Below are 53,427 nucleotides of genomic sequence, written 5' to 3'. Positions count from 1 at the left end.
CTCCCGGACACCGCCACCAACATGTACGCCGCCGCCGCCCGCAAGCCCTAACCGCTTCCTTCCGCCGAGAACCAGACCGGCCCATAGCCGGGCGACAGAACAGCTACGTCGTGGGATGAGTTCAAGTCCTCTGCCGCGGGAAGCGTGCTGGTACGAGACCTGGCGGCGGTGGCGCGATGCTGTAGCCTATACAGGATTGTATCGAATATTTCCTGCAGACGATGTGGGGCGGACGATGCGGCTTGGACGGCGGCTCACCCAGTACGCGCACGGTGGCGGTTGCGCCTGCAAGATCCCGCCGGGGGAGCTGGAAGAGGTGGTGGCCGGGCTCGGCGCGGCCGGCGACCCGGGCGGGGACGGGGATCTGATCGTCGGGCTCGACTCCGGGGACGACGCCGCCGTCGTCCGGATCTCGGGCGACATGGCGGTGGTGGCGACGGCGGACTTCTTCACGCCCGTCGTCGACGACCCGTACGACTGGGGGCGGATCGCCGCCGCCAACGCGCTGTCGGACGTGTACGCGATGGGCGGCCGTCCGCTGGTGGCGGTGAACCTGCTGGCCTGGCCGCGGGAGGTGCTGCCGTTCGAGCTGGCGCGCGAGGTGCTGCGCGGCGGGCGGGACGTCGCCGTCCTCGCCGAATGCCACCTCGGCGGCGGGCACAGCGTGGACGACCTCGAACCCAAGTACGGCATGGCCGTGACGGGGATCGCGGAGGCCGGGCGGCTGCTGCGCAACGACCGCGGGCGCGCGGGGACGCCGCTGTCGCTCACCAAGCCCCTCGGGCTCGGGGTGCTGAACAACCGGCACAAGGCCACCGGTGAGGTGTTCGAGCAGGCGGTCGCCGTCATGACGGAGCTGAACAGGGACGCCGCGGCCGCGGCGCTGAAGGCTCAGGCCACCTGCGCGACCGATGTCACGGGGTTCGGGCTGCTGGGTCACCTGTACAAGCTGGCGCGCGCCTCGGGTGTCTCGGCGGTGGTCGACGCGGGGGCCGTCCCGTACGTCGACGGCGCGCGGGAGGCGGTGCGCGACGGCTTCGTCAGCGGAGGCACCCGGCGCAACCTTGACTGGGTCGCGCCGCACATCGACTTCGGCTCGGCCGACGAGGACACCCGGCTGCTGCTGGCCGACGCGCAGACGTCCGGCGGGCTGCTGGTCGCCGGTGAGGTGCCGGGCGCGCCGATCGTGGGAGAGCTGGTCTCCGCGGGCGACCACAGCCTCGTCATCCGCTGAGCCCGGCGACTGTTCTTTATCCGTTCACACGTGCGCTCTACGAACAATTCCCCCCTGTGGAGGTGCCAGTTGGCCGGTCAGGAAGCGGTACGGGTTCCGGGACGGTGGAACCCCTGGGCGGCGCTCGCGCTCTTCGGCGCGGTCGCCGCGGTGGGCCTGCTGTGGGCGAAGTGGCTGCCCTACACCGAGAAGGTCGGCGGGCTCCTGGACACCCCGGAGTGGTCGGGCGGCTCCATCCTCGACAAGGCCGGGGAAGCCGGCACGGGCCCGTCGCTGTCCGGCGGCTGGGAGTTCACCGGGTCCTACTTCGAGTCGGTGTGGAAGGCGATGGTCGTCGGCCTGATCGTCGCGGCGGCGGTGGAGGCGCTGGTCACCCGCCGCTGGCTGCTGCGCCTGCTCGGCAGGGGGCGCGGCCCGTACCGCGACTCGCTCGTCGGCGGGCTGCTGTCGCTGCCGAGCATGATGTGCACGTGCTGCACCGCGCCGGTGGTCACCGCGCTGCGGCGGCGCGGAGCGTCCACCCCGGCGGCGCTGGCCTACTGGGTGGGCAACCCGACGCTCAACCCGGCCGTGCTCGTGTTCCTGGCGTTCGTCGCGCCGTGGCAGTGGACGTTCACCCGCCTGGCCGTCGGCGCGCTGCTGGTGTTCGTGGTGACCGCGCTGGTGAGCAGGCTCGCGCCCCGCGACACCGGTGTGCCGATCCCGAACGCGGCGGACGAGGAGGCCGATGACGTCGCGCTTCGCGATGCTCCGCGCCGGTTCGGCCGGGCCCTGCTGCGCATGTCGGTCACGCTCGTGCCCGAGTACCTGGTCGTGGTCCTCGCGCTCGGCGCGTTCCGCGGCTGGCTGTTCCCGCTGGGCGGCTCGGCCGCCGAATGGGGCGTGGCGGCCGTCCTGCTCGCGGCGGTCGTCGGCACGCTCGTGGTGATCCCGACCGCCGGTGAGATCCCGATCGTGCAGGGGCTCACGCTGCTCGGCGTGGGCGCGGGCGCCGCCGGGGCGCTGCTGATCGCGCTGCCCGCGCTGAGCCTGGTGTCGATCGTCATGGTGGGACGCGCGCTGTCCTGGCGCGTCACGTTCGCGATGGCGGCCTCGGTGGCCGGGTGCGCGCTGCTCGCGGGCGCCCTGCTCTGGGCGATCAGCTAGCCGCGGGCTCCTGCTCGGCCGCCCGCTGGCGCTGGAGGCAGCGCATCCGGCGGCGGCCGGGCAGGAAGAGCGCGGGCACGACGGCGGCGGCGAGAGCGCAGGTCGTGGTGAGGAAGACGTGGTTGTAGGCGTCCTGTGCCCGGGCGATCTCGGCCGCCGTGTGCGGGCCCTCGGGCGACACCGAGCCCAGCGCGGCGACCAGCAGCGCGGCGAGGAACGCCGTCCCGACGGCGCCGGAGATCTGGCGGTTGAGGGCCGTCAGCGACGACGCCTGCGCGACGAACCGGCCCGGCAGGACGTTCATCGCCGCGACCGTGGTCGGCATCATGGAGACCCCCATGCCGAGCCCCTGGACGATCAGCACGGCCAGGATCCAGCGCGGCGACGTGTCCGGGCTCAGCCGGGCCAGCGCGAACGTCGGGACGGCCATGACGACCAGGCCCGCGACCACGGGGACGCGGGAGCCGATCCGGTCGGCGAGCCAGCCGCCGAGCGGCATGGTCACGGCCACCGCGACCGCGGCGGGGGACAGCAGCAGGCCGACGTCGCGCGCCGTCATGTCCCGGATGACCTGGAACTCGACCGGGAGGTAGGTCAGCCTGGCGTACTGCGCGAGGGCGTTGATGAAGATCACGATCATCGCCGCGGTGAAGATCGGGAACGCGAACATGCGGAAGTCGATCAGCGGGTCGGGCCGCCGCAGCGACCGGCGCACGAGGACGGCGAGCGCCGCCACCGCGGCCCCCGCCGTCACCAGGCCGGTCGCGGTCAGCCCGTGCGCGGGCACGTGCCGGGAGACCAGCACCAGGGTGATCACGCCGGCCGCGGCGAGCACCCACCCGCCCCAGTCGAGCGGACGGGCGGCACGGCGGCCCGTGTCGTGCGGCAGGGCGAGGCCGAGCAGCAGCCCGACGACCGCGACGGCCGTCAGCAGCAGGAAGATCCAGCGCCAGCTCGCGGCGGTCACGACCCAGCCGCCGAGGGGCGGCCCGAGCGCGGGCGCGGCCATCATCGCGATGCCCCAGACGCCGAGCGCGAGGCCCCGGCGGTGCGGCGGGAACATCTCGTACACCATCGCGGTGGCCAGCGGCATGATCGCGCCGCCGCCGAGGCCCTGCACGATCCGTCCGCCGATCAGCAGCGTCATGGTCGGCGCGACTGTGCAAATGACGGACCCGGCGGCGAACGCGGCGATCGACAGGTTGTAGACGCGGCGCCGCCCCCACCGGTCGCCGAGCCCGCCCACCGCGGGTTGGACGACGACGATCGCGACGAAGTACGCGCCGATCACCCAGTCGGGGCTGATCCGGGCGCCCGCGCCGAGGTCGCTCGCGATCGGCGGCAGCGCGATGCCGAGAACGGTGAGGTTCAGCGCCACCGCGTAGGTGCCGAAGAGCAGGACGGCGGTGACGATCCACGGACGGCCCCGGCCGCCCTCGGAACGCCCCTTCCACCTGTTCGTCATGCGTACGGCTGTGCTCAGCAAGAACATACGGCCACCCAGGTCACGAAATCAACGTCTGACATACTCTATTTTCTATTGACATGGATGATTTCGTATATGATCCTGGGTCCGTTGGATCTGGGAGGCGAATCCGGTCTGGTGACCGGCTCGGTCTTCAAAACCGCAGAGGCCCGGACCACCGGGCCTGGCGGGTTCGATTCCCGTCCGCCTCCGCCATCGAGAGCCACCCGCGATTGAGAGCCACCGCCAGCCGACTCCGGACGGAGGAGCTCAGATGAGCCGCAAGATCACAGTTCTCAACCCCGAGGGCAGCGCACCCGAGGTGGACGGGAAGTCACTCGCCCCCCGGCCGACCGGCCTCGACGGCGGGACCCTCTTCCTCGTCGACGTCGGCTTCGAGAACTCGGGCGACTTCATGGACCAGCTCCAGGCGTCGCTGCGGGAGCGCCGGCCCGAGGTCGCGACCGAGATCGTGCACCTGCGGACGCCGTTCGACCCCGTCCCGGACGTGTACGAGCGGATCAGGAACGAGGGCTCGGCCGCCGTCCTCGGCGTCGGCCTCTGAAGCACGTGCGCGCCGGCGGTCGCCGGCCACGCCACGCGCCTCGAGTCCGAGTACCGCGTCCCCACCGTCTGCGTCCACGCCGAGTCGTTCGCCCGGCTGGTCACCTCGACCAGCAGGCTGGCGGGCGTCCCCGGGCTGCGGCACACGTTCGTGCCCGCGCCGGTGCCCGGCCGCACCCCGGCCGAGCTGCGCGCCTACATCGAGGGCCCCGACCCGCTGTCGGGCGAGCAGGTGCTCCGCGCGCTGATCGACGGCCTGTCCAGGCCGCTCAGCGACCGGGACATGGACGGCGTCGCCTTCGAGCGGACCCGTGACCGGCTGATCGAGCCCGGCGCCGAGGAGGACCTGCAGCGGCTCTTCCAGGAGAACGGCTGGACCGACTCGCTTCCCGTGGTGCTGCCGACCGAGGAGCGGGTGGCCGCGGTGCTCGCCGGGACGAGCCACGCCCCCGACGAGGTGGTCGGCACGATCCGGGCGGCGACGTCGCGCGACTTCTGGTCCTTCACCGTCGAGCAGGCCGCGGTCAACGCCGTCATGGCCGGGGCGCGCCCGGAGTACTTCCCGGTCGTCCTCGCGCTGCTGGCCAGCGGCTACACCGCACGGCACAGCAGCATCTCGTCCATCGGGCAGATGGTCATGGTGAACGGGCCCGTCCGGCACGAGCTCGGGATGAACTCCGGGATCGGCGCGCTCGGCCCGTACAACCACGCCAACTCCACGATCGGCCGGTCGTTCGGGCTGGGGTCGCAGAACCTGCAGGGCGGCTCGGTCCCGGGCGTCAGCTACGTCGGGACGATCGGCAGCCCCTTCTCGCTGACCAGCCTCACCTTCGCCGAGGACGAGGAGCACAGCCCATGGGAGCCCTACCACGTCCAGTACGGCTTCGAGCCCGGCCAGAGCGCGGTGACGATCTTCGCGCCCGTCCGGTCCCTGATCACCGCGCCGAGCGGGGTCCGGGAGGACTGGCGGGAACGCGCGTCGGTGCTGTTCGGCTCGATCCGGGCGGGCGGCGGCGCGATCCTGCTCGCCGACCCGCTGGCCGCCCGCGCCCTCGCGGAGCGCGAGGGCTTCACGGAGAAGAAGGCGCTGATCGAGTGGCTCGCCGCCAACGCGCGGATGCCGGCGCGGCGCTGGTGGGGGCAGGCGCTGCAGGACATCTTCTACGGCAACCGCGCGCGTGACGGCGTCGAGCCCTGGGCGAGCTATCTCAAGGCCGATCCGGACGAGCTGATCCCGGTCAACGAGCCCGACGACGTCCACGTCGTCGTGGCCGGAGGCCGGACCGTGGCGGTCTGGAGCGTGCTCGAAGGGTGGGCGAACCGCCGCTTCGGCAGCGCGCTCTCCGGCCGCACCCTGGCGATCGACCCCTGGCGATGACGCCCTGACCCGACCCCTGACCCCGCACCGACCTCCCGACGAGCCCGGAACGACCGGCGCCACCCCCGCACGGAAGGTGAAGGAAGATGAGACACCACCGAAGAACACGGCTCGGCTGGAAGGCGGGCGCCGGTGCCGGAGCGCTGCTGCTGGCGGCCACCGCCTGCGGGGGCGGGGACGGCGGCTCGTCCGGCGGCACGGTGACCCTCCGGATGTACTCGACGACGACCACTGAGCCCGCCTTCTCGGTGCTCATCGACGGCTTCCACAAGAGCCAGTCGAAGATCAAGGTCAAGGCGGAGTTCATCCCGTCGGCCAAGGTCGGCCAGGTCACCACCACCATGATGCAGGCCGGGAACCCGCCGGACCTCATCGTGGCGAGCCCCGGCTCGGGCGGCGGCTCGAACGGTCTGTCGGTGCACCGGCTGGCCGAGGCGAACCGGCTGGCGGACCTGTCCGCCCGGCCGTGGGCCACCGACCTGCCTGAGCTGCTCAAGCCGACGGCGCAGTTCGAAGGCAAGACCTACAGCCTGATCCTCGGGGTCTCCACGCAGTTCCTCAACTACACGACCACCGACTTCGAGAAATGGAAGGTCGAGCCGCCGAAGACGTTCAAGGAGCTGCTGGACATGTGCGGCATGATCAAGTCGAAGGGCATGTACGCGATGGCGTCCGGCGCCGCCGACATGGCGGGCAACCGGATGCGGATGCAGGTGTTCAGCGCCGCGAACGTCTACGCCCTGGAACCCGACTGGGACAAAAAACGGGCCGCCGGACAGGTCAAGTTCCAGACGTCCCCGGGCTGGAAGAAGACGTTCCAGCAGGTCCAGGACCTGGTGACGCACGACTGCTACTACCCCGGCTCGGCCGGGCGCACCACGGAGGAGGCGCGCAAGCTGGGCGCGTCCGGCAAGACGACGATGGGCATCGGCCCGTCGATCGCGGCGGCGTACCTGTCCAAGGCCAACCCGGACCGCAAGTGGGCGGCGGCCGCGGTGCCCGCCGGGGACACCGCCACCCCGAACCTGCCGCTGGAGGTCTCCGGGATCTCGGTCGCCAAGCGGGCCGAGCACGTGGACGAGGCGATCGCGTTCCTCGACTACCTGGCCGCGCACCGCGACGTCTACTCCAAGAACAGCGGGGCGTTCTCCCCGGCGATGATGGCGAAGGGCGAGCTGCCCGACTTCCTCAAGCCGCTGGAACCGCTGGCCAAGCAGAACAGGTTCAGCCTCGCCGCGAGCACCATGTGGCCGAGTGAGGCCCCCGCCCAGGTCGCCTACAAGTACATGACGGGCCTGCACAACAACACCCGTACCGTCGACGACATTTTGAAGGCCATGGACCAGGCGTGGGACAACGGCAAATGACGGAAAGGACGACGAAGAAGAAGCACGCGGACACGTCGGCGCTTCCGCCCCTGGTGGTCGCCGGCGGTCCCGGCGGCGAGGACGAAGGCCCCGGTGCCGTCCGCTGGTGGCGGCCCCGTTGGCTGACCGGCCGGAACTCCGGGCCCGCGGGCGGCGCGCGCAAACCGCCCTGGTTCCTGGCCATGCTCGGCATCGCCTTCCTGATCGGGATGCACTTCCTCGCGCCGCTGTCGGGCGGCGTCTACGCGTTCACCGACTGGGACGGCTTCAACACGGCCACGTTCATCGGCTGGGACAACTTCCGCGAGATCATGGACTCGTCGGTCCAGCGCGGCGCGCTGCTGCACACGTTCGTGCTGGCGGGGTCCTATCTCGTCCTCGTCAACGTGGTGGGCCTGGTGCTGGCCCTCGCGCTGAACCGGACGCTGAAGTCCCGCAACTTCCTGCGGATGGTGTTCTTCGCGCCCGCCGTGCTCAGCCCGCTGGCCGTGTCCTACATCTGGCAGTACATGTTCACCTACGACGGCGCGATCAACCGGATGCTCGGCGGGATCGGCCTGGACGGCCTGCGCCGCGAATGGCTGGGCGACCCGTCGACCGCGATCTGGTGCGTGCTCGTCGTCATGGTCTGGCAGCACGCCGGCCAGGCGATGATCATCTACCTGGCCGGGCTGCAGGGCGTCGCGGACGAGCTGGAGGAGGCGGCGGTCATCGACGGGGCGCGGCTGTGGATGCGGCTGCGCCGCATCACGCTGCCGCTGCTGGCGCCCGCGTTCACCATCGTCTCCACGCTGATGCTGATCTCCGGGCTGCGGGTCTTCGACCAGGTGTTCGCGCTCACCGGCGGCGGGCCCGTGTACTCCACCGAGACCCTGGCGACGCAGGTCTACCAGCAGACGTTCGTCGAGGGCAGGTTCGGGTTCGGCGCGTCCATCGCGATGGTGATGACCGTGCTGATCTCCATTCTGGGAATCGCCAACATGATGTATCAGCGCAGCCGGGAAAGGCGGTTGTAAATGGGTGCCTTCCGGTACACCTCGCGGTCTTTCGTCCGCGAGGTCGTGATGATACTGGCGGCGCTGCTGTTCGCGATGCCGCTCTATTTCCTGATCGCCATCTCGCTCAAGACCGACCAGCAGCTCACGCTGGAGCCCATGAAGCCGCCGCTGGCGGACCCGGAGTGGGGAAACTACGCCGACGCGTGGTCCAGCGGCGGCACCACGGGCGGCATGGGACGCGCGTTCCTCAACACCCTGATCATCACGGTGGGGAGCGTGGTCTGCCTGGTCCTGGTGTCGTCGCTGACCGCGTACGTGATCGCGAGGCGGACGTCCAGGCTCAGCAACGGGCTCTACGTGCTGTTCGTCGTCGGCTTCATCATGCCGGCGACGCTCGGGCTGGTGCCGATCTACGTGGTCATGCGCGGCGCCGGGCTCCTGGCCACCTACCACGGGATCATCATCCTGCACACGGCGGGCATACTGCCGTTCGCGGTGTTCCTGTACGTGGGGTTCATCCGCGCGCTGCCCACCGAGTACGAGGAGGCGGCGCAGGTCGACGGCGCCGGGATGCTCCGCACGTTCTTCAAGGTCGTCATTCCGCTGCTGCGCCCGATCACCACGACGGTGGCGATGCTGTCCGGGCTGATCGTGTGGAACGACTTCTTCCTCGCGCTCATCTTCATGAGCGGCAGCTCGATCGGGACGCTGCCGATCGCGCTGAACTCGTTCGTCAACGAGAACTACACCCAGTGGAACCTTGTGTTCGCGGGCGCGACCATCGCCATTCTCCCCATGCTGTGCGTCTTCGTCGTCGCGCAGCGGCAGTTCGTCCGGGGCCTGGCCGGCGGAATTCGAGGCTGAATATGGGAACGATCGACATTCGCGGGCTCGGCAAGGTGTACCCCGGTGGTACCCGGGCGCTCCGCGACCTCAATCTGGAGATCGCCGACGGGGAGTTCATGATCTTCGTCGGCCCGTCCGGCTGCGGCAAGACCACCGCGCTGCGCATGATCGCCGGGCTGGAGACCATCGAGGAGGGCGAGATCAGCATCGGCGGGACGGTCGTGAACCGGGTGGAGCCCCGCAAGCGCGACGTCGCCATGGTGTTCCAGAACTACGCCCTCTACCCGCACATGACCGTCTACGACAACATCGCCTTCCCGCTGCAGTGCGAGGGAAAGCGCAAGCAGGAGATCAAGGAGCGGGTGGAGGAGGCCGCGCGCCTGCTCGGCCTGGGCGAGCTGCTGAAGCGCAAGCCGCGCGCCCTGTCGGGCGGCCAGCGGCAGCGGGTCGCGATGGGGCGGGCGATCGTCCGCAAGCCGCAGGCGTTCCTGCTGGACGAGCCGCTCTCCAACCTGGACGCGAAGCTCCGCATGCAGATGCGGGCCGAGCTGTCGACCGTCCAGCGGACGCTCGGCGTCACGACCGTCTACGTCACCCACGACCAGGTCGAGGCGATGACGATGGGCACCCGCATCGCCGTCATGCGCAACGGCCTGCTCCAGCAGGAGGGCACGCCCGAGCTGGTGTACGACCGGCCGAGCAACATGTTCGTCGCGACGTTCATCGGCTCGCCCGGCATGAACCTGCTGAGCTGCCCGCTGGTCGCCGACGGCCCGGACGACCTGCGCTGCGTGGTCGGCGACCAGCGGATTCCGGCGCCGAAGGAGCTGCACGGGGCGCTGGAGCGCTTCGCCGGGTCGCAGGTCGTGGTGGGCGTCCGTCCGGAGAAGCTCACCGACGCGCCCGCGCATGCCAGGCACGGGGACGCCGCCGCCGGACGGCTGCGCGGCGAGGTCACCGTCGTGGAGATGCTCGGGCACGAGCGGCTGGTCCAGGTCGAGGTGCCCGGCGAGCCGGTCGCCGCCGACCCCGAGCTGGAGAACATCCGGCGCCCTCCGGACGGCCGGCGGAACGGACGCCCGACACCGGGCACGGCCAACGTCTACGCGCGGTTCTCGCCGTCGTCCACCGTGAAGCCGCTGGAGACCGTCGACATCCCGGTGAACCCGGCCGACCTGCACTTCTTCGACCCCGAGACCGGTGAGGCGATCCGATGACGAGCGAGGACGGCTTCGAGGTCCTGATCGCGGGCGGCGGGGTGGCCGGGCTGACCGCCGGGCTGTTCGCCGCCCGCGCGGGCCGCCGGACCGGGCTGCTGCTCGGCGACGACATCGGCGGCGGCCACCTGCTCAGCGTCGGCAGGATCGAGGACTTCCCCGGCTTCCCCGAGGGCGTGGCGGGCTTCGACCTGTGCCCGATGCTCCAGGAGCAGGCGCAGGACGCGGGCGTGGAGTTCGTGACGAGCGGACTCAACGCCCTCACCCCATCCGATGGCGCCTGGACGGCCACCACCGGCGACGGCGAGATACGCGCGGGCGCGGTCGTCGTCGCGACCGGGTCGGCGCTGCGCGAGCTGGGCGTCCCGGGCGAGGCCGCGCTGCGCGGACACGGCGTGTCCGACTGCGCGACCTGCGACGGGCCGCTGCACCGGGGCAACACCGTCGCCGTCGTCGGGGGCGGTGACTCCGCGCTGCTGGAGGCGCTGGAGCTGACCAACCACGTGGGCAAGGTGCTGCTGCTGCATCGCGGCGAGAGCCTCGGCGGGCAGCACACGTACGCGAAGCGGGTGCTGGAGCACGCCTCGATCGAGGTCCGGCACTCCACGGTCGTCGAGGAGATCCTCGGCGACACGGTCGTCTCGGGCGTCCGGGTCAAGGACACCGGCACCGGCGAGACGGCGGAAGAGAAGGTCACCGGTGTGTTCGTGTATGTGGGCCTGCGGCCGCGTACCGACGTCCTGCGCGACCTGCTGGCGCTGGACGACGACGGCCGGGTGCCGACGGACGTCGCGATGCGCACCGTCCTGCCAGGGCTGTTCGCCGCCGGTGACATCAGGACCGAATCGGCGGCGCAGGCGGTCACGGCCGCGGGTGACGGCGCGACCGCCGCGCTGGCCGCGCACCGCTACCTCGCCGACCCCGGCCGCACCTGGCCGGTCCCCCAGCCGAGAGGAGCCTCCGCATGACGATCAGCGTGTACGACCCGCGCGGATACCCGCCCAAGGTGGAGGGACGCTCCCTCGCGCCCCGCCTGGAGAGCCTCGACGGCAAGGTCGTCTACCTGGTGATCGCGCCGTTCGACAACACCGACGTGTTCATGGAGCGGCTCGCCGCGTGGTTCAAGGAGAACCGGCCCCAGGTGGAGACGCGGATCGTCGCCACCGAGGCGTTCGGGCAGGACTCCCCGGCGATGCGGGCAGAGATCGAGGCGTCCGGCGACGCGGCCGTCGTCGGACTCGGTCTTTGAAGCACCTGCGCCCCGACGGTCGTCGGGATAGCGGCGGAGCTCGAACGCTCTGGAGTGCCCACCGTCGGCGTGCACGCGCGGCAGTTCCGCAGGATCGCCGCCAACGTCGCCAGGACGAGGGGCATGCCGCGCATGCGGCAGGCGTACCTTCCGGGCGCGATCTCCGGGCGGTCGGCCACCGAGCTCACCGGGTACATCGAGGGAACGGACGCCGTCAGCGGCCGTCCGTTCATGGACGAGCTGCTCGACGCCCTCGCCGGGCGGCTGGACGAGGAGGACCTCAGGGGAAGCGCGTACGAACGGCCGCGGCAGCAACTCGTCGAGGCAGCCGACGAGCGGGCCGCGCACGCGCTGTTCCTGGAGAACCGCTGGACGGACGGGCTGCCGATCGTCCTGCCGACCGAGGAGCGGGTCCGGGAGATGCTCGCGGGCACGTCCCGCCGCCCGGACGAGGTCGTCGGACGCCTCGCCCCCGCCAAGTTCCGGGAGCGGTGGGAGTTCACGGTCGAGAAGGTCGCCGTCAACGCGGTGATGGCAGGAGCGGGGCCGGAGCATTTCCCGATCGTCCTGGCGCTGGCGTCCAGCGGGGTCACCGCGCGGATGAGCAGCCTCACGTCGATGGCGGCGATCGCGATCGTCAACGGCCCGATCAGGCTGGAGGCGGGGATGAACACCGGGATGGGCGCGATGGGCCCGTACAGCAGGGCCAACGCGACCATCGGACGGGCCTACGGGCTGCTCTCGCAGAACCTGCAAGGCGGGTCGGTGCCCGGCGAGACCTACATGGGCACGCTCGGCAACAACTACGCCTACACCGCCGCGTTCCCCGAGAACGAGGAGGACAGCCCGTGGGAGCCGCTGCACGTCCAGCACGGCTTCCGCCCGGACGAGAGCGCGGTGAGCCTCTTCCTCGGCGGCTGGTACACGATCTCCGGCGCCTCTCCGCGCCGCAGGCACTGGGAGGAGATACTGCGCGGCGCGCTGCGGGCCTGCGACCCGGCGTTCGCGCCGCTGGTGGTGATGGACCCGACGGCCGCGAACGACTTCGTCGAGGCCGGGTTCCCCGGTAAGGACGACGTCCGCGCGTGGCTGGCCCGCAACGGCCGGATGTCCGCCGGCGAGTACTGGTCGAACGGGGTGGTGCGGGCGATCCTCCGGCCGCTGGCGCTGGCGGGGGAGGAGCCGCACGCCACGAGGTACCGGGCGTCCGGCGACGAGCCCGTCGAGATCTACGACGCCGGTGACATCAACATCGCGGTCATCGGCGGCGGGACCGCGAACGCGTCCAAGCTGATCGCCGCCCGCTACGAGACGACCGTCCCGGTCGATCCCTGGCGCTGAGGGGGAACAGCCATGATCGCCGAGCCGCCCCCCGAACGGCGGCTCGGCGATCACGGCTTTGCGGGGTCAGCCGGCGGTCGCCTCCCAGGACTCGTCCATGGCCTTGAGGACGTCGTCCACGGTCCGGGTCTTGTTGTAGAGGCCCGCCATGGTCTTGTACGCGGCCTGCGCGGGCGCGTCCGACGGCCACATCGTGCTGGCGCCCAGGCTGTAGCGGCCCTGCTTGGCGAGCGGCTCCAAAGGCTTCAGGAAGTCGGGCAGCTCGCCGCGCTCCATCTGCGCCGGAGAGAACGCGCCGGTCTTCTCCGCGTAGAGATCGCGTTTCTGCGCGACGAAGTCGAGGAACGTGGTCGCCTCCTCGACATGGTCGCCCTTGGCCGCCACCGAAAGCCCGCTGACCTCCAGCGGGAGGATGCTCTGCTTGCGTCCGGGCACCGGGACCGCCGCCCACTTGCGCGCCGGGTTGCGCCGGGTGACGTAGGACGAGGCGGTCGACGGCCCGATGCCCATCGTGGCCTTGTCGCTCTTGATCTGGAGGTTCTTGCCCTCCTCGGTGGTGCGGCCCGCGCCGCCGGGGTAGTAGCAGTCCGCGTTGATCATGTCGACGATCTGCTGGAACGTCTGCCGCCAGCCGGGCGTGGTCTGGAACTTGACCTGGCCCGCGGCGCGCTTCTCGTCCCACTTCGGGTCGTCGCTGTAGACGTTGGCGGCGGAGAAGGACTGCAGCAGCATCCGGTTGCCCGCCTGGTCGGCGGCGCCCGGGACCAGCGCGTACTTGTCATGCTTGCGGATCTCCCCGCACAGCGTCAGCAGCTCGGCGAACGTGCTCGGCGGCTTGAGCCTCCAGTCCCGCAGCTCGGTGACGGTGTAGTCCATGAAGTGCGTGGACACTCCGACGACCAGGGCGTACACCTTGCCCTCGTAGGTGACGGTGGGGGCCAGCAGCGCCGGGACCTGCTTGGCCCACGGCTTGGCGGTGACGTCCGCCAGCCGGCGGGCCTTGGCGAGCTTGTGGAGCGGCAGCCCGGTCGCGCCGCCGCCCGACCCGGGGGAGATGTTGAGGATGTCGGGCGGGTTGCCGCCCTGCAACTCGGTGGTCGTCGCCGGTCCGATCTTCGGCGCCGGGACGTACTGCACCGTCATCTTGATACGCGGCGCGTTGGCGTCGTTGAACTCCTTGACGATGGGGTCGAGCCCGTCCTTGACGGCCGGGGACGCGTACATCCGCAGCGACACGTTCCCGGACCCGCCGCCCGAGCCGCCGCATCCGGCGGCCATCACCACCGCGGAGGCCCCCGCGACCAGAGCGAGTGTCCGCCTGCTCCGCCGGCCGCGCCGATTGCCTTCCATTGGTCCTCCCATTTGCCGGTTGCCTCTCACGGGTGCGCACACCCTCCGCGGTCAGCGCCACTCGTCGACGGACACGGTCCGGCCGGACAGCGAGCGGTCCAGCTTCGTGCCGTTGGCCATGCCTTCGAGGACGCTCCAGGTGGCGGCGCTGCGGCCGCCGACGACGATGACGTGGACGTCCTCGGGCACGTTGATGCGGACCTCGTCGTCCGGTCCGGCCGCCCGATAGCCCGCCCAGGGCTCCTCGCCCGCCTCGGCCCGGTAGCCGAAGAACAGCTCCTGCAGGCCCTGCGCCCACCACCGGCGCGCGGGCAGCCGCCCGGTGGCGGAGATCCACTCGATGAGATCCTCCTTGCGGGCGAACCCCTGGTGCTCGACGAGGTTCTGCGCGGCGAGCGGGTCGAGCAGCAGCACCGCGCCGCCGGACGCGCGGGTCGCGTTGAAGATCGTCCGGGCGTGGTCGCGCCAGTCGTCGCGGATCCCGCTCGGCGCGGTGATCATCGTCCGGACGCCGCGGAACACGGTGGCGGTGCTGTCGCCGGGGACGAAGCCGTGCTGGACGTGGTACGGCTCCCAGGGGCTGCGCTCCTCGTTCTCGGCGAAGGTGAGGTTGGTGAACGAGAACGGGTTCCCGATCGACCCCATGTAGCTGATCCCGGGCGACGACCCGCCCTGGAGGTTCTGGGAGCCGATGCCGTAGGCGCGCCCGATGGTGGCGTTGGCCCGGCTGTAGGGGCCGAGCGCGCCGATCCCGGAGTTCATCCCGATCTCGTCGCGGATCGGGCCGTTGACGACGACGGCCTCCGACATCGAGGAGATGCTGCTGTGCCGGGCCGAGTAGCCGCTGCCGAGCAGCGCCAGGATCACGGGGAGGTACTCGGGCGCGGCCCCGGCCATGACCGCGTTCACCGCGGCCTGCTCGACCGTGAACTCCCAGTAGTCGCGGGTGGAGGCGGCGCGGAGCCTGCCGACCACCTCGCCGGGCGCGCGGCTGGTCCCCGCGAGCATCGCGGCGACGCGCTCCTCGGTGGGCAGGACGATCGGCAGCTTGTCGGTCCAGCCGTTCTCCAGGAAGAGGGCGTGCAGGTCGTCCTCGGTGGCCGGTTCCAGCAGCCGGGACCTGGTCTGCTCGAACGTCGCCCCGGCCATGTCGGCCTCGTCCAGCGGCCTGGTCAGCCCGTCGAAGAGGTCCCTGGCGAACGGGTTGCCGGAGACGGGGTTGTCACCCTCGACGTATCCGCGCAGCTCGGCGGCCGTGCGGCCGGGGACGGGGGAGGGCACGAACGCGTGCCGCAGGGTGGGGACGCCGGCCAGCCTGCTGGTGGACGCCACCAGCCGGGCGAACGCGTCGGCGTGGACGGAGACGGTGGGGACGCGGTACTCGGACTCGAGCCGCGTGGCGTGGCCGGCGACCGCCGGCGCGCAGCCGCTTCAAAGACCGACGCCGAGGATCGCGGCGTCGCCCTCCTCCGCGATCCGCGCGTACAGCCCGGGTGCCGGGTCGAACGGCGTGGAGAGGTGGACGGTCACGGTCGTGATGTCCGGGCGGTGCTCCTGGAGCGAGGCCCCGAGCTGCTCGATGAGGTCGCCGGAGTTCTCGAAGCCCGCGTCCACGAGGAACACGGTCCTGCCGTCCAGGGTGTCGGGCCGCGGGGCGAGCGACTTGCCGCCGACGGTGGGCGCGTTGCCCTCGGGATGGAGAACCGTGATCTTACCGGCCATGACGACATCTCTCCTGAGCTGCGGTGCAATGCGAGGACGTTCGGATCAAGAACATCTGTTCGGATAGTGATTCTCCGCTCAGGTGTTGAGGTTGTCAACAGGCAGATTGACCTGACTTCGGGGCCCGGCTACCGTTCGGATGAAGCACACATGTTCATCATCCGAACGGAATGGCCACCCTGCGATGATCCGATGACAGCGCCCGACGCGCCCGCCGGGGGGACGGACGCCGGGGCCCGGGGGCCGCACTTCGTCCAGTCCCTGGAGCGCGGCCTCAACGTGATCCGGGCGTTCGACGCGTCCACGCCGGAGCTGACGCTCAGCGAGGTCGCGCACGCCACCGGCCTCACCCGCGCCGCCGCCCGGCGGTTCCTGCTCACCCTCGCCGACCTCGGCTACGTGCGCAGCGACGGCCGCCGGTTCTCGCTGACGCCGCGCGTGCTGCGCCTCGGCTACGCCTACCTGTCGTCGCTGTCGCTCCCCGAGGTCGCCGAGCCGCACCTGGAGGGGCTCGTGGCGCTGGTCCACGAGTCGTCGTCGGTGTCGGTGCTGGACGGCGACGACATCGTCTACGTGGCGCGCATCCCGACCTCGCGCATCATGACGGTCGCGATCAGCGTCGGCACCCGCTTTCCCGCCTACGCCACGTCCATGGGCCGGGTGCTGCTCGCCGCCCTCCCCGAGCCCGAGCTGGACGAGCGCCTCGACCGGGCCGCGCACCGCCCCCTCACCGGCCGGACGGCCACCGACCCGGCCGTCCTGCGGCGCGAGATCAACCGCGTCCGCAAGCAGGGCTGGTCGCTGGTCGACCAGGAGCTGGAGGACGGCCTGCGCTCGATCGCCGCGCCCATCCGCGACGCCACCGGCACGGTGGTGGCCGCCGCGAACGTCTCCGCCGCGTCCAGCCGCACCCCCGCCGCGAGGATGCGCCGCGAGCTGCTGCCGCTGCTGCTGGACGCCACCGCCAGGATCGAGGCCGACCTGCGCGCCGCGCGCTGCTGACCGGGGCCCGCGCCCCGGTCCGGGGAAGGACGAGGACATGCACGTGATCGCCACCGCCGGGCACGTCGACCACGGCAAGTCCACGCTGGTCAGCGCGCTCACCGGGATGGAGCCCGACCGGCTGGCCGAGGAGCGCCGCCGGCGGCTCACCATCGACCTCGGGTTCGCCTGGACGGAGCTGCCCGGCGCGGGCGAGGTCGCGTTCGTCGACGTCCCCGGGCACGAGCGGTTCGTCGCCACCATGCTCGCCGGGGTGGGGCCGGTGCCCGCCGTCCTGTTCGTCGTCGCGGCCGACGAGGGCTGGATGCCGCAGAGCGCCGAGCACCTGGAGGCCCTCGACGCGCTGAACGTGTCCCGCGGCGTGCTCGTCGTCACCCGCTCCGACCTGGCCGATCCGGCGCCCGCGATCGAGGAGGCGCACGAGTGGATGGCCGGCAGCACGCTGCGCGAGCTGCCGGCCGTCGCGGTCAGCGCGGTCACCGGGGACGGGCTGGACGACGTCCGCGCCGCCATCGCCGAGCTGGTCGCGGGCCTGCCCGCGCCCGACACCGCCGCGCCCGTCCGGCTGTGGGCCGACCGGTCGTTCTCCATCCGCGGCGCGGGCACCGTCGTCACCGCCACGCTCGGCGCGGGGACGGTCCAGGCCGGTGATGAGCTGCTCAACACCGAGGGCAGGTCCGTGCGGGTGCGCGGGATCGAGGCGCTGGGCGAGCCGCGCGACCGGGTGACCGCGACCGCGCGGGTCGCGCTCAACCTGCGCGGTGTCGACCGCGCCGACGTCCCGCGCGGGCTGCCGCTGCTCACCCCGGGCGCGTGGCGGATGGCGGACTCCGCCGACGTGGAGCTGCGCCCGACGTCCTCGACCCCGCTGCCGGAACGGCTGATCATGCACATCGGCACCGCCGCCGTCCCGTGCCGGCTGCGCCCGCTCGGAGACGCGCACGGGCGGCTGCGGTTCGACCGGCCGCTGCCGCTGCGGTACGGCGACCGCGCCGTCCTCCGCGACCCCGGACGCCGCCGGATCGCCGCCGGGCTCGTCGTCCTCGACGTCGACCCGCCCCCGCTGACCAGGCGCGGCGCGGCCAGGGCACGGGCCGCCGAGCTGTCGGGGATGCGCACGGCGGGCGACGTCGCGAACGACCACCTCCGCCGCGGCCTGCGGCGCGGCGCCGAGCTGGCCGCTATGGGCCTGCCCGCGCTGGGCGCGCCCCGGCACGGCGACTGGTGGACGGACGACAGCCGCTGGGCCGAGTACGCGGCGGACCTGGCCGACGCCGAACGCCACCACCGCGAAGGCCATCCGCTGGAACCCGGCCTGCCGGTGGCCGCCGCCGCCCGCCGCCTCGGCATCGATCCCGGCCTGGTGCCCGCACTGGCCCGGGAGGCCGGGCTCGCCTGCGAATCGGGCCTGCTCACCCCACCGGGACACGACCCGGGTTTGCCCGGCGCGCTCGACAAGGCCGTCCAGGTGCTGGAGCGCGACCTGGCCGCCGACCCGTTCGGCGCCCCGAACGCCGAGCGGCTGGCCGAGCTGGGTCTCGGCAACGCCGAGCTGGCCGCCGCCGAACGCGTCGGCCGGCTGCTGCGCGTCGCGCCCGGCATCGTCCTGCTCCCGGACGTCGACCGCCGCGCCCTCGACGTGCTGACCGCGCTGCCCCAGCCGTTCACGCTGAGCGACGCCCGGCAGGCCATGAGCACCACCCGCCGGGTGGCCGTCCCGCTGCTGGAGCTGCTGGCCGCGCGGGGCCTGACCCGCCGCACCGAGGACGACAAGCACCAGACCCTCGACCCGGCCGACTGACTTTCTATACTCTGTGGCCTATGTCCACCGGGTCGATCATGCTCACGGTCGACGGCGAGAGCCGGTCGCTGGTCATCGACACGCGCACCACGCTGCTGGACGCGCTGCGCGACCACCTCGGCGTGACGTCCCCCAAGAAGGGCTGCGACCACGGCCAGTGCGGCGCGTGCACCGTCCTGCTGGACGGACGGCGCGTCCTGGCGTGCCTGGCCCTCGCGGTGGCCCACGACGGAGCGGAGATCACCACCGCGGCCGGGCTGTCCCCGGACGGCGAACCGCATCCGCTGGCGCAGGCGTTCATCGACCACGACGGCTTCCAGTGCGGGTACTGCACCCCGGGCCAGATCTGCTCGGCGGCGGGCATGCTCGATGAGGCCGGAAAGGGCGCGCCGAGCCACGTCACCGGCGACCTGGAGGGCCCGACCGTCCTGGACGACGAGGAGATCCGCGAGCGGATGAGCGGCAACCTGTGCCGCTGCGGCGCCTACCCCGGCATCGTCGCGGCGATCCGCGAGGTGTCCGGGTGAATCCCTTCGACTACGAGCGTCCGGCCGACGCGGGCGCGGCCGTGGCCACGGTGGCGTCCCGCGCGGACGCCGCGTTCCTCGGCGGCGGGACGAACCTCGTCGACCTGATGAAGCTCGGCGTCACCGGCCCTTCCCTCCTGGTCGACGTCACCGGGCTGCCCCTCGACCGGATCGAGCCGCTGCCCGGCGGCGGGCTGCGGATCGGCGCCACCGTCCGCAACGCCGACGCCGCCGCCGACCCGGAGGTCCGGCGGCGCTACCCGATGCTCGCGCGGGCGCTGCTGGCGGGCGCGTCCGGGCAGGTGCGCAACATGGCGACCATCGGCGGCAACCTGCTGCAACGCACCCGCTGCGTCTACTTCCAGGACGTGACCCTCGCGTGCAACAAGCGCGAGCCGGGCTCGGGCTGCGCGGCGCTGCACGGTTACAACCGCCATCACGCGATCCTCGGGGCGTCCGAGCGGTGCGTGGCCGTGCACCCGTCCGACATGGCGGTGGCGCTGACCGCGCTCGACGCCGTCGTCCAGGTGCAGGGCCCGGACGGAGAGCGCGCCATTCCGATCGCGGACCTCTACACCGGCGACGACCCGGAGCGCGACACCGCCCTGGCCCACGGCGAGCTGATCACCGCGATCGACCTGCCAGAGCCCGCCGCCGCCCCGTCTGCCTACCGCAAGGTCCGCGACCGCGCGTCGTACGCGTTCGCGCTGGTCTCGGTGGCCGCCGTCCTCGACGTCGACGCCGGCGGCACGGTGCGCGACGCGCGCATCGCGTTCGGCGGCCTCGCGCACCGGCCGTGGCGGGCGTCGCGGGCCGAGGCGGCGCTGCGCGGCGCCCCCGCCACCGGCGCGTCCTTCCGGACGGCCGCCGACGCCGAACTGGCCGCCGCCCGCCCGCTGCCCGGGAACGCGTTCAAGGTCCCGATGGCCCGCAGCACCCTGGCGGCGGTGCTGCGCGGGCTGGCCGCGCGGGAAGCCCGATGACCAGCGCGCCCACGGGAAGCCGGGCCATCGGCGCGCCGGTGCCGCGCCTGGAAGGACGGGCGAAGGTCACCGGCACGGCGCCGTACGCCTACGACCAGCCGGTCGAGGCCCCGCTGTACCTCGCCGCCGTGACCTCCACGAGCGCCCGCGGCCACATCACCGCGATCGACACCGCCGCCGCCGATCGCCTGGACGGGGTCGTCGCCGTCCTCACGCACGAGAACGCCCCACGGCTCGCGTCCGACGAGAACGCGGAGCTGTGGGTGCTGCAATCCGACGAAGTGGCCTTCCGCGGCCAGCTCATCGGCGCGGTCGTCGCATCCCGCCCGGAGATCGCCGCCCAGGCCGCCGGTCTGGTGCGGGTCGAGTACGACGCCCGGCCGCACGACGTCGAGCCGGGCCCCGGCCGTGACGACCTGTACGCGCCGGCCACGGTCAACACCGGCCTGGAGACCGACACCATCGCGGGCGACGTCGACGCGGCGATGGCGGACGCGGCGGTCACGCTCGACCGCACGTACTCCACCCCGCTCCAGTTCCACGTCCCGATGGAGCCGCAGACCGCCGTCGCCCGCTGGGACCGGGACGGCGGCGGCGACCGCCTCACCCTGTACGACTCGACGCAAGGCGTCATCCGGATGCGGCAGATCATGGCGGCCGTCCTCGGCCTGCCGCCGGACCGCGTCGAGGTCATCTCCCCGCATGTCGGGGGCGGTTTCGGCAGCAAGCTGCGGCCGAAGGCGCATCACGTCCTCGTCGCGCTCGCCGCCCGGACGGTCGAGGGCCGTCCGGTGAAGTTCGCGCTGCCCCGCAGGCTGACGTTCGCGGGCTCCGGATACCGGCCCTCGACCGTCCAGCGGATCCGGCTCGGCGCGGACGCGGACGGACGCCTGACCGCCATCGCCCACGACGCGGTAGGCGGGACCTCGAAGCTCGTGGAGTTCGCGGAGCAGACCGCGCTCGCCACCCGCACCATGTACGCCGCGCCCAACCGGCGCACCACGCACCGGCTGGCCGCGCTGGACGTCTCCGTCCCCACGGTGATGCGGGCGCCGGGCGAGGCACCGGGCATGTTCGCGCTGGAGTCGGCGATGGACGAGCTGGCCGTCGCCTGCGGCCTCGACCCCATCGAATTGCGCGTTCGCAACGAGCCCGGCCGCGACCCCGAGACCGGGCTGCCGTACTCCACCCGGAACCTGGTCGCCTGCCTGCGGGAAGGGGCCCGCCGCTTCGGCTGGACGGACCGCGACCCGGCCCCCGCCGCCCGCCTGGACGACGGCTGGCTGACCGGTACCGGCGTGGCCGCCGCCACCTATCCCGCGTATCCGGTCATCGGCCCGTCGAACGCGGCGATCCGGGCCCTCGCCGGAGGCCGCTACCGGGTGGACATCGCCGCCGCCGACATCGGCACCGGCTCCCGGACCGCCCTGACGCAGATCGCCGCCGATGCCCTCGCCGTCCCGCTGGACGCCGTCGACCTGCGGCTCGGCGAAAGCACGCTGCCCGCCGCCGCACCGGCCGCCGGGTCGATGGGGCTGGGCGGCTGGGGCTCGGCCGTCATCGCCGCCGCCCGCGCCTTCCGCGAGAAGTACGGCACGGCCCCGGCGGAGGGTGCCGAGGCCGGGGCGACGGGCGCGGGCGTCCCGGGCGCGGGGAAAGTCGCGCTGCACGCGTTCGGCGCCCAGTTCGCCGAGGTCAGGGTGCACGCCGACACGGGAGAGATCCGCGTGCCCCGGCTGCTCGGCGTCTTCGCCGTCGGCCGGGTCGTCAACCCGCGCACCGCCCGCTCGCAGCTCACCGGCGGGATGGTGATGGGCCTGTCGGCGGCGCTGCACGAGCACGGCGTCATGGACCCGGGCCCCGGGCAGGTCGTCACCCGCGACCTCGCGGACTACCACATCGCCGCGCACGCGGACGTCCAGGACGTCGACGCGGTCTGGATCGACGAGGCCGACCCGCACTACAACGAGCTCGGCGCGAAGGGCGTCGGCGAGATCGGCATCGTCGGCGTCGCCGCGGCCATCGCCAACGCGGCGTTCCACGCCACCGGCGTCCGCGTCCGCGACCTTCCCCTCACCCCCGACGCCTTCCTGCGCTGACGTGCGGGCCTGCGCTGACGTGCGGGACCGCCGGGGCGGACGTGCCGGAAGAGCCTTGTTCCGCAAACTCTATATACTGTAGCCTATGGTGCATTGAGCTTGGCGGGAGGGGGCGCCCGTCCGGAGTTCACGGGGGAGCACGGACCGCGAACTGGGAGGGAGCCGGCAGTGCTGAGCCACGAGAACAACGACCTGATCACCCGCGTGGGCCCGGGAACGCCGATGGGCGCGCTGATGCGGGAGTACTGGGTACCGGCCCTGCTGTCGCGCGAACTGCCCGAGCCGGACGGCGACCCCGTCCGCGTCCTGCTGCTCGGCGAGAAGCTGATCGCCTTCCGCGACACGTCCGGATGCGTCGGGCTCCTGCCCAACAACTGCCCGCACCGAGGAGCCTCGCTGTTCTTCGGCCGCAACGAGGACGACGGCCTCCGCTGCGTCTACCACGGCTGGAAGTTCGACGTCACCGGCGCCTGCGTGGACATGCCGAGCGAGCCCCCCGAAAGCGACTTCAAGCGGAAGGTCAAGCCGCGCGGGTACCCGTGCGCCGAGCGCGGCGGCATCGTGTGGGCCTACCTCGGCCCGCGCGAGGAGCCCCCGCCGCTGCCCGACTTCGAGCAGCTCGACGACGACGTGGCGAACCGGGAGTCGTTCGCCGGCTACCGCGACTGCAACTGGCTGCAGGTGCTGGAAGGCGACCTCGACACCTCGCACGTCGGGTTCCTGCACACCGGGCACGGCTCACCCGACGAGGTCGGCGAAGGAACGTTCCTGCAATTCGCGCTGCAGGACCAGGCGCCCCGCTACAAAGTGCTCGACACCGATTTCGGGACGACGTACGGCGCCTACCGTCCGGCCGGAAACGACGACGATTACTACTGGCGCATCGGCCATTTCCTTTTCCCCTTCTACACGATGACCCCGACCGGGGTTCTCGGGCTGCGGGTCGGCGTCCGTGCGTGGGTCCCGATGGACGACCACCACACGCTCCAGTTCAGCGTCGGCCTCAAGCGCACCTACCTCGCGCCCCCCGGCCAGCGCGTCGGGATCACCGGGAAGCTGCCGCCGCAGAAGCCCAACACGACCGGCTGGCTCGGCCGCTTCCGCCTGGAGCAGGACGCCGGCAACGACTACCTCATCGACCGCGACGCCCAGCGGCGCGGTGACAGCTACACCGGGATCGAGTACATCTCCACCCAGGACGTCGCCGTGACGGAGAGCATGGGCCCGATCTACGACCGGACGCAGGAGCGGCTCGGCAGCTCCGACATGATGATCATCCGGGTCCGGCGGCGGCTGATCGCGGCGGCGAAGGCCCTGGCGGAGCAGGGCGTCACCCCGCCGGGCGTGGACGACCCCGAGGTCTACCAGCAGCGCTCCGGCGGCATCGTCCTGCCGAAGGACGCCGACTGGGTCGAGCGCACCCGGAACCTGCGCCGCGCCAGGGTGGAGCACCCCGAGCTGGACCCGTCCGTCGCGGGCGGCATCTGACCGGCGCCCGGCGAGAGAGAGCGGTCCCGTGATGAACGTGGACGATTATCTGGCGATCCCCTACATCCTGGACGTCGTCGCCATGCGAGGACCGGACGGCGAATGGGTCTGCCGGCTGGAGTACGAGGAGCTTCCCGGCTGCGTGGCCGAGGCCAGGTCGCCGTTCGACGCCCTGGACAGGCTCGAGGAACTCCGCGAGGAGTACATCCGGAAGCTGGTGCGGGAGGGCCGCCCGGTCCCGACCCCCCGGGCGGCCCTCCGGCCGGGTGGCCGCCGGTGACCGCCCGGACCCTGCCGCGCGGCACGGCCCGCGCCGGACGGATCGTCCGGCTGCGGCGCCGGTTCCTGCCCGCGGACACGCTGGTCGTCCTGCTGCTGGTCCTGGTGGTCGGGTTCCTGTTCATCTACCCGTTCCTGATGCTGGTCTTCGGGGCGTTCCGCACCGCCGCGCCGGGCCTGCCGGGCGACTTCTCCGCCGACGGGATCACCGGCGCCTACAAGGACTCGAAGGTCTGGGGGACGCTGAGGAACTCGGCGCTGTACTCCGGCGCCGTCCAGGTGCTGTGCCTGACGATGGGCGCGTTCTTCGCCTGGGTCGTAACCCGCACGACGACGCCGCTGCGGCGGCTCGTCACGCCCATCATGGTGCTGGTCTTCGCCACCCCGACGATCTTCTTCACGATCGGGTGGGGGATGCTGGGCCGCGACCCCGCCGGGCTGATCAACGCGGGCTACCGGCAGGTGCCGCTGCTTCCCGGCGACTCCATCGTCAACGTCGAGTCGTGGTACGGGATCATCGGCGTCACCGCGCTGAAGCTGACCGCGATCGTCTACTTCCTCTTCCTCGGCTCGTTCATGGGCCTCAACCGGAGCCTGGAGGAGGCGTCCAGGGTGGCGGGCGCGGGACGGCTCTCGACCGTCCTGCGCGTGGAGCTGCCCGTGCTGGCCCCGGCGATCACCGGGATCGCGATCCTCGGGTTCACCGCCGGGCTGAGCCTGCTCGACATCCCGCTCCTGCTCGGCCTCCCGGCCGGCATCCACGTGTTCCCGACGGAGATCCTGTCGCACGTCACGGCGGTGACGCCGTCCGACTACGCGGGCGCGAGCGCGCTGTCGATGCTGCTGGTCGCGATCGTCATCGGGCTCGTCCTCGTCCAGCGGAGGCTGCTCGGCCAGCGGTCGTTCGTCACGGTGACCGGCAAGTCGGACGACCGCGCCCGCTGGGACATCGGACGGTGGAAGTACGCGTGCACGGCGGTGATCGTCCTCTATGGCCTGCTCGCGGTGCTGCTGCCGGTCGGGCAGCTCGTCGTCGGCTCGCTCCAGCCGTTCTTCGGCGTCTACGGCAACCTGACGATGGCCAACTACACGGCCGTGCTGGACGACCCGGAGACCATGTCCGCGCTGGTCACGACCTTGATCGTCAGCGGCGTCGCCGGGCTGGCCGGGACGGCGATCGCCGTGGTCGTCACCTATGCCGGCAAGAACAGCAGGTCGCGGTTGCGGAGCGTCCCGGTGATGGGCGTCTGGATCCTGATGGCGCTGCCCGGCATCACCGTCGGCCTCGCCATCCTCTGGGCGTACCTGGCCGTGCCGGGCCTGCGCGAGCTGTACTCCACGATCTGGATCCTGGTGATCGCGCTCGCCGTGCACGCGGTGCCGATCACCAGCCGCGCGACCGAGGGCTCGATCGCGCAGATCGGCACCGAGCTGGAGGAGGCCGCCCGGATCTGCGGGACGTCCGCGACCCGGACGCTCGTCGTCATCACCGGACGGCTGATCCTGCCGAGCTTCCTCGTCGGCTGGTTCGTCGCGGCGGTGCTGTCGGCCGGGAACCTCGACGTGCCGATCCTGCTCGCCTCGCCCGACAACCAGACCCTGCCGGTCAAGGCGTACTCGCTGTACCAGAGCGGCGACGCGGGACAGGCCGGGGCCGCCTTCTGCGTGATGATGGCGAGCTTCATCGTCGTCCTCGCCGTCGGCTGGACCGCGAGCCTGCTCCTGCGCCGCCTCGGACGGGGGCACTCATGAACTCACGCGATCACGCGACGACTGGGGAGGCGACATGGCGGCCATAGGAATCGACGGGCTCGGCAAGCGCTACGGCGCGCTCGCGGCCGTGGACGGCGTCGGCCTGTCGGTGCGGGAGGGCGAGTTCCTCACCCTGCTCGGCCCCAGCGGCTGCGGCAAGACGACCACCCTGCGCTGCCTCGCCGGGCTGGAGAAGCCGGACGCGGGTGAGATCACCATCGGCGGGGACGTGGTGACGTCCGTCCCGGAGCAGATCTTCGTGCCGCCGGAGAGGCGCGACATCGGCATGGTGTTCCAGAGCTACGCGCTCTGGCCGCAGATGAACGTCTTCCAGAACGTCGCCTACCCGCTGCGGCGGCGCCGGGTGAAGCGCCCCGAGGTGCAGCGGCGGGTCGACCAGACGCTGGAGCTGGTCGGGCTGGCCGCGCTGGCGGACCGGCCGGTCACCCGCCTGTCCGGCGGCCAGCAGCAGCGGGTCGCGCTGGCCCGCGCGCTGGTCAGCCGGCCGCGGGTGGTGCTGTACGACGAGCCGCTGTCCAACCTGGACGCCAAGTTGCGCGCCGCGATGCGGGTCGGGATCCGCGACTTCCAGCGCGAGCTGGGCACGACCGCCGTGTACGTGACGCACGACCAGGTCGAGGCGATGTCGCTGTCGGATCGGATCGTCCTGATGAAGGACGGCCGCGTCCAGCAGGTGGGCACGCCGCGCGACATCTACGAGCGTCCGCGCACCTGGTTCGTCGCCGACTTCGTCGGCTACGAGAACTTCTTCGACGCCGACATCGTCGAGCGCGCGGGGGACCGGGCGGTCGCCCGCCTCGACGGCGGCGGGATCGCCCTCCGGTGCTTCGGCGGCCCGGCCGCCGGTCGCGGGCGGGTGCGGCTCTGCGTGCGCAGCACCGCGCTGAGCGTCGTGCCCGCCGACGCCGGGACGGCCGACCGGCCCGGGGACCGGACGAACACGGTCAGCGGGCGGGTCCGGGACTCGATGTACCTCGGCGGGCAGATCGAGCACCACATCGAGGTCGCGGGCACGGTGCTGCGGGTGCGCGGCGCCGATCCCGACCCGTCCGGACGGGCGGTGAGCCCGGGCGACGCGGTGGAGCTGCGGATCCCGGCGGAGAGCATCGTCGTGCTGGACGCCGATGACGAGGCGCCCGAGCCGGCCACCAGGGGGAAACAGGACAATCTCGACAGGGTAGGTTCTCCATGAGAAGTAGACGGCTGCTCAGCGGGCTGATCGTGGCGGCGATGCTCGCCGCCTCCTCCTCCGCGTGCGGCGGCGGCGACGACGCCGCCGAGCTGACCCCGGACGGCGTCGGAGGGACGGCGAACCAGCAGCAGCTGGACGCCCTCTACGAGGCGGCGAAGAAGGCCGGCCACAAGAAGCTCGTCATCTACAGCGAGACCCTCGGCGGCGGCAGCGCCCGTCCCGTCCTCGACCTGTTCGAGAAGCGGTACCCGGAGATCAAGGTGCAGGCCCAGGCCGGCTTCGGCGCGCAGCTCGCGAGCAGGCTCGACCACGAGTTCGCCGCGAACCAGCACGTCGGCGACCTGCTGGAGGTCGCCATCACCGACCTGGAGCGGCACTCAAGCCAGGGCAGGCTCCAGGCGTACACCCCGGCCACGGCGAAGAGCGTCCCGGAGGAGTTCACCTGCGAGACGGGCCAGGCGCTCGGCAGCGAGCTGTCGGTGCTCGGCATCGGCTACAACACGCAGAAGGTGAAGAAGGACGAGGCCCCGAAGAGCTGGAACGAGCTGCTCGACCCGAAGTGGAAGGGGAAGATCGCGCTCAACTCGCCGCTGCAGCCCGGGCACGGGGCGCAGATCGTCCAGTACATGCTGGCCAACGGCTTCACGATGGACTTCGTGAACCGGCTCGCCGCGCAGGAGCCGACGCTGGTGCCCGGCACCCGGGCGCTGGTCGACCGGCTGGCGCAGGGGCAGGCGTCGATCGCGGTCCCGTCCGCGACGGACCAGTTCCTGGCGGCGGAGGCGAAGGGCGCGCCGATCGGGATGGTGCTGCCGACGGGCGGCGGCAACCTCAAGCACCTGAACTGCATGGGGATCATCAAGGGCGCGCCGCACGCGGAGGCGGCGAAGCTGTTCTACTCCTGGTGGTACACGCCCGAGGTGCAGAAGGCCATCGCCAAGCACATGTTCAAGGCGTCGGTGATGCCGGGCGCCGCGCCGCCCAAGGGGATGCCGGCGATGAGCGAGTTCACGTTCTGGCCGGAGATCCCGCCGGCGGAGTACACGAAGGCGCAGGGCGGGCTGATCAGGCAGCTCAACCCGATCTTCAGATAGCGGCTGTCCGGGTCGCCGGTCCGGGGCGGGGTGTCGGGCCGGCGACTCGGGGGTCGAGCGGGCGGTCGGGGGTCGGACGGGAGGACGCCGGGATCACTCCGGGATCACTCCGGTGAGCCGGTGTTCTGCCGCAGCCGGGCCGCGTGCAGGATGTGCTCGGCCATGAAGCGGCGCGCGTCGTAGGGGTCGCCGCGGTCGAGCGCGTCGATGATCCGGTCGTGGTCGTCGGACAGCGACTGGGCGTTCTTGGCGTCCTTCCAGATGGTCATCCGGGGCGGGATGAACGCCCACAGAGAGGCGGCCTGAAGTGCCACCAGCGACGACCCCGCCTCGTAGATGGCGAAGTGCAGCGTCCGGTTCAGCACGGAGAGCCGCGACTCGTCGCCGGCCTCGATCGCGTCCAGCAGTTCGCGGTGGGCGTCGCGAATGCGGTTCATCGCGGCCTCGTCCATCCGCTCGACGGCGAGGGCGGTGGCGAGCCCCTCGACCTCCGAGCGCAGGAGGTAGAGGTCCTCCACCTCCTGCGGCGACATGTCCTTGACGGTGGCGCCGCGGTGGGACTCGTACTCCAGCGCTCCCTCCGCCTCCAGCAGGCGGAACGCCTCGCGCACGGGCGTCGGACTGACCCCGTATCGTTTGGCCACATCGGTCTGACGGAGGCTCGTGCCGGGCTTGATGACCCCGTCGGCGATCTCCCGGCGCAGGCGTTCGAGGACGTACGCGGTCTTGCTCAACGGGGGGCCGTTCTCCACGGACCCCGCCGGTTCGGGCGATCTTGACATCTTGTTTCCTCCGAGAGTCAACACAGCTATCTAGATAATAGTCTATTGAGTGTCCAGGCGAGCTCATTCCCTGGATCACCCGGAGCGCTCTTCCGATTCCATTGTGGTGAACCCTGCCGAGCCCGGCTCGTTGACGCGGGGCCAGATAGATCACATAGAATATAGTCTAGAGACGGCATCGCTCACAGAACGAGGTCCGCGCATGGTCGACTTCTCCGAGCCGGAGATCTTCACGCTGCTGGCTCAGGCCGGGATTCCCGTGGCGGTGTCGCGACTGGCCGCCGACGCCGACGAGGCCGCCCGCGCCGCCGCCGCGCTCGGCACCCCGCCCGGTACCCCGCTCGTGCTCAAGGCGGGCGGTCTGGAGCACAAGACCGACGACGGCGGTGTCGTCCTCGGCCTGAGCGGCCCCGGCGAGGTGCGGGCCGCCGCCGCCGACCTGCTGTCCCGGCTGGGGGCGCGGGCCCGGCCGCTGATCGTCCAGCGGCAGCACGAGGGCCACGAGATGCTGGCCGGGCTGCGCCGCGAGCCCGGCGTCGGCGCCGTGGTGGTCGTCGGGACGGGCGGCATCCACACCGAGGTCGTCGCCGACGCGGTGGACGCGCTCGTCCCGCTCGACCGCGCCGCCGCCGAGGACCTCGTGCGCCGCCACCCCCTCCACCGCCTCCTCGCGGGGCACCGCGGCTCCCCGGCGCTGGACGTCCCCGCGCTGGCCGGCCTCCTCGTCGCGCTGTCCGAGCTGGCCGAACGGCGTCCCGACATCGGCGAACTCGACCTTAACCCGGTGCTGATGGGCCGCCTCGGCGAGGGCGTGATCGCCGTCGACGCCCGCATGGCCACGGTCGACGCGCCGCCCGCCCGCCCGGCGAGGGCCGGGCCCGGCGGACCGGCGCGCCTGGACCCGCTGCTGCGCCCCCGGCACGTCGCGGTCGTCGGCGTCTCCGACGACCCCGCGAAGACCGGCGCGCGGATCTACCGCTACCTGACCGAGAAGGGCTTCACCGGACGGGTCGACGCCGTCCACCCGGCGGGCGGCGAGATCGGCGGACGCCCGCGCTACCGGAGCCTCGCCGAGGTCCCCGGCGCCCCCGACCTGGTCAGCATCGCCGTCCCGGCCAAGGCCGTGCCCGGCGTCGCCCGGGAAGCGGCGGCCCTGGGCGTCGGCGCCGCGATCGTGCACAGCTCGGGCTTCGCCGAGACGGGCGCGGACGGCGAGCGGCTCCAGCGCGAGGTCGCCGCGATCTTCCACGACGCGGGCATCCCGCTGGCGGGCCCGAACTCGATGGGCGTGGTCGTCCCGGAGACGGGGATGGCGGCGTCGCTGTCCGGCGCGCTGGAGGCGGGCGAGCTGGCGGCGGGCGGGGTCGCGCTGATCAGCGGCTCGGGCGCGCTCGGCAGCTGCGTCGCGTCCCGGCTGATGGAGCAGGGCGTCGGGCTGTCGCGCTGGGTGCACCTCGGCAACGAGGCCGACCTGGACGTCGCCGCCTACCTGGAGTGGCTCGCGCACGACCCGAAGACCGAGGTCGTCGGCATGCTGCTGGAGAACGTCACCGACGGCGACCGGCTGATCCGCGCCGGACGGGAGCTGGCCGCCCGCGGCAAGCCGCTGTTCGCCTTCAACATGGTCAGGTCCCAGGGGGCGCGGGCGGCGACCCGCAGCCACACCGGCGCGCTGGTCGGGTCGCACCGGCTGCGCGCCGCCGTCCTGGACGCCGCGTCCGCCACCCGGGTGCCGACCCTCCGGGTGCTGCAGGACGCGCTCATCCTCGCCGCGTCCGGCGGGCTGCCGCGCGGGAACCGGCTGCTGGCCGTCGCGGCGTCCGGCGGCGCCTGCACGATCATCGCGGACGGCGCCGAGGCGGGCGGCATCGCGCTGCCCCCGTTCCCGGACGGCGTCCGGGAACGCGTCGCGGGCGTGCTGCCCGACTTCGTCGCCCCCGTCAACCCGCTCGACATGAGCGCGCAGATCATCGGCCGGCCCGAGGTGCTCGGCGAGGTGCTGGAGCACGCCCTGGACGACTCCCGCTACGACGCCGCGCTGGTGCAGCTCACCACCAACGCCGACCCCGGCGCCGAGCTGACCGCGAAGGTGGTCGTGGCAGTCCGGCAGCGGATCTCGATCCCGCTGTACGTGGCCCGCTTCGGCGCCGAGTCGCTGGCGCCCGCGGGGATGGCGACGTACGCCGCCGCCGGGATCCCGGTGCTGGACGCCCCCGACCGCACGATGGACGCCCTGGTCGCGGTGGTGCGCGCGGCAGGCAAGCTCAGGGAGGGCTCATGGAGTTCACACTGACGCCGGAGCAGCGCGCCCTGCGCGACTCGGCCCGGCGGCTCGCCGAGGACCGGTTCGCCGCGAAGGCGTTCCAGCGCAGCGGGTTCGCCTGGGACAGCGCGCGCGACCTCGCCGCCGCCGGGTTCACCGGGATCATGATCGACGAGAGCGACGGCGGCCAGGGCGGCACGCTGCTCGACGCCGTGCTCGTCATGGAGGCCGTCAGCAAGGTGTGCCCGCACAGCGGGGACGCGGTGCAGGCCACCAACTTCGGCGCCATCCGGCAGGTCGCCATGCTGGGCTCGGCGAAGCTGAAGGCCGAGCTGCTGCCGCGGCTGCTGTCCGGCGAGGCGCTGATCTCGGCCGGGATGAGCGAGCCGGGCGCCGGTTCGGCGCTGACCGAGATGCGCACGACCGCCCGCTATGACGGCGACGAGGTGGTGCTCGACGGCCAGAAATGCTGGACGTCGCACGGCCCCGAGGCCACCCACCTCGTGTTGTGGTGCCGGTTCGGGCCGTCCAGCCGGGACATCGGCGCGGTCGTCGTCCCCGCCGACGCGCCGGGCTTCACGCGCGGGGCGACCGAGCACTACATGTCCGGCGAGCCGCACTGCATGTCGTACCTGGACGGGTGCAGGGTGCCCCGGCACAACGTCCTCGCCGACCGCGACGCGCTGCGCCGCCTGATGACCGTCTTCGGGATCGAGCGGGTCGGGAACGCCGTCCGGGCGCTGGCGCTGGCGCAGTCGGCGTTCGAGCGGGCGGTGGAGCACGCCAAGACCCGTGAGCAGTTCGGACGTCCGCTGTGCGAGTTCCAGGGGCTGCAGTGGAAGTTCGCCGACATGTACGTCCAGCTCGAAGCCGCCCGCCTGCTGGTCTACCGCGCGGCCGCCGGGGCGGCGGCCGGGCCGCCGGACCCGATGGAGGCGACGACGGCGAAGCTCTACGCCAACGAGGCGGCGTTCCGGGTGGCCAACGACGCGCTGCAGACGCTCGGCGCGTCCGGGTACTCGACCGAGCTGCCGCTGGAGTACCTGGTCCGCCGGATCCGCGGCTGGATGATCGCGGGCGGGACGGTGGAGATGCTCCGCAACCGGCTCGCCGAGGGCATCTTCGACCGGCGCTTCAGCCAGCGCGTGCCGTCATGACGGCGCAGGCGGCGGACGCCAAGGGCGCCACCTGGGAGATCGCCCGGTGGACGGCCTCGGTCGCGGACGGGCCGCTGCCGCCGGACGTCGCGCACGCGGCCCGGCGGCTGATGGTCGACTACCTCGCGGCGGCCGTGGTCGGCGCCACCTTCCCGGTCGCCGCGACGGTGCGCCGCCACGTGCTGGACGCCTATCCCGGCGTGCAGGCGACGATCGTGGGCGAGGGGCCCGCGACGGCCGCTGGGGCGGCGCTGGCCAACGGCACGGCCGCGCACGCGCTCGAACTGGACGACGGCTACACGCCGGGCGCGTCCCATCCCAGCTCGTCCACGCTGCCCGCCGTGCTGGCGCTGGCCGAGCAGGAGCGCTCCGAGCCCGCCCGGACGCTCGCTGCGGTCGCCGTGGCCGTCGAGGTGGCGTGCCGGGTCGCGGCCGCCGCGCACCCGGCGACCTGGCGGCGCGGGTTCCACAACACGCCCCTGGCCGGGGTCTTCGGCGCGGCGGCCGGCTGCTCGGTGCTGCTGCGCCTGCCTCCGGCGGACGTCGCGAGTGCCCTCGGGCTGGCCGGTTCGCACGCCGGTGGCCTGTCGGAGTTCCTGCTGCACGGCTCGCCCGTCAAGCGGCTGCACGCGGGGATGGCGGCCCGCGACGGCCTGTTGTGCGCGCTCCTCGCGGCCGAGGGACTCGACGGGCCGCCCACGGTCCTCGAAGGCCCGGAAGGCTATTTCGCCGCCTTCGCCCAGAACGAATGGGACCCGGATGTGCTGCTCGGCGGCCTGGGCGAGCGATGGGCCATGCGGCGGACGTCCGTCAAGCCGTATCCGTGCTGCCGGCACGTCCACGGCGCCGTGGACGCCGTGCTGAAGCTCCGCGCCGAACACGTACTCCCCCCTGACACCGTCACCGCCGTCGAGGTGGAGACGTACTCGGTCGCCGCCCACTACGACGGCACCGACGTGGGGACGCTGCTCGGCGCGCAGATGAGCATGCCGTACGCGGTCGCGGCGGCGCTCTGCGACGGCGAGCTGGGCCTCGCGCAGTTCTCCGCCGAGCGCCGCGCCGCGCCCGACGTGACCCGCCTGATGGCGGCGGTCCAGGTCAGGGCCGACGAGGAGCTCGACGTGCGCTACCCCGCGCAGCGTCCGACCGCCGTACGAATCCGCCGGGACGGGAGCCCTGACCTGCACCTGCGCGTCGACCAGCCCTACGGCGAGCCGTCCAACCCCCTGGACGACGACGCCCTGGACGCGAAGTTCCGCGCCCTGTGCGGGCCCGTGCTGGGACAGGCCAGGTCCGAGGAGGTGCTGCGCGCAGCCTGGGCGTTCACCGACCTCGCCCCCCTGACCCACGGCCTCGGATCCCTCGGAGGACCTGCATGACCGACACCCCGCCCCCCGAAACCCTCCGCATAGGCACGGACATAGGCGGCACCTTCACCGACTTCGTCGTCCTGGACGCGGACACAGGCCAGATCACCCTGGAGAAGCGCCTCACGACACCGGACGATCCGTCCCGCGCCGTGGTGGACGGCATCGACGTGCTCCGCGCCGCGCGTCCCGGCCTGCTGGAGCGGACGGAGATCCTCGCCCACGGCACCACCCTGGTGATCAACGCCCTGATCGAGCGCACCGGTGGCACGACCGCGCTCCTCACGACCGAGGGCTTCGAGGACGTGCTGGAGATCCGCCGCGAGGTCCGCTACGACGCCTACGACCTGGAGCTGGCGTTCCCGCGCCCGCTGGTGCCCCGGCGGCTGCGGCGCGGCGTCCGGGAGCGGCTGCACGCCAGCGGCCGGGAACTCGTCCCGGTCGACACCGGCCAGGTCGGCGCCATCGTGGACGAGTTCGCAGCTGAGAACGTCGAGTCGGTGGCGATCTGCCTGCTGCACTCCTACGCGGACGGCGACCACGAGCGGGAGGTGGCGCGGATTGTCCGGGAACGCCGTCCCGACCTGTGGGTGTCGCTGTCGTCCGAGGTGCTCCCGGAGGTGCGCGAGTACGAGCGGACGAGCACGACGGTCGCGAACGCCTACGTCCAGCCGCTGCTGGCGGGCTACCTGCGACGGCTCCGCTCGGCGCTGGACGAGCGCGGCTTCGCCGGGAACTTCTACGTCATGCAGTCCACCGGCGGCGTCATCCCGCTGGAGGTCGCGAGGACGTTCCCGGTCCGCGTCGTGGAGTCCGGACCGGCCGGGGGAGTGATGGCCGCCGCCAGGATCGGCGCGCGGGCCGGGATCAGCGACCTGCTCGCCTTCGACATGGGCGGCACGACCGCGAAGGTCGCCGCGGTCGTCAACGGCCAAGCAGCGCTGACCCACGACTACGAGGTCGCCCGCACCGCCCATTTCCGTCCAGGCTCCGGCATCCCGGTCTGCACGCCGGTGCTCGACCTGCTGGAGATCGGCACCGGCGGCGGCAGCATCGCGCACATCGACAGCCTCGGCCTCATCAAGGTCGGCCCGCGCTCGGCGGGCTCGGTGCCCGGACCCGCGGCGTACGGGCGCGGCGGCGACCAGCCGACCGTGACGGACGCCGACCTCGTCCTCGGCCACCTCGACCCGGACCACTTCCTCGGCGGCGAGATGCCGCTGCGCGCCGACCTCGCCGCCGCCGCGGTCGCCGCGCTCGGTGAACCGCTCGGGCTCGATGCCGTCGCGACCGCGCACGCGATCCGGGAGGCGGCGCAGGAGTCGATGGTGGCCGCCGCCCGCGTCCATCTCGCGGAGCTAGGCGTGGAGCCGTCCCGGCTGCCGGTCGTCGCCTACGGCGGGGCCGGGCCGGTGCACGTGGTCGGGCTGGCGCGGAAGCTGGGCGCGCCGCGCGTGCTGATCCCGCCCGCCGCCGGGGTGATGTCCGCGCTCGGCCTCATCCTCGCGCCCGCCACCTTCGAGACGTCGCAGACCTACAAGGTGAAGACGGACCGGCTCGACCTCGACCTGATGGACGACCTGTTCCGCCAGATGGAGAAGTCGGCCGCGCAGTTCCTCCCGGGCGGCGACGCCGGACGCGTCACCTGCACCCGCTGGGCAGACATGCGTTACGTGGGCCAGGGGTTCGAGGTCAGCGTCGGGCTGCCGGGCGGCGACGACTGGCGGTCCCTGTCCGCGGACGAGGTGACCGCGCAGTTCAAGTCCGCGTACGAGAGCCGCTACAGCCGCTCGTACGACGACGTGGCCGTCGAGACGATGAACCTGCGCCTGCGCGCCACCCTCGACGGCGACGGCACCGTCCGCCTCCCGACGCCCGCCACCACCGGACGCACGGTGTCGGAAGCGCTGAAAGGCCACCGCGACGTGCACCTCCCCGGCGGGACGGTCCGCTGCCCGGTGTACGACCGGGCGCTGCTGGAGCCCGGGATGACCGTGGCCGGGCCCGCCCTCGTCCAGGAGCGGGAGACGACCACCGTCCTCGACCGGGACGCCACCGCCGCCATCGGCGACCTCGGCATCATCAGCATCGATCTGAAGGGGGCGTGACCGTGCCGGATCCCGTCCGCGTGGAGACCTCGTGGCGGCGGCTGCAGAGCATCACCGACGAGGCCGCGACGGCGCTGGTGCGCGCGTCGTTCTCCAGCGTCATCCGCGACTTCCTCGACTACGCCTGCGTCGTGTTCGACGGCGCGGGGACGATGCTCGTCCATTCGTCGCGGTCGACGCCCGGCCTGCTGGGCGTGCTGCCGTTCGTGGTGCCGAACGCGATGGCCGAGTACCCGATGGAGACGCTGCGGCCCGGCGACGTCCTGATCCTGAACGACCCGTGGACGGGCAGCGGCCACCTGATCGACATCACCGTCCTCGCGCCGGTCTTCCACCGGGACCGGCCGGCCGGGTACGTCGCGTGCTCCGCCCACCACCTCAACGTCGGCGGGCGGCACGCCACGATCGAGAGCCGCGACCTGTACGAGGAGGGCCTGAAGATCCCGCTCACGCTCCTCTACGAGCGGGGCGAGCCGACGATGGTGTTCGACTTCCTCCGCGCCAACGTCCGCGAGCCGGACAAGGTCATCGGGGACCTGCGCGCCCAGGTCTCCGCGAACGCGCTCATGGCGGAGCGGGTCGCCGCGTTCATGGCCGAGAACGACCTGGCGGCGCTGGAGCCGCTGAGCGCCGAGATCACCGGCCGGTCGGAGGCGAGCATGCGCGCCGCCATCACGGCGCTCCCGGACGGCGCGGCGTCCAGCGAGATCTCCCTCGACATCCCCGGCCTGGCCGACCCGGTGCGGGTCGTCCTGCGCCTCACCATCGCGGGGGACGAGCTGACCCTCGACTACTCCGGCACGACCGCCCAGGTGCCGAGGGCCGTGAACGTCACCCTCAACATGACCCGCTCGTACTCCTTCTACATCCTCAAATGCCTGCTGGACCCGCTCGTGCCCAACAACGGCGGCTCGCTGCGCCCGGTCCGGATCGTGGCGCCGGAGGGCAGCGTGCTGAACCCGTACCGGCCGGCCGCGACCTGGGGCCGGACGATGATCGCGCACATGCTGCCCGAGCTGATCATGGAGGCGCTCAGCGGGATCGTCCCGGACCGGATCCTTGCGCCGTCCGGCGCCACCCCGCTCGCCTACTGCAACCTCGTGGGGGAGCGCGCGGACGGCGGCACGTTCTTCACCATCGTCACCATGCACGGCGGCATGGGCGCGCTCGCCACGCAGGACGGCCTGAGCTGCATCTCCTTCCCCGCCAACTGCGCGAACATCCCGGTCGAGATCATCGAGAGCGACGCGCCCCTGCTGATCCGCCGCAAGTCGCTGCTGCCCGGCTCGGGCGGACGCGGCAGATATCGCGGCGGCCTGGGCCAGCGGGTGGAGATCGAGGTCCTCGGCGGCGACCTCGGCCCGCGCGGGACGGTCCTGGCCGGGCTGCGCGGCGGACGGCTCGGCGTCCCGGTGCGGGGCGCGCTCGGCGGCGAGGGAAGCTTCGCGGCCCGGGTCGAGCTGAACGGGACGCAGATCGGCATCGGCAGCCAGGTCACCCTGGGTCCCGGTGACGTCCTGGCCTTCGAGCTGCCCGGAGGCGGCGGCTACGGTGACCCGGAAGAGCGGGACCCGCGCCTCATCGCGGCGGACCTGGCCGACGGCCTCGTCCCAGCGGAGTGACGATGGCCGCGACCGACACACTGATCGCCTGGGCACGCGACCCGGCGACGACGCCCCCGCCGCCCGTCCTGGACCGGATGCGGCTCGCCCTGCTCGACACGCTCGCCGCGCAGATCGCCGGGCTGTCCGCGGACGGCGCGCGCCAGGTCGCGGGCCTGGTGACCCATTGGGGCGGACGGCCCGAGGCCACGGTTCACGCCACGGGAGAGCGCGTCCCGCGCCACCTCGCCGCGCTGGCCAACGCGACCTGCGCCCGCGCGTGGGACCTCGACGACGTCCTCGAACACGCCTTCTGCCACGTCAGCGGGAGCGTCGTGCCCGCCGCGCTGGCCGTCACGGAGGCGGTGGAGGCGGCCGGCCGCCGGACGGTGAGCGGCCGCGAGTTCCTGACCGCCATCGCCATCGGCGCGGAGGCGGTGTGCCGGATGGCGCTGGCGCCGCGCGAGTCGTTCACCGTCACCGGCGCGTCCAGGACGTACGAGTGCGGAACGTTCGGCGCCGCCCTGACGTCCGCCCGCCTCATGGGATTGTCCGGGGAACGGACCCGCCACGCGATGGGGATCGCGCTGTCGATGCTCTGCGGGAAGCAGCAGGCGTTCCTGGCCGGGGCGCACACGGTGAGCCTTGGGCAGGGCCTGTCCGCGCAGGCCGGTGTGCTGGCGGCGGTGATGGCCGAACGCGGCATCACCGGAGCCGCCCCGGACATCGACGTCCTGGAGGGCAGGTTCGGCTACTACTTCACCAACCACCGGGGCCGGTACGACCCGGACGAGATAACCACGGGCCTGGGCACCGAATGGCGCGTCCTGGAGTCGAGCATCAAGCCGCTGTACCCGTGCTGCAAGTTCACGCACACCTCCATCGCGGCGACCCTCGACGCGATACGGGACCTGGACGGCGCGACCGGCCGGATCGAGGCGATCGAGGTGGACGTCACCGACCGCGAGGCGTACGACCTGGCCTGCGCGCCCGACGGCGCGAAACGTCGCCCGTCCACGCAGGCCGCGGCCCAGTTCAGCATGCCGTACGCGGTGGCGGTGGCCGCCGTGCACGGCCGCGTCGGCCCCGAGCACTTCGTCCCGGCGGCGCTGGACGACCCGCGCGTCCTGGACGTCGCCGACCGCGTGGTCATCAAGCCCGACCTGGACGGAGAGCGGCCGGCGAACCGGGGCGCGCTGCCCATGCCGGCGCACGTCACGGTCAGGCTGCGCGACGGCGAAGCGATCACCAAGCGGGCGACGGTGGTGAAGGGCCACCCGCGAGCACCGATGGACTTCGCGGACGTGGCGGCGAAGTTCCGCGACTGCGCCGCCTTCGCGCTGCCCGCCTGGGACGGGACGGAGGCGGCGATCGAGTCGGTCCGCGCGGTGCCGTCGCTGCCGTCGATGAGCGCCCTCACCGGCGTCCTTCCCCACGGCCCTGTCTAGAACGCTCAATTTTCTATACTATATTCTCTGTTTGCTTCGGCTTCGGATACGGAGGTGCGTCGCGGTGCGGATGCAACTGGCCACGGCGATCGCGAAGGCACTGGAGTCGGCGGGCACGGAGTTCTGCTTCGGCTACAACGGCCACGGCAACTGGAAGCTCCTCGACTCGCTCGTCCACGAGACCCGGATCCGCACCATCGCCGCCCGCAGCGAGGACCACGCCGTCCACATGGCGGACTGCTACTGGCGCAGCCGCCGCGAGCCCCCCATGGCGGTCGTCACCACGTCGGTCGGGCCTGGCAGCGCCAACATCACCCCGGCGGTCGCGTCCGCGTTCTTCGACTCGTCCGCGCTGCTCGTGCTGGCGGGCGGGGGAGCCACGCAGTGGTACGGACGCGGCGGCATCGAGGAGGTCTACCGCTACGGCCCCGAGGAGTGGCCCCTCACCCTCAAGCCGCTGACGAAGGCGTCGTTCAGCGTCACGCGTCCCGACAACGCGCTGGAGATGGTGCTCCGCGCCTACAAGACCGCGATCACCGGCCGTCCCGGCCCGGTAGTCGTGCAGCTCCCGTTCGACATCCAGCACACCGAGATCGAGCTGCGCGGCATCCCCGACCTGGCCCGATGGACGCGCATCGCCCGCCCGGGCCCCGACCCGCAGGCCCTCGACGAGGCCGCCGACCTGATCGCGTCCGCCGAGCGCCCGCTCCTGTCGGTCAGCAGCGGCATCCACAACGCACGGGCTTGGAAGGAGCTGGCCGACCTGGCCGAACGCTTCTCCATCCCGGTCGAGACGGCGACGCCCGGCAAGGGCGCGATCCCCGAGGACCACCCGCTCTCACTCGGCTGCGTCGGACGCGCCGGAACCCTCCAGGCCAACCAGGCGGCCCGCGAATGCGACGTCCTCATCGGCGTCGGCACCAGGTTCGGCGACATCGACACCGGCGGCTGGACGCTGCACGACATCCCGGGCTCGACCAAGCTCGTCCACATCGACATCGACGACGGCGAACTGGCCCGCGTCTACCCGACCGACGTCGCGATCGTCTCCGACGCCCGGACGGCCCTTCTCGGCCTCGCCACCGCCCTGGAGCCGCGCCCCCAGGCCGACCGCACGGCCTGGCTGGAGCACCTCGGGCAACTCCGCGACAAATGGGAGGCGGAGGTCGCGCCGCTCCGCACCTCGGACGCCGCCCCGATGGGCTACGCGCGCGTGTTCTCCGACCTGTCGGACGTCGTCGCCGAACAGGCCCCGGACGCCACCGTCCTGTTCGACACCGGCCACTCCCTCTCATTCGGGCCGCCGTTCCTGCGCGCGTTGAGCCGCCACTACATCCACTCCGGCTTCTTCCACCGCATGGGCTGGACGCTTCCGGGCGCAGTGGGCGCCGCGCTCGCCCGCCCCGACAAACCCACCATCGCCATCCTCGGTGACGGTTCGTTCACGATGACCGGCTCGGCCCTGCTCACGGCCGTCGAACAGGGCGTCCCCATCGTCGTGGTCGTGCTCAGCAACGGCACGCTCCAGATCGAGCGCGAGCAGATGCTGAGGATCTACGGCCGCCACTCGCTCACCGACTACGTCGACGAGGCCGACGGGAAGCGGCACGAGATCGACTTCGCGGACTGGGCCCGGGTGATGGGCGCGCAGGGCGTCCGCGTCCGCGCGCCCGGGGAGATCAAGGACGCGCTCCGCAAGGCCCTGGACAGCGGCGCCCCCACGGTCATCGACGTGGACATCGACCCGGAGAGCGAGGGCTACCGGGCCGTCCACTACCGGTACCCGTCCGACTTCGCCGAGCGCGGCCTCGCGCACCCGCCCGTCTGATGGCCGGCCCCCGGGAACCGGCCACCCTGACCGAGCGGATGCTCGGCTTCGCGCTCGGCCACCCCTCCGCCGACGTCCCCGGCGAGGTGCTCGACTGGACGTCCCTCCGCTTCACCGACACCGTCGGAGTGGCCCTGGCCTGCGCCGGACGGGGCCTGGCCACGGCGGCCGCGCGGCTGGCGCTGGAGGAGCCCGCCCCCGGCCCCGCCTCGATATGGGCCTCGGGCGGACGGCGTTCCCGCGCCACCGACGCCTGCTTCGCCAACGGCATGCTCGCGCACGGCATGGACTACGACGACACGCACACCGCCTCGATGATCCATCCGAGCGTGGTGATCGTCCCCACCGCGCTCGCGGTCGGCGAGGAGACCGGCGCGTCCGGCCGGGACGTCCTGGCCGCAGCCACCATCGGCTACGAGCTGGCCGCCCGCCTGGGCACCCTGGCACCAGGCAAGCCGCTCCAGCAACGCGGCTTCCACCCGACCTCCGTCCTAGGCATCATCCCGGCCACCGCAGTCGCCGCCCGGCTGCTCGGCCTCTCCATGACGGAGGCCGTCAGCGCCGCCGGGCTCGCCGGGAGCATGGCTGCAGGCTTGATGGAGTTCTTCTCGGACGGCTCCGACGCCAAGCAGATGCATCCGGGCTGGGCGGCCAAGGGCGCGGTGACCGCCGCGAAGCTCGCCCGGCACGGCGCCACGGGCCCGGCCACCGTCCTGGAGGGCCCGGCGGGTCTGCTCAAGGCGTTCGCGGCCGTCGAGGTGAAGTCCACGGCCTCCGCCTTTTCCGGCCTAGGCGAGCAGTGGACGGGGACCACCGTCTCCACCAAGCCCTATCCGGCCGGACACTGCATCCACGCCAGCGTCGACGCCTGGCGCACACTCCGCGACCGCCTGGCCCTACGCCCCGAAGACGTCCGCCGGTTCACGGCACTGGTCCCGTCCGCATATCTGCACCTGGTCTGCGAGCCCCTCGCTGACAAGCACACGCCGCGTACCGTCTACGACGCCCGGTTCAGCCTCCCCTTCGCCATGGCCCTCACGGTCGTCGACGGCGTACTCGGCGTGGACAGCTTCCGTCCCGAGCGCCTGTCCGACCCCGCCGTCCTGGACGTCGCCCGCCGCGTCGACTACGAGGTCGTGGAGTACGCCGAATACCCGGCCGCGTTCCCCGGCGGCGTCCGCGTCGAGCTGGACGACGGCACCCGCCACGAGGAGCACCTCCACCACAACATCGGAAGCCCCGGCAACCCGATGCCCCCGGAGGACGTGGATGCCAAGTTCCGCGACTGCGTCCGCGACGTGACCGGCACGAAGGAGGCCGAGCGCCTGCTGGACGCCCTCCGAGGTCTGGCGACGGCCCCGTCCCTCGCTGAGTTCACCGCCGCCATGTCCGCCGCCGACGCCCTAGGGAGCCCGAGATGAGCCCGCCGCCCCGGACCGTCGTCCCCGACCGGCACAGCATGATCATCGCAGGCCGGGCCGTCCCCGCCTGGTCGGGAGAGTGGCTGACCACCTACGACCCGTCCACCGGAGAACCCCTCGCCGAGGTCCCCCGCGGCGCCGCCGCCGACGTGGACGCCGCGGTGACCTCCGCGCACCAGGCGTACCGCGCACCGGAATGGTCGCGCCGCAAGCCGCACGAGCGGGCCCGCGCCCTCGCCCGCCTAGGCCGCCTCCTCCTCGACGACGTGGACCAGCTCGCGATGCTGGAGACCCTCGACTCCGGCAAGCCGATCAGCCAGGGCAAACGGGACGTCGAACTGGCCGCCCGCTACTTCGAGTACTACGCCGGGATCTGCGACAAGATCGAGGGAAGCCACCTCCCCCTCGACGCCGAACACATGGCCGTCACCACCAAGGAGCCGTACGGCGTGGTGGGCGTCATCGTCCCGTGGAACGCCCCGCTGAACCAGGCCGCCCGCGCCGCCGCCCCCGCCCTGACGGTCGGCAACGCAGTGGTGCTCAAACCGGCCGAAGAGACCCCGCTGACCGCCGTCCGCCTAGGCAAACTGGCCCTGGAGGCCGGGCTCCCACCCGGCATCCTGAACGTCGTCACCGGCCTAGGCGAAGAGGCAGGCCAAGCCCTGGTCGAGCACCCCCTCGTCCGCCGCATCTCCTTCACAGGCTCGGTCGAAACAGGGCGCCTGGTCGCGAAAACCGCCGCCGACCGCATCGTCCCCGTAGGCCTGGAACTCGGCGGCAAATCGGCGAACATCATCTTCCCCGACGCCGACATGGACGCCGTCGCCGCCAGCGTCCTGCGCACCATGACCCACAACGCGGGCCAGATCTGCTCCGCCGCGACCCGCCTACTCGTCCATGCCGACGCTCTAGACGACGTGCTAGACCGCATAGCCACCGCCCTGGCCAAAGTGACAGTCGGGCCAGGCATGCGAGACCCGATGCTGGGCCCGCTGATCTCCCAGACCCAACTAGACCGCGTCCTCGGCTACATCGACATCGGCACCCAAGAGGGGGCCGCCACCGTGACCGGTGGAAGCCGCTACACCGACGACGACCTGGTCCGAGGCTATTTCGTCCAGCCCACCGTGTTCACGGACGTAAGCCCGAACATGCGGATCGCCAACGAAGAGATATTCGGCCCGGTCGTCTGCGTCCTACCGTTCACCACCGACGACGAGGCACTCGAAATCGCCAACGGCACCGACTACGGCCTCGCCGCCGGCGTCTACACCCGCGACATAGGCCGCGCACTCGCCCTGTCCCGCCGCCTAGAGGCAGGCCAGGTATTCATCAACGAGTACCAGGCCGGAGGCGTCGAAACCCCGTTCGGCGGCTACAAGCACAGCGGCTGGGGCAGGGAGAAAGGTCTGGCCGCCATCGACCACTACTCCCAACTCAAAACCACGATCATCCGCCTGTAACCAGACCTCACCAGTCTCCAACTTGCCGCTCGTACTGAATCTCCAGGTGATCCCATTCGACGCAGGGAGCCACCCAGGCATGATCGGCTCCTTCGTCATCATGACCTTCGCTGAGGCGATCGGGCCTCGACGCGGGCGTCGGCGTGCGGGACAGCAAAGCGCCGCATGGGGGCCACCCCACCCTCACCCCGCAGGCGTGGGCAATTCTCATCGTTCAGGTGCAATCTGGACGCTACGACCGATAGTCGACATACGGCGGGGAGGTGCGCCGAGCTATGGCCATCAGTGACATGGCATCTGTCGCATGGCGCAAGAGCAGCCACAGCGGTAGCAACGGCAACTGTGTCGAGGTCGCCGATCTGACCCTGAGCCTCGGCGTGCGGGACAGCAAAGCCCCCGACGCCGGGCACTTCACCTTCAACCCGCAGGCATGGGGCGCTTTCGTCACCGAGGCGAAGGCCGGCCGGTACGACCGAGGCGCGACATGACGACACCGGGCCCGGCAAGCGCGACATGGCGGAAGAGCGTTCGCAGTAGCAGCACCGGCCAGTGCGTAGAAGTCGCCACCTTGGACGCGAGCATCGCCGTCCGAGACAGCAAGGCGCCGCACAAGGCCCACCTCACCCTCACCCCGCAAGCGTGGGTCGCCTTCATCGCCCAAGCCCGAGCCGGCCGCTACGACCAGGGATGACTAGCCCAGATCTTTCCAGCGCGGGCTGGCGCACCAGCAGGCACAGCCAGCAGGACGGTGCGTGCGTGGAGATCGCTCCCGTCAATGGCGCGGTGGCGATGAGGGACAGCAAGGACCCGCACGGGCCGGTACTGCTCGTTCCGCGCTCCGCCTGGCAGGCATTCAGCCGCAGCATCAAGCAGGGCGAACACGGCGTCTAGCGCGCCTTCTTTGCGCAGAGTCTCGCCGGAGCGCTCAGACGGGAGCTTGCCTGCTTCACTGATCGCTGCGGCAGCGTAAGACCAGCGACTCGTGCCAGAGCCTTGACGATGCAGCCGATGGAGCGGACGCTTGACGAAGCTGCATGCAAGTCGACGCATGTGCCCGATCTGGGGTCGACATGACTCTGGAGTTCTACGGCAAGGACGACACCAGCAGGAACCAGGGTTCTCCCGCTGTCTTCGTGGACCATGCCAGAGGCGAACTCGTGTTCCAGGGGTGGACGGAGACCGATGCGGCCGTGCTGGCTGAAATCTCTTCCCACAGCCGCACGGCACAACGAGTCGTCGGTGCGAATTCCCGCCCGGATGAAGCCGGTGATCATGAAAGCATTGGAGGCTCTTGATGGGGACCCCGCTGACCAACGAGAGGTTTGAAGACATTCTCGCTGCAGCTGATCATTCAGCGGTCCATCTTGAGTCGCGCGACGCTTACATGGCGGACGCCTCGTTCACGAGTGGCTTGAAACCGGCAACGTGTTCACTGACGCCAATGATTAGTGGTGGATATAACGATCGGCGAGGCGGTCTCAAGAGGGGTCGAGGTACGGAGAGCGCGAATTGTCTCCGAACCGCTCTCTCGCTATAGTCGCTGGCTCTGGGAATGTACGGCCCAGGTTAACCTTGCAGCGGGGGAGCAGGTGCGGTGGCTGCCTCGTCACATGACCGCCGGCCTTGTGACGCCTCCCTCAGACTTCTGGGTGTTTGATTCCGCCGTCCTCGTATGGAATCACTTCAACGGTGACGGCGAATGGGCCGACAACGAGGTGACCACCGACCATGCGCTCATTTCGCAGTGCTCCGCCGCATTCGCGGCCGTGTGGGAGCGGGCGGTCGATCACGGGGACTACCGACCTTCCTGACGCGCTGACATGCACCCTTCATCTTCAGTCCAGCAGGCCAGGGACGCGCTGGCTGCCCGGCTGCGGGAGATCCGTCTGGATTCCGGCCTCTCCGCCCGGGAGGTGGCTTCCATGTGCGGCTGGCACGAGTCCAAGAGCAGCCGAATTCAGAGCGGCAGGCAGGCCATCGCGGATTCCGATATCAAAGCATGGTGCGCAGCATGTGGTGCTGCCGAGCAGGATGTTGCTGAACTCGTCTCGATGAACCGTCAACTCGACTCGGCGTACATCGAGTGGCGGCGTATGCAGCGGGGCGGCCTGAAGCGGCTTCAGGCGGCCGTGATCCCACTGTGGGAGCAGACGTCGAACTTCTGGATCTACGAACCCGGGGTCGTTCCCGGCTTCTTCCAGACACACGGCTATGCCCGCGCATTGCTCACTCGGATAGCCGAGTTCTTCTCGACCCCGGATGATGGCGACGAAGCGGCACTGGCGAGGGTCGAACGTGAGCGGCTGCTCTACACCGGCGACCACCGCTTCGCGGTCGTGATCGAGGAATCTGTGTTGCGCACCAGCATCGGCAATGCCGACCTTATGGCGGGGCAACTCGGCCATCTCCTCGATGTGATGGCACTACCCTCGGTTTCGTTGGGCATAATTCCGTTCACCGTTTTCCGGAGTATGTGGCCGGTCGAAGGTTTCTGGATCCTGGACGGGAAGCAGGTCGTCATGGAGACCGTCTCCGCGAAGATCACAGTGCAACAGACGGGCGAGCTGGACCTGTACCGCAGAACTTTCTCCGAACTGTCCTCGATGGCCGTTCACGGCGAGAGGGCCCGCAACTTGATCACTGCGGCCATCGCCGCCCTATGAGTTCGCACGCAAGTTGCTGCAAGTTGCTGGCGTGGGCGACGGACGACTTTCTACGTTCTTGCCACGAACAGTCAGACCCCGGCGGCGTATGAGCCGCGTCAACCGAACGGGAGGGTGACCCGTGGTCCTCATGGCAGCGCATCCCACGCCGTCCGTCACCGACTTCAAGAGATCGATCAGCCCGGATCTGTTCCGTCGACTCGTGGACCGGATTGTTCACGAAGAGCACATGAGCAGTGAGGACGCCGGCCGCGTCCTGGCACAGGCACTGGCCTTCCTCAAGGCGTGTGCCCTCAACCCTGGTGCAGGACTCGCCCCGTCGCAGGCCGTGGACATCGGATGGCACGCGTTTATCCTCTACACCCGCGAATATGCCGAGTTCTGCCACCGCGTGGCGGGACGCTTCATCCACCACACGCCCAACGATGAGCGCACCTGTGGCGGAACGGCGGACGATGAGAGAGCGTCCATCGGCACCACGGTGGAGGCCATGCGGGCGGCGAGTCTGCCGGTGGACATCGACCTCTGGGCGTCGGCGGGCGACTGCAGCCAGTGTCATCAGGGCTGTCACGACTCCCGAGGCTCGTATAAGCGTGCGGAGGCTTGTGTGGGACGACCTTTCTGAGGCAGCGCGGACGGCTGTTGAGGAACGATGCGGAGCGGTGGTCAAAGCCGAGTCGGCAGAGCGCGGCATCATGCCAGGAGTGGCAGCGAGGCTGCACACCGAAGGCCGAGGCAGCGTCTTCCTCAAGGGCATTCCTGCCAACGACCACGCCGTCCGCCCCTATAGGCGTGAGCGTGCGGCCAACCTGGCGCTCGCGCCAAGCGTCCCGGCTCCGCGGATGCTGTGGTCGGGTGAATGTGGAGGATGGGTCCTGCTGGTGTTTGAATTCATCGATGGGGCCCGGAGCGCCGACCTATCGCCCGCGTCGCCGGATCTGCCCGGTGTGCTCGACGCTCTCTCGCGACTCGGAGGGACGGGCGGCGCTCTTCCGAGCGTCACGATGAACCTTGAGATGCTCCAGGAGAGGGCCACCGCCCTACTGGCCAAGAAGCTCGACGGGCCTCAGTGGGGCGTATACGCCGAGGCGATTGCGGCACTTTCCGTGGAATCGCTGACGGGAGAGATCTTGCTGCACTACGACCTGCACGCCGGGAATCTCCTGACAGCCAGCCAGGAGACCGCGCGCGGCTTCAGAGCCAAAGCCGCACGAGCGGGCCGCACTTGGGTCACCCACCGGGCACGCTGACGGATGCGCGACGGCGAGCGACCCGGTTGCCTGGGCAGGTTCGGGATGCGATTGCTGAGCGGACCGGCGGAATCCGCTTGGTGCAATCGGTCCGTGGCGGGAGCAATGCCGATCTGGCCGTCACCGTGACAGGGGCCTTGGGACGGACTTTTGTCAAGGCTGCTCCGAAGGGCTCACGGAGCGAGGACGGTCGGCAGGTCCGCGCGCTGCGCAGGGAAGCCGCGATCAACCCGTGCGTGCCCGAGTTCGCCCCCCGGCTGTTGTGGACGGTCGAAGCCGGGGGGTGGTTCGCTGTGGGATTCGAGTACATCGAGGGTCGCCACGTGGACTACTCGCCGGGTCATTCCGATCCAGACGCGTTGGCGGAGACGATCCATCGGCTTCAGGCCATTCGATGCCCGGACGCCGTGGTCATGAGGGTTGAACGGCGTTGGGACGCTCTCGCGGACGATGTGTCGTCGCTTGCCGGGGATGCTCTGCTGCACACCGACCTCAACCCGCACAACTTGCTCATCACGGCGGATCAGCGCGTGGTCGTAGTGGATTGGGCGTTCGCGTCCCGAGGCGCTCCGTGGGTGGAGGTCGGCCAGGTCATCCCCTGGTTGATCCACGCAGGCCATGTTCCCAGCGAAGCCGAGCAATGGGCCGCGCAGTTCCCGTCATGGGCGGACGCCGACCCGGTGTCCATCGATCTGTATGCGCATCTGTCGGCAGAACGATGGGCACGTCTCAGTGCCGGCCGTCTCGCTCCACATGTCCCCGCCAATCTCTCGCTCGCCCGGCAATGGGCCTCTCACCGGCAACGGGCAAGAGGACGTGGAGTATGAGCGGCGGACTTTCCGGGAAGGAGTTCGCGGCTCTGGTCCATCCGCATGCCGGCGTGCTGGGCGACGTTCGGCCCACCTCGCGTGGATTCAGTTCGGACCTGACGGCCCTGGTCGAGTGCGAGAAGGGATCGTTTTCGTGAAGGCGGTCCGCAATCGCCTCGGCGGGCGACGTGACTCCCTGCTCAGGGAAGGCGCCATCAACCCGTTCGTCCAGCCGATCTCTCCAGCGGCGGCTGCACCAGGAAGGCACCAGCTGGCGCGAGCAAGTGGAGAAGGTCCGCCAGGCGGAGGCCACCCGGCTGCTTCGGGACACCCGGCTCAACATCGACGCGATCGCCGCCCGCGTCGGCTACTCCGACGTCCGGGCGCTGCGCCGGGCCTTCCACCGCTGGTACGGGCACGCCCCCGCCGACTTCCGCCGGAAACTCCCCGGCCGGTAGCCGCAGCTTCCCCTGGCCTTAAGCGGCCGATGCCGGGCGGGGGCCGGGTGTATCGAGGATGCCGAGGTCAACGGGCTGTGCCGCACCGGTGGGAGCGCCGGGAGCCTAAGAGGACCTTAAGAAAGTCTCAAAGCCGTTGAACCGGGCGTCCGGCCGGACTCGTACGGTCTGCTGACCGTCTGTCCCTCTAGGGCCAACCCTCTAAGACCCGGAGACCCTCGGCCATGGCAGCACCAGGAACCACCGGCGGGTTCAGAAACCTCGTTCGATTTCCCCGGACCGCCCCCGAAACCGATGACGAACGCATCGTCGCGGAGCTGTACCGCGAGTACCGCAGGCCGCTGACGAGCTTCGTCATGCGGCTCACCGCGGGCGACCGGCAGTGGGCCGAGGACGTCGTCCAGGAGACCTTCATCAGGGCGTGGAAGGGCGCGGACCGGCTCGACCGCTCGACCGGATCCCTCATGCCCTGGCTGGCCACGGTCGCCCGGCGTATCGTGATCGATCATCGGCGGTCCCGGGACATCCGGCCGCCCGAGGTCGGCGACGGTGCCCTTGAGCACCTGCCGACCGCGGACCAGATGGACGGTCTCCTGCGCAAGGTCGTCGTGTCGGAGGCGTTGAAGGCGCTGTCGGCTCCCCATCGGGAGGTGTTGACCGAGACCGTGCTGCGCGACCGTTCCGTCAACCAGGCGGCCGAGGTGCTGGGCATTCCGGTGGGGACGGTCAAGTCCCGCGTCTACTACGCGTTGCGCGCGTTGCGCGTCGCTTTGGAGGAAAGGGGGGTGACGGCATGACCTCGCAGATCGAGCACACCGATATCGGCGCTTACGCCCTTGGGCTGCTTGAGGAGGACGATCGCCGCGCCTTCGAGGCGCATCTCGCACAGTGCGACTCGTGCGCGGAGGAGCTCCGCGAGATGAGCGGCATGGCCGAGGCGCTCTCCGGCCTCGGCGAGTTCAGCGACGCCGTCCACGGCCTGGAACGCGAGACCGAGGTCGACGGCGCGAGCGGCGCGACGGAGCCCCCCTCGGAGGCCGAATCGGAGCGGCCTCCGGCCGAGGTGATCGATCTCCTGCGCCGCCAACGGCGTTCCGAGCGCCGCCGGCGGCGTGGGACATACGTGATCGGCGCCGCGGCCGCCGCCGTGCTGATCGGCGCGGGCGTCACCGTGGGCACCGGCCTCCGCGGCGACGGGCTCCCCGGGGGCGGGCACCAGCACGGTCCGGCCCAGGCGCTGGTCGTGTCCGGTGAGCGCCACTCCGGCTCCGATGCCAGGACGGGTGTGAGCGGCCTGGTGGGCTTGAGTTCCGTGGGCTGGGGCACGCACGTCGGGCTGGAGCTGAAGGGCGTCCGCGGCCCCCTCAGGTGCCGGTTGGAGGCGGTGTCCCGCACCGGTGAACGGACGGTCGTCACCGGCTGGCAGGTCCCGGAGAAGGGCTACGGACTGCCCGGCTCGCCGCAACCGCTGATCACCCACGGCGGCACCCCGATCCAGCGTGCGAACCTCGACCGCTTCGAGGTGAAGATCGAGGGCGGAGGGACCCTGCTCACCATCCCGATCTGACCCGGCGTACGGCAGCGCGCCCGGCACGGTCTTCGCACCGTGCCGGGCGTTTCGTTCTCGCGCGCGCCCCCGCGCAGGCGGATGCGACCGCCGGACACGACGAGCCGCGGACGGCGGATCGTCCCACGGACGGAAAGCGGCCGGGGCGTGGAGTGATTCTCCACGCCCCGGCCGCGTTCGCTTGGGAGGCCCTTCGCCTGAGGGCGCCGGTCAGTCGTTGAGCTGCCCGCGGACGGCGCCGCCCGGGAACTCGGTGCTGTGGAGGTTGGCGTACCAGTTGCGCGGGTTCGTCCTGATGCCCTGGACGACGCCGGGATCGACGCCGGTCGCGGTGCCCGACACCGCGAAGATCGTGCTCGGCACGGCGGTGGTGAAGAGGTTGACGGTGACCGGGCCGTTGGTCCCGAACCCGCCGCGGTGGATGTGGGCGAGGCTGGGCGTGACGCCGATCCAGGCCATGGAGAAGCGGACCGAGCCGCCGCCCGCCGAGGACCGGACGGGCGAGGGCCGGACGAAGGCGACCGCCCTGGCGTCCGGGTCGCCGACCGCGGGGCCGCCCTTGACCGGCACCTCCTGGTCACCGGACAGGAAGGCGCGCTTGCCGCCGGTCTTGAGCAGCCTCAGGATGTCGCTCCTGCCGCCGAGCGGCGTGAGCTGGGCGCGGACGGCGCCCTTCGGGTTCTCCGCGGTGTGCAGGTTCACGTACCAGTTGCCCGGGTTGTTCCGGAGGCCGTCCGCGATCGTGGGGTCCGGAACGGTGACGGCGCCCGCCGCCGCCGTCACGGTCGCCGGCATCGCGCTGGTGAACAGCGGCACCGCGACGTCGCCGTTGACACCGGCCCCGCCCCGGTGGATGTGCCCGAGCGTCGGGGCGGTGATGCCGTTCCAGCTCAGGGCGAAGGTCACCCGGTTGCCCTGCACGCGGACGAGGGCGGTGCCGCTCCCGTCCGCGTCGCCCGCGGAGGCCGGGACCTCGTTGGCGCCCGAGAGCCTGGCCGCCAGGAAGACCGCCTTGCCGCGTCCCCTGCTCGGCGCGCCGTTGCCCTGGGACGGGGTCTCCTGCCCCTGGCCGGTCTGCGGCTGTGAGGTTCGCGCGCCCGGGGCGGGGCCGCCTGACGGTGCGGCCGACGGATCGGCGGGCGGGGCGCCGGTCGGTGCGGGCGCACCATGACCGGCCCCGTGCTCCTGACCTGGTGCCGGGGTGGCGGCGGTGCCGGGCGTCGTGGGGTGGGCCGCGTGCGCCGGGACGGCCCCCAGCAGCGTCAGCGAGATCGCAGTGATCGGCAGCGAGATGAGGCTCTTGCGCATTAGTCGATCCCTTCCTGGTGAGTGAACGTGTGTGTCCGACTGAGGATCGACCCGGTGTACGACGAGATCTTCGGGGCCGGTTCAGTAAAAGAAAAAAGAATCTGATTGAACCCGGCCCGGCGTACTCAACGTGTAGCGGGATGGTACGCATCACTCACCCCCCATTTCCTAGGGAGTATTCTCATGCGCTCACGCATTGTTCTGCTCGGTGTGATCGCCGTCATCGGGCTCGCCGGATGCGGCGGCGGGTCCGGGAAGGAGAGCGCCGGATCCGAGCAGGCGGCGAAGAAGGTCGGCGAGGCCGCGGGCATAAGAGTCGGCCAGTCCGATCTCGGGCCGATCATCACCGACCGGTCGGGACGAAGCCTGTACGCGTTCACCAAGGACAAGGCCGGGACGAGTGTCTGCGAGGGTGAGTGCATCGCCACGTGGCCCGCGCTCGCGGGCAAGGTGAAGGTCACCCTCGGTGAAGGCGTCGAGCGGTCGCTGGTAAAGCACTATCAGCGGTCGGAAGGCACCTTCCAGGCCACCTATGGTGATTGGCCTCTCTACTACTACGCGGGTGACGCGCAGCCGGGCGACCTCGACGGTCAGGGCGTCGACGGCGAATGGTTCGTCGTCGGCGTCGACGGCAAGCTCATCAAGCGCGAGGCGTGAGGCGCGAAACGTAATGTCCGGGCCGGGCGGGTCCGTCGCGTCGCACGGATCCGCCCGATTTCACAGGCCATTCTGGACGCGACCGGAATTCGGTTTCGATTCGGCCGTACCGGTGCGCTGGACGACGTGGCGCCGCGCGTCCGTCAGGTGGGGATGCTCAGCAGGTCTCCGACGCCGTCGGCCCGCACGACGAGGCGTTCCAGGTCGGCGCGCGGGATCGCGATTCCGCCGTGCACCTGGAGGTGGTCGGGCGAGCCGAGCGCGCCGTACCCCCGCGCCGGGACCGCCCAGCCGGTCACCTCGCTCTCCTCGCCCTTGGTGGAGACGGCGATGAGGCGGCAGGTGAGCGGGCCCTTCAGGTTGCCGAGGTCGAGGGCCACATGCGTCCCCCAGCCCTTGCTCTGCACCGCCGCGACGGCCTCCAGCCCGGACTTCGCGTTGCCGGCCGACCGGATCTCGCCCCAGCCGCGCAGGTCGGCGGGGACCGGATCGTCGCCGCCCCCGGTCGCCCCGACGGTGACCCCGACCGTGAAGAGGAGGATCGCGGCGGCGGCGACCAGGAGGCGGATGCTCGGGACGTCGCCACCGGCGGGCCCGCGCGCCCTGTCGCGGCGACGCATGCGGTCGGGGGCTCCGGCCGCCGGGGCGGACGGCGGATCGTCCTCGACCGGTCCGAGCCCGGTGAGCAGGTCCGAAATCGCGGCGAAGCCGGCGAGTTCGGCGGAGCAGCGGCCGCACGTGGCGAGATGGTCTTCGAAGGCCCTCGCGTCGTCGGGCTCCAGCAGGCCCAGCGCGTAGGCCCCGACATCGGTGTGCACGGCCTCGGCGGTCACGTCGCCACCCCCCGCTCCTCCAGGGCGATCCGCAGCGCCCGGAGCGCGTAGTAGACGCGTGACTTGACCGTTTCGACGGGGAGCCCGAGCACGTCGGCGGCCTCGTTCACGGTCCGCCTGCGCAGCACCGTCTCGTTCAGGATCTCGCGGTGGGACGCGGACAGCGTACGGATGGCCTCCGCGACCACGACCATGCTCGACTGCCTTTCCCTGGCCGGACGCGCCGATATTCAGTGTGGACCTTTCGCGACGATACCGCCCGGGAGATGTGGGTTTCCGATTCACCGTGATTTCTCGGTGGGCGGCGCCGGGGGCCGGGGGCGCAGGTG

At 71.6% G+C, this 53,427-nt stretch carries 49 protein-coding genes and 1 tRNA gene; 43 read left to right on the top strand and 7 right to left on the bottom strand.

Annotated elements, in window-relative coordinates:
- The first annotated feature begins 235 nt into the window (after positions 1-235).
- Positions 236-1,234 (top strand): selenide, water dikinase SelD, encoded by a 999-nt coding sequence (gene selD, locus ETD83_RS06420; protein ID WP_138644122.1) that lies wholly within the window; start codon positions 236-238, stop codon positions 1,232-1,234.
- 69 nt (positions 1,235-1,303) lie between these two features.
- Positions 1,304-2,380, top strand: coding sequence for a permease (locus ETD83_RS06415; RefSeq protein WP_138644121.1), 1,077 nt, complete (start codon positions 1,304-1,306; stop codon positions 2,378-2,380).
- On the opposite strand, the gene ETD83_RS06410 is transcribed toward ETD83_RS06415, so the two are convergent.
- A complete protein-coding gene (locus ETD83_RS06410; protein WP_171064050.1) occupies positions 2,373-3,845 on the bottom strand; it encodes a DHA2 family efflux MFS transporter permease subunit in 1,473 nt (490 codons plus the stop codon). The two genes, ETD83_RS06415 and ETD83_RS06410, sit on opposite strands and share 8 nt — an antisense overlap.
- 120 nt (positions 3,846-3,965) lie before the next feature.
- On the opposite strand from ETD83_RS06410, the gene ETD83_RS06405 reads away from it, so the two are divergent.
- From ETD83_RS06405 to ETD83_RS06360, 8 genes are all read left to right on the top strand, one after another.
- Positions 3,966-4,061: transfer RNA gene (locus ETD83_RS06405), tRNA-Sec, on the top strand.
- Positions 4,062-4,119: 58 nt separating this feature from the next.
- Entirely contained in the window at positions 4,120-5,787 is a 1,668-nt protein-coding gene (locus tag ETD83_RS06395; RefSeq protein ID WP_456236744.1) for a UGSC family (seleno)protein, read from the top strand.
- Positions 5,788-5,873: 86 nt separating this feature from the next.
- Complete coding sequence (locus tag ETD83_RS06390; protein ID WP_138644117.1) at positions 5,874-7,154, top strand: ABC transporter substrate-binding protein; 1,281 nt, start codon at positions 5,874-5,876, stop codon at positions 7,152-7,154.
- Positions 7,151-8,170, top strand: coding sequence for a carbohydrate ABC transporter permease (locus tag ETD83_RS06385; protein ID WP_205717517.1), 1,020 nt, complete (start codon positions 7,151-7,153; stop codon positions 8,168-8,170). Before ETD83_RS06390 ends, ETD83_RS06385 begins: the two co-directional genes overlap by 4 nt.
- Positions 8,171-9,016 (top strand): carbohydrate ABC transporter permease, encoded by an 846-nt coding sequence (locus ETD83_RS06380; protein ID WP_138644116.1) that lies wholly within the window; start codon positions 8,171-8,173, stop codon positions 9,014-9,016.
- Positions 9,017-9,018: 2 nt separating this feature from the next.
- A complete protein-coding gene (locus tag ETD83_RS06375) occupies positions 9,019-10,215 on the top strand; it encodes an ABC transporter ATP-binding protein (protein WP_138644115.1) in 1,197 nt (398 codons plus the stop codon).
- On the top strand, positions 10,212-11,183 hold the full coding sequence (locus ETD83_RS06370) for an NAD(P)/FAD-dependent oxidoreductase (RefSeq protein WP_138644114.1): 972 nt from the start codon (positions 10,212-10,214) through the stop codon (positions 11,181-11,183). The genes ETD83_RS06375 and ETD83_RS06370 overlap by 4 nt, the downstream gene beginning before the upstream one ends.
- Positions 11,180-12,805: a UGSC family (seleno)protein gene (locus ETD83_RS06360; protein WP_456236743.1), complete on the top strand. Its 1,626-nt coding sequence runs from the start codon at positions 11,180-11,182 to the stop codon at positions 12,803-12,805. Before ETD83_RS06370 ends, ETD83_RS06360 begins: the two co-directional genes overlap by 4 nt.
- Before the next feature lie 66 nt (positions 12,806-12,871).
- On the opposite strand, the gene ETD83_RS06355 is transcribed toward ETD83_RS06360, so the two are convergent.
- Both ETD83_RS06355 and ETD83_RS06350 read right to left on the bottom strand, forming a co-directional pair.
- Complete coding sequence (locus ETD83_RS06355; RefSeq protein WP_171064049.1) at positions 12,872-14,155, bottom strand: ABC transporter substrate-binding protein; 1,284 nt, start codon at positions 14,153-14,155, stop codon at positions 12,872-12,874.
- Between the two features lie 51 nt (positions 14,156-14,206).
- Complete coding sequence (locus ETD83_RS06350) at positions 14,207-15,877, bottom strand: UGSC family (seleno)protein (protein WP_456236742.1); 1,671 nt, start codon at positions 15,875-15,877, stop codon at positions 14,207-14,209.
- Positions 15,878-16,069: 192 nt separating this feature from the next.
- Between ETD83_RS06350 and ETD83_RS06340 the strand changes: the two genes are divergently transcribed.
- From ETD83_RS06340 to ETD83_RS06300, 10 genes are all read left to right on the top strand, one after another.
- A complete protein-coding gene (locus tag ETD83_RS06340; RefSeq protein WP_138644108.1) occupies positions 16,070-16,879 on the top strand; it encodes an IclR family transcriptional regulator domain-containing protein in 810 nt (269 codons plus the stop codon).
- A 37-nt stretch (positions 16,880-16,916) separates the two neighbouring features.
- Positions 16,917-18,680: a selenocysteine-specific translation elongation factor gene (gene selB / locus ETD83_RS06335; RefSeq protein ID WP_138644107.1), complete on the top strand. Its 1,764-nt coding sequence runs from the start codon at positions 16,917-16,919 to the stop codon at positions 18,678-18,680.
- Positions 18,681-18,700: 20 nt separating this feature from the next.
- Complete coding sequence (locus ETD83_RS06330) at positions 18,701-19,207, top strand: 2Fe-2S iron-sulfur cluster-binding protein (RefSeq protein WP_138644106.1); 507 nt, start codon at positions 18,701-18,703, stop codon at positions 19,205-19,207.
- Complete coding sequence (locus ETD83_RS06325; protein ID WP_138644105.1) at positions 19,204-20,190, top strand: FAD binding domain-containing protein; 987 nt, start codon at positions 19,204-19,206, stop codon at positions 20,188-20,190. Before ETD83_RS06330 ends, ETD83_RS06325 begins: the two co-directional genes overlap by 4 nt.
- Positions 20,187-22,289: a xanthine dehydrogenase family protein molybdopterin-binding subunit gene (locus ETD83_RS06320; protein WP_138644104.1), complete on the top strand. Its 2,103-nt coding sequence runs from the start codon at positions 20,187-20,189 to the stop codon at positions 22,287-22,289. The genes ETD83_RS06325 and ETD83_RS06320 overlap by 4 nt, the downstream gene beginning before the upstream one ends.
- Positions 22,290-22,457: 168 nt before the next feature.
- A complete protein-coding gene (locus tag ETD83_RS06315) occupies positions 22,458-23,777 on the top strand; it encodes a Rieske 2Fe-2S domain-containing protein (protein WP_138644103.1) in 1,320 nt (439 codons plus the stop codon).
- A 37-nt stretch (positions 23,778-23,814) separates the two neighbouring features.
- Positions 23,815-24,057 (top strand): type II toxin-antitoxin system HicB family antitoxin, encoded by a 243-nt coding sequence (locus ETD83_RS42260; protein ID WP_171064048.1) that lies wholly within the window; start codon positions 23,815-23,817, stop codon positions 24,055-24,057.
- Positions 24,054-25,808, top strand: a complete 1,755-nt coding sequence (locus ETD83_RS06310; protein ID WP_171064047.1) for an ABC transporter permease — start codon at positions 24,054-24,056, stop codon at positions 25,806-25,808. The genes ETD83_RS42260 and ETD83_RS06310 overlap by 4 nt, the downstream gene beginning before the upstream one ends.
- 34 nt (positions 25,809-25,842) lie before the next feature.
- Positions 25,843-27,021 (top strand): ABC transporter ATP-binding protein, encoded by a 1,179-nt coding sequence (locus tag ETD83_RS06305; protein WP_138644101.1) that lies wholly within the window; start codon positions 25,843-25,845, stop codon positions 27,019-27,021.
- Positions 27,018-28,115, top strand: coding sequence for an ABC transporter substrate-binding protein (locus ETD83_RS06300; protein ID WP_138644100.1), 1,098 nt, complete (start codon positions 27,018-27,020; stop codon positions 28,113-28,115). Before ETD83_RS06305 ends, ETD83_RS06300 begins: the two co-directional genes overlap by 4 nt.
- 104 nt (positions 28,116-28,219) lie before the next feature.
- Here ETD83_RS06300 and ETD83_RS06295 read toward each other — a convergent pair whose 3' ends face one another.
- Entirely contained in the window at positions 28,220-28,897 is a 678-nt protein-coding gene (locus tag ETD83_RS06295) for a GntR family transcriptional regulator (protein WP_138644099.1), read from the bottom strand.
- A 202-nt stretch (positions 28,898-29,099) separates the two neighbouring features.
- On the opposite strand from ETD83_RS06295, the gene ETD83_RS06290 reads away from it, so the two are divergent.
- The 22 genes from ETD83_RS06290 (at position 29,100) to ETD83_RS06185 (ending at position 50,300) form a co-directional block, all read left to right on the top strand.
- Positions 29,100-31,190 (top strand): acetate--CoA ligase family protein, encoded by a 2,091-nt coding sequence (locus ETD83_RS06290; protein WP_138644098.1) that lies wholly within the window; start codon positions 29,100-29,102, stop codon positions 31,188-31,190.
- On the top strand, positions 31,175-32,317 hold the full coding sequence (locus tag ETD83_RS06285; RefSeq protein WP_138644097.1) for an acyl-CoA dehydrogenase family protein: 1,143 nt from the start codon (positions 31,175-31,177) through the stop codon (positions 32,315-32,317). Before ETD83_RS06290 ends, ETD83_RS06285 begins: the two co-directional genes overlap by 16 nt.
- A complete protein-coding gene (locus tag ETD83_RS06280; protein WP_138644096.1) occupies positions 32,314-33,696 on the top strand; it encodes an MmgE/PrpD family protein in 1,383 nt (460 codons plus the stop codon). The genes ETD83_RS06285 and ETD83_RS06280 overlap by 4 nt, the downstream gene beginning before the upstream one ends.
- The gene (locus ETD83_RS06275) at positions 33,693-35,792 is read left to right on the top strand and encodes a hydantoinase/oxoprolinase family protein (protein ID WP_138644095.1); all 2,100 of its coding nucleotides are present in this window, start codon (positions 33,693-33,695) and stop codon (positions 35,790-35,792) included. Before ETD83_RS06280 ends, ETD83_RS06275 begins: the two co-directional genes overlap by 4 nt.
- Positions 35,789-37,414 carry a hydantoinase B/oxoprolinase family protein gene (locus tag ETD83_RS06270; RefSeq protein WP_171064046.1) on the top strand — a complete coding sequence of 542 codons (1,626 nt, stop codon included), beginning with the start codon at positions 35,789-35,791 and terminating at the stop codon, positions 37,412-37,414. Before ETD83_RS06275 ends, ETD83_RS06270 begins: the two co-directional genes overlap by 4 nt.
- A gap of 2 nt (positions 37,415-37,416) precedes the next feature.
- Entirely contained in the window at positions 37,417-38,841 is a 1,425-nt protein-coding gene (locus ETD83_RS06265; protein ID WP_138644093.1) for an MmgE/PrpD family protein, read from the top strand.
- Between the two features lie 70 nt (positions 38,842-38,911).
- Positions 38,912-40,669, top strand: coding sequence for a thiamine pyrophosphate-binding protein (locus ETD83_RS06260; RefSeq protein WP_230420724.1), 1,758 nt, complete (start codon positions 38,912-38,914; stop codon positions 40,667-40,669).
- Positions 40,669-42,090, top strand: coding sequence for an MmgE/PrpD family protein (locus tag ETD83_RS06255; RefSeq protein ID WP_138644091.1), 1,422 nt, complete (start codon positions 40,669-40,671; stop codon positions 42,088-42,090). The genes ETD83_RS06260 and ETD83_RS06255 overlap by 1 nt, the downstream gene beginning before the upstream one ends.
- On the top strand, positions 42,087-43,553 hold the full coding sequence (locus tag ETD83_RS06250; RefSeq protein WP_138644090.1) for an aldehyde dehydrogenase family protein: 1,467 nt from the start codon (positions 42,087-42,089) through the stop codon (positions 43,551-43,553). The genes ETD83_RS06255 and ETD83_RS06250 overlap by 4 nt, the downstream gene beginning before the upstream one ends.
- 143 nt (positions 43,554-43,696) lie before the next feature.
- Positions 43,697-43,798 carry a DUF397 domain-containing protein gene (locus ETD83_RS45865; protein WP_171064045.1) on the top strand — a complete coding sequence of 34 codons (102 nt, stop codon included), beginning with the start codon at positions 43,697-43,699 and terminating at the stop codon, positions 43,796-43,798.
- Between the two features lie 30 nt (positions 43,799-43,828).
- Positions 43,829-44,041, top strand: a complete 213-nt coding sequence (locus tag ETD83_RS06240) for a DUF397 domain-containing protein (protein ID WP_138644089.1) — start codon at positions 43,829-43,831, stop codon at positions 44,039-44,041.
- Positions 43,984-44,244, top strand: a complete 261-nt coding sequence (locus tag ETD83_RS45260; protein ID WP_329602679.1) for a DUF397 domain-containing protein — start codon at positions 43,984-43,986, stop codon at positions 44,242-44,244. Before ETD83_RS06240 ends, ETD83_RS45260 begins: the two co-directional genes overlap by 58 nt.
- Complete coding sequence (locus tag ETD83_RS06230) at positions 44,241-44,444, top strand: DUF397 domain-containing protein (protein WP_138644087.1); 204 nt, start codon at positions 44,241-44,243, stop codon at positions 44,442-44,444. The genes ETD83_RS45260 and ETD83_RS06230 overlap by 4 nt, the downstream gene beginning before the upstream one ends.
- A gap of 179 nt (positions 44,445-44,623) precedes the next feature.
- A complete protein-coding gene (locus ETD83_RS06225) occupies positions 44,624-44,848 on the top strand; it encodes a hypothetical protein (protein WP_205717516.1) in 225 nt (74 codons plus the stop codon).
- A gap of 153 nt (positions 44,849-45,001) precedes the next feature.
- Entirely contained in the window at positions 45,002-45,364 is a 363-nt protein-coding gene (locus ETD83_RS45660) for a DUF6879 family protein (protein ID WP_329602678.1), read from the top strand.
- A 9-nt stretch (positions 45,365-45,373) separates the two neighbouring features.
- Entirely contained in the window at positions 45,374-46,216 is an 843-nt protein-coding gene (locus tag ETD83_RS06215) for a helix-turn-helix domain-containing protein (protein WP_138644086.1), read from the top strand.
- A gap of 121 nt (positions 46,217-46,337) precedes the next feature.
- Positions 46,338-46,841: a glycine-rich domain-containing protein gene (locus tag ETD83_RS06210; protein WP_205717514.1), complete on the top strand. Its 504-nt coding sequence runs from the start codon at positions 46,338-46,340 to the stop codon at positions 46,839-46,841.
- A 79-nt stretch (positions 46,842-46,920) separates the two neighbouring features.
- Complete coding sequence (locus ETD83_RS06205; protein WP_171064044.1) at positions 46,921-47,466, top strand: phosphotransferase; 546 nt, start codon at positions 46,921-46,923, stop codon at positions 47,464-47,466.
- A gap of 236 nt (positions 47,467-47,702) precedes the next feature.
- The gene (locus tag ETD83_RS06200; protein ID WP_138644084.1) at positions 47,703-48,293 is read left to right on the top strand and encodes a phosphotransferase family protein; all 591 of its coding nucleotides are present in this window, start codon (positions 47,703-47,705) and stop codon (positions 48,291-48,293) included.
- Between the two features lie 266 nt (positions 48,294-48,559).
- Positions 48,560-48,733, top strand: a complete 174-nt coding sequence (locus ETD83_RS45655; protein ID WP_329602677.1) for a helix-turn-helix domain-containing protein — start codon at positions 48,560-48,562, stop codon at positions 48,731-48,733.
- A 224-nt stretch (positions 48,734-48,957) separates the two neighbouring features.
- Positions 48,958-49,530 (top strand): sigma-70 family RNA polymerase sigma factor, encoded by a 573-nt coding sequence (locus ETD83_RS06190; RefSeq protein WP_138644082.1) that lies wholly within the window; start codon positions 48,958-48,960, stop codon positions 49,528-49,530.
- Entirely contained in the window at positions 49,527-50,300 is a 774-nt protein-coding gene (locus ETD83_RS06185) for an anti-sigma factor family protein (RefSeq protein WP_138644081.1), read from the top strand. Before ETD83_RS06190 ends, ETD83_RS06185 begins: the two co-directional genes overlap by 4 nt.
- 210 nt (positions 50,301-50,510) lie before the next feature.
- On the opposite strand, the gene ETD83_RS06180 is transcribed toward ETD83_RS06185, so the two are convergent.
- Entirely contained in the window at positions 50,511-51,608 is a 1,098-nt protein-coding gene (locus ETD83_RS06180) for a CHRD domain-containing protein (RefSeq protein WP_138644080.1), read from the bottom strand.
- Between the two features lie 183 nt (positions 51,609-51,791).
- On the opposite strand from ETD83_RS06180, the gene ETD83_RS06175 reads away from it, so the two are divergent.
- Complete coding sequence (locus tag ETD83_RS06175) at positions 51,792-52,265, top strand: COG4315 family predicted lipoprotein (protein ID WP_138644079.1); 474 nt, start codon at positions 51,792-51,794, stop codon at positions 52,263-52,265.
- A gap of 143 nt (positions 52,266-52,408) precedes the next feature.
- On the opposite strand, the gene ETD83_RS06170 is transcribed toward ETD83_RS06175, so the two are convergent.
- A complete protein-coding gene (locus ETD83_RS06170; protein ID WP_138644078.1) occupies positions 52,409-53,098 on the bottom strand; it encodes an anti-sigma factor family protein in 690 nt (229 codons plus the stop codon).
- Positions 53,095-53,292 (bottom strand): sigma factor-like helix-turn-helix DNA-binding protein, encoded by a 198-nt coding sequence (locus tag ETD83_RS06165; RefSeq protein WP_138644077.1) that lies wholly within the window; start codon positions 53,290-53,292, stop codon positions 53,095-53,097. Before ETD83_RS06165 ends, ETD83_RS06170 begins: the two co-directional genes overlap by 4 nt.
- Positions 53,293-53,427 lie beyond the last annotated feature (135 nt).

This window comes from Actinomadura soli, from assembly GCF_005889715.1.
Classification (GTDB): Bacteria; Actinomycetota; Actinomycetes; order Streptosporangiales; family Streptosporangiaceae; genus Spirillospora; species Spirillospora soli.
The sequence above is the reverse complement of the archived record's forward strand: the minus strand, read 5'-3'. Positions and strand labels throughout refer to the sequence as shown.

Excerpts from the sequence above, each read along its gene's own strand:
- ETD83_RS06185 (WP_138644081.1), top strand. The coding sequence starts at position 49,527 with ATGACCTCGCAGATCGAGCACACCGATATCGGCGCTTACGCCCTTGGG.
- ETD83_RS06180 (WP_138644080.1), bottom strand. The coding sequence starts at position 51,608 with ATGCGCAAGAGCCTCATCTCGCTGCCGATCACTGCGATCTCGCTGACG.
- ETD83_RS06320 (WP_138644104.1), top strand. The coding sequence starts at position 20,187 with ATGACCAGCGCGCCCACGGGAAGCCGGGCCATCGGCGCGCCGGTGCCG.
- ETD83_RS06290 (WP_138644098.1), top strand. The coding sequence starts at position 29,100 with ATGGTCGACTTCTCCGAGCCGGAGATCTTCACGCTGCTGGCTCAGGCC.
- ETD83_RS06285 (WP_138644097.1), top strand. The coding sequence starts at position 31,175 with ATGGAGTTCACACTGACGCCGGAGCAGCGCGCCCTGCGCGACTCGGCC.
- selD (WP_138644122.1), top strand. The coding sequence starts at position 236 with ATGCGGCTTGGACGGCGGCTCACCCAGTACGCGCACGGTGGCGGTTGC.
- ETD83_RS06275 (WP_138644095.1), top strand. The coding sequence starts at position 33,693 with ATGACCGACACCCCGCCCCCCGAAACCCTCCGCATAGGCACGGACATA.
- ETD83_RS06300 (WP_138644100.1), top strand. The coding sequence starts at position 27,018 with ATGAGAAGTAGACGGCTGCTCAGCGGGCTGATCGTGGCGGCGATGCTC.
- ETD83_RS06215 (WP_138644086.1), top strand. The coding sequence starts at position 45,374 with ATGCACCCTTCATCTTCAGTCCAGCAGGCCAGGGACGCGCTGGCTGCC.
- ETD83_RS06295 (WP_138644099.1), bottom strand. The coding sequence starts at position 28,897 with ATGTCAAGATCGCCCGAACCGGCGGGGTCCGTGGAGAACGGCCCCCCG.
- ETD83_RS06240 (WP_138644089.1), top strand. The coding sequence starts at position 43,829 with ATGGCCATCAGTGACATGGCATCTGTCGCATGGCGCAAGAGCAGCCAC.
- ETD83_RS06250 (WP_138644090.1), top strand. The coding sequence starts at position 42,087 with ATGAGCCCGCCGCCCCGGACCGTCGTCCCCGACCGGCACAGCATGATC.
- ETD83_RS06190 (WP_138644082.1), top strand. The coding sequence starts at position 48,958 with ATGGCAGCACCAGGAACCACCGGCGGGTTCAGAAACCTCGTTCGATTT.
- ETD83_RS06165 (WP_138644077.1), bottom strand. The coding sequence starts at position 53,292 with ATGGTCGTGGTCGCGGAGGCCATCCGTACGCTGTCCGCGTCCCACCGC.
- ETD83_RS06380 (WP_138644116.1), top strand. The coding sequence starts at position 8,171 with ATGGGTGCCTTCCGGTACACCTCGCGGTCTTTCGTCCGCGAGGTCGTG.
- ETD83_RS06175 (WP_138644079.1), top strand. The coding sequence starts at position 51,792 with ATGCGCTCACGCATTGTTCTGCTCGGTGTGATCGCCGTCATCGGGCTC.
- ETD83_RS45260 (WP_329602679.1), top strand. The coding sequence starts at position 43,984 with ATGGGGCGCTTTCGTCACCGAGGCGAAGGCCGGCCGGTACGACCGAGG.
- ETD83_RS06340 (WP_138644108.1), top strand. The coding sequence starts at position 16,070 with ATGACAGCGCCCGACGCGCCCGCCGGGGGGACGGACGCCGGGGCCCGG.
- ETD83_RS06390 (WP_138644117.1), top strand. The coding sequence starts at position 5,874 with ATGAGACACCACCGAAGAACACGGCTCGGCTGGAAGGCGGGCGCCGGT.
- ETD83_RS06255 (WP_138644091.1), top strand. The coding sequence starts at position 40,669 with ATGGCCGGCCCCCGGGAACCGGCCACCCTGACCGAGCGGATGCTCGGC.
- selB (WP_138644107.1), top strand. The coding sequence starts at position 16,917 with ATGCACGTGATCGCCACCGCCGGGCACGTCGACCACGGCAAGTCCACG.
- ETD83_RS06370 (WP_138644114.1), top strand. The coding sequence starts at position 10,212 with ATGACGAGCGAGGACGGCTTCGAGGTCCTGATCGCGGGCGGCGGGGTG.
- ETD83_RS06410 (WP_171064050.1), bottom strand. The coding sequence starts at position 3,845 with ATGACGAACAGGTGGAAGGGGCGTTCCGAGGGCGGCCGGGGCCGTCCG.
- ETD83_RS06385 (WP_205717517.1), top strand. The coding sequence starts at position 7,151 with ATGACGGAAAGGACGACGAAGAAGAAGCACGCGGACACGTCGGCGCTT.
- ETD83_RS06305 (WP_138644101.1), top strand. The coding sequence starts at position 25,843 with ATGGCGGCCATAGGAATCGACGGGCTCGGCAAGCGCTACGGCGCGCTC.
- ETD83_RS06230 (WP_138644087.1), top strand. The coding sequence starts at position 44,241 with ATGACTAGCCCAGATCTTTCCAGCGCGGGCTGGCGCACCAGCAGGCAC.
- ETD83_RS06355 (WP_171064049.1), bottom strand. The coding sequence starts at position 14,155 with ATGGAAGGCAATCGGCGCGGCCGGCGGAGCAGGCGGACACTCGCTCTG.
- ETD83_RS06375 (WP_138644115.1), top strand. The coding sequence starts at position 9,019 with ATGGGAACGATCGACATTCGCGGGCTCGGCAAGGTGTACCCCGGTGGT.
- ETD83_RS06330 (WP_138644106.1), top strand. The coding sequence starts at position 18,701 with ATGTCCACCGGGTCGATCATGCTCACGGTCGACGGCGAGAGCCGGTCG.
- ETD83_RS06260 (WP_230420724.1), top strand. The coding sequence starts at position 38,912 with ATGCAACTGGCCACGGCGATCGCGAAGGCACTGGAGTCGGCGGGCACG.
- ETD83_RS06225 (WP_205717516.1), top strand. The coding sequence starts at position 44,624 with ATGACTCTGGAGTTCTACGGCAAGGACGACACCAGCAGGAACCAGGGT.
- ETD83_RS06265 (WP_138644093.1), top strand. The coding sequence starts at position 37,417 with ATGGCCGCGACCGACACACTGATCGCCTGGGCACGCGACCCGGCGACG.
- ETD83_RS06280 (WP_138644096.1), top strand. The coding sequence starts at position 32,314 with ATGACGGCGCAGGCGGCGGACGCCAAGGGCGCCACCTGGGAGATCGCC.